At 56.4% G+C, this 55271-nt stretch carries 61 protein-coding genes (2 of these 61 cut by a window edge); 35 read left to right on the top strand and 26 right to left on the bottom strand.

Going from position 1 to position 55271, the window contains the following annotated elements:
* The 5 genes in view from DC3_RS15375 to DC3_RS15355 are tightly spaced (at most 3 nt apart) and all read left to right on the top strand, a layout consistent with a single transcriptional unit that may run on beyond the window.
* Nucleotides 1–881: the 3' portion of an STM4014 family protein gene (locus DC3_RS15375; RefSeq protein WP_146885788.1), read on the top strand. Its footprint begins 253 nt before the window's first position; the window shows 881 of its 1134 coding nt (coding positions 254–1134); its start codon lies off the left edge, out of view; its stop codon occupies nt 879–881.
* A complete protein-coding gene (locus DC3_RS15370) occupies nt 875–1663 on the top strand; it encodes an STM4013/SEN3800 family hydrolase (protein ID WP_146885786.1) in 789 nt (262 codons plus the stop codon). The genes DC3_RS15375 and DC3_RS15370 overlap by 7 nt, the downstream gene beginning before the upstream one ends.
* Nucleotides 1660–2970: an STM4012 family radical SAM protein gene (locus DC3_RS15365; RefSeq protein ID WP_146885784.1), complete on the top strand. Its 1311-nt coding sequence runs from the start codon at nt 1660–1662 to the stop codon at nt 2968–2970. The genes DC3_RS15370 and DC3_RS15365 overlap by 4 nt, the downstream gene beginning before the upstream one ends.
* A 3-nt stretch (nt 2971–2973) precedes the next feature.
* Complete coding sequence (locus tag DC3_RS15360; protein ID WP_146885782.1) at nt 2974–3498, top strand: SMI1/KNR4 family protein; 525 nt, start codon at nt 2974–2976, stop codon at nt 3496–3498.
* The gene (locus DC3_RS15355) at nt 3495–4364 is read left to right on the top strand and encodes an STM4011 family radical SAM protein (RefSeq protein ID WP_146885781.1); all 870 of its coding nucleotides are present in this window, start codon (nt 3495–3497) and stop codon (nt 4362–4364) included. Before DC3_RS15360 ends, DC3_RS15355 begins: the two co-directional genes overlap by 4 nt.
* On the opposite strand, the gene DC3_RS15350 is transcribed toward DC3_RS15355, so the two are convergent.
* Together DC3_RS15350 and DC3_RS15345 are read right to left on the bottom strand one after the other, a co-directional pair.
* Entirely contained in the window at nt 4351–5349 is a 999-nt protein-coding gene (locus DC3_RS15350; RefSeq protein ID WP_146885779.1) for a DUF6745 domain-containing protein, read from the bottom strand. The genes DC3_RS15355 and DC3_RS15350 overlap by 14 nt on opposite strands.
* Nucleotides 5349–5648: a DUF8820 family protein gene (locus DC3_RS15345; protein ID WP_146885777.1), complete on the bottom strand. Its 300-nt coding sequence runs from the start codon at nt 5646–5648 to the stop codon at nt 5349–5351. Before DC3_RS15345 ends, DC3_RS15350 begins: the two co-directional genes overlap by 1 nt.
* Before the next feature lie 103 nt (nt 5649–5751).
* On the opposite strand from DC3_RS15345, the gene DC3_RS15340 reads away from it, so the two are divergent.
* From DC3_RS15340 to pgm, 9 genes are all read left to right on the top strand, one after another.
* Nucleotides 5752–6510, top strand: coding sequence for a DUF4344 domain-containing metallopeptidase (locus tag DC3_RS15340; protein ID WP_186816061.1), 759 nt, complete (start codon nt 5752–5754; stop codon nt 6508–6510).
* Nucleotides 6511–6882: 372 nt separating this feature from the next.
* Nucleotides 6883–7443, top strand: a complete 561-nt coding sequence (locus DC3_RS15335) for a hypothetical protein (protein WP_146885773.1) — start codon at nt 6883–6885, stop codon at nt 7441–7443.
* A 401-nt stretch (nt 7444–7844) separates the two neighbouring features.
* Nucleotides 7845–8351 carry a hypothetical protein gene (locus DC3_RS15330; protein ID WP_146885771.1) on the top strand — a complete coding sequence of 169 codons (507 nt, stop codon included), beginning with the start codon at nt 7845–7847 and terminating at the stop codon, nt 8349–8351.
* A gap of 120 nt (nt 8352–8471) precedes the next feature.
* Entirely contained in the window at nt 8472–8795 is a 324-nt protein-coding gene (locus DC3_RS15325; protein WP_146885769.1) for a hypothetical protein, read from the top strand.
* A gap of 112 nt (nt 8796–8907) precedes the next feature.
* The gene (locus DC3_RS15320; protein ID WP_146885768.1) at nt 8908–9834 is read left to right on the top strand and encodes an alpha/beta hydrolase family protein; all 927 of its coding nucleotides are present in this window, start codon (nt 8908–8910) and stop codon (nt 9832–9834) included.
* Nucleotides 9835–9856: 22 nt separating this feature from the next.
* Nucleotides 9857–10129, top strand: coding sequence for an autorepressor SdpR family transcription factor (locus DC3_RS15315; protein WP_146885766.1), 273 nt, complete (start codon nt 9857–9859; stop codon nt 10127–10129).
* Nucleotides 10122–10814 carry a DUF1648 domain-containing protein gene (locus DC3_RS15310; RefSeq protein WP_146885765.1) on the top strand — a complete coding sequence of 231 codons (693 nt, stop codon included), beginning with the start codon at nt 10122–10124 and terminating at the stop codon, nt 10812–10814. The genes DC3_RS15315 and DC3_RS15310 overlap by 8 nt, the downstream gene beginning before the upstream one ends.
* Nucleotides 10815–10843: 29 nt before the next feature.
* Nucleotides 10844–11602, top strand: a complete 759-nt coding sequence (locus DC3_RS15305) for a CPBP family intramembrane glutamic endopeptidase (protein ID WP_186816060.1) — start codon at nt 10844–10846, stop codon at nt 11600–11602.
* Between the two features lie 162 nt (nt 11603–11764).
* Complete coding sequence (pgm, locus tag DC3_RS15300; RefSeq protein ID WP_146885761.1) at nt 11765–13405, top strand: phosphoglucomutase (alpha-D-glucose-1,6-bisphosphate-dependent); 1641 nt, start codon at nt 11765–11767, stop codon at nt 13403–13405.
* A gap of 60 nt (nt 13406–13465) precedes the next feature.
* On the opposite strand, the gene DC3_RS15295 is transcribed toward pgm, so the two are convergent.
* Both DC3_RS15295 and DC3_RS15290 read right to left on the bottom strand, forming a co-directional pair.
* Nucleotides 13466–13726 carry a hypothetical protein gene (locus DC3_RS15295; RefSeq protein ID WP_146885759.1) on the bottom strand — a complete coding sequence of 87 codons (261 nt, stop codon included), beginning with the start codon at nt 13724–13726 and terminating at the stop codon, nt 13466–13468.
* Between the two features lie 84 nt (nt 13727–13810).
* Entirely contained in the window at nt 13811–14332 is a 522-nt protein-coding gene (locus tag DC3_RS15290; RefSeq protein ID WP_146885757.1) for an O-acetyl-ADP-ribose deacetylase, read from the bottom strand.
* Nucleotides 14333–14447: 115 nt separating this feature from the next.
* Here DC3_RS15290 and DC3_RS15285 point away from each other — a divergent pair, with 115 nt between their 5' ends.
* From DC3_RS15285 to DC3_RS15265, 5 genes are read left to right on the top strand one after another with little or no spacing between them, the layout of a single operon-like run.
* A complete protein-coding gene (locus tag DC3_RS15285; RefSeq protein ID WP_146885755.1) occupies nt 14448–14948 on the top strand; it encodes a DinB family protein in 501 nt (166 codons plus the stop codon).
* Nucleotides 14945–15541, top strand: a complete 597-nt coding sequence (locus DC3_RS15280; RefSeq protein WP_186816059.1) for a TetR family transcriptional regulator C-terminal domain-containing protein — start codon at nt 14945–14947, stop codon at nt 15539–15541. The genes DC3_RS15285 and DC3_RS15280 overlap by 4 nt, the downstream gene beginning before the upstream one ends.
* The gene (locus tag DC3_RS15275; RefSeq protein WP_146885751.1) at nt 15541–16062 is read left to right on the top strand and encodes a DinB family protein; all 522 of its coding nucleotides are present in this window, start codon (nt 15541–15543) and stop codon (nt 16060–16062) included. Before DC3_RS15280 ends, DC3_RS15275 begins: the two co-directional genes overlap by 1 nt.
* Before the next feature lie 52 nt (nt 16063–16114).
* The gene (locus tag DC3_RS15270) at nt 16115–16504 is read left to right on the top strand and encodes a hypothetical protein (RefSeq protein ID WP_146885750.1); all 390 of its coding nucleotides are present in this window, start codon (nt 16115–16117) and stop codon (nt 16502–16504) included.
* A gap of 1 nt (nt 16505) precedes the next feature.
* The gene (locus tag DC3_RS15265; RefSeq protein WP_146885748.1) at nt 16506–16784 is read left to right on the top strand and encodes a hypothetical protein; all 279 of its coding nucleotides are present in this window, start codon (nt 16506–16508) and stop codon (nt 16782–16784) included.
* A 231-nt stretch (nt 16785–17015) separates the two neighbouring features.
* Here the strand turns inward: DC3_RS15265 and DC3_RS15260 are convergent, their stop codons facing one another.
* The 4 genes from DC3_RS15260 to DC3_RS15245 form a co-directional block, all read right to left on the bottom strand.
* Entirely contained in the window at nt 17016–17711 is a 696-nt protein-coding gene (locus DC3_RS15260) for a GntR family transcriptional regulator (RefSeq protein WP_034341852.1), read from the bottom strand.
* A gap of 457 nt (nt 17712–18168) precedes the next feature.
* Entirely contained in the window at nt 18169–18402 is a 234-nt protein-coding gene (locus tag DC3_RS15255) for a DdrH (protein WP_146885746.1), read from the bottom strand.
* Nucleotides 18403–18469: 67 nt separating this feature from the next.
* The gene (locus tag DC3_RS15250) at nt 18470–19537 is read right to left on the bottom strand and encodes a glucose-1-phosphate thymidylyltransferase (RefSeq protein WP_146885744.1); all 1068 of its coding nucleotides are present in this window, start codon (nt 19535–19537) and stop codon (nt 18470–18472) included.
* Complete coding sequence (locus DC3_RS15245) at nt 19534–20454, bottom strand: nitroreductase family protein (RefSeq protein ID WP_146885742.1); 921 nt, start codon at nt 20452–20454, stop codon at nt 19534–19536. The genes DC3_RS15250 and DC3_RS15245 overlap by 4 nt, the downstream gene beginning before the upstream one ends.
* A gap of 163 nt (nt 20455–20617) precedes the next feature.
* On the opposite strand from DC3_RS15245, the gene pyrE reads away from it, so the two are divergent.
* The 3 genes from pyrE (at nt 20618) to mqnB (ending at nt 22923) form a co-directional block, all read left to right on the top strand.
* On the top strand, nt 20618–21184 hold the full coding sequence (gene pyrE / locus DC3_RS15240) for an orotate phosphoribosyltransferase (RefSeq protein ID WP_146885741.1): 567 nt from the start codon (nt 20618–20620) through the stop codon (nt 21182–21184).
* Nucleotides 21185–21254: 70 nt separating this feature from the next.
* Nucleotides 21255–22295 (top strand): hypothetical protein, encoded by a 1041-nt coding sequence (locus DC3_RS15235; RefSeq protein WP_146885739.1) that lies wholly within the window; start codon nt 21255–21257, stop codon nt 22293–22295.
* A 1-nt stretch (nt 22296) separates the two neighbouring features.
* Entirely contained in the window at nt 22297–22923 is a 627-nt protein-coding gene (gene mqnB, locus DC3_RS15230; protein ID WP_146885738.1) for a futalosine hydrolase, read from the top strand.
* Here the strand turns inward: mqnB and DC3_RS15225 are convergent, their stop codons facing one another.
* The 3 genes from DC3_RS15225 to DC3_RS15215 all read right to left on the bottom strand — a co-directional run bounded on the left by DC3_RS15225 (nt 22924) and on the right by DC3_RS15215 (nt 26840).
* Nucleotides 22924–23739 carry a 1,4-dihydroxy-6-naphtoate synthase gene (locus DC3_RS15225; RefSeq protein WP_146885736.1) on the bottom strand — a complete coding sequence of 272 codons (816 nt, stop codon included), beginning with the start codon at nt 23737–23739 and terminating at the stop codon, nt 22924–22926.
* A 204-nt stretch (nt 23740–23943) separates the two neighbouring features.
* Nucleotides 23944–26013, bottom strand: a complete 2070-nt coding sequence (locus DC3_RS15220; protein ID WP_146885734.1) for a PAS domain-containing sensor histidine kinase — start codon at nt 26011–26013, stop codon at nt 23944–23946.
* Between the two features lie 152 nt (nt 26014–26165).
* Nucleotides 26166–26840, bottom strand: coding sequence for a response regulator transcription factor (locus DC3_RS15215; RefSeq protein ID WP_146885733.1), 675 nt, complete (start codon nt 26838–26840; stop codon nt 26166–26168).
* A gap of 315 nt (nt 26841–27155) precedes the next feature.
* Here DC3_RS15215 and DC3_RS15210 point away from each other — a divergent pair, with 315 nt between their 5' ends.
* The 3 genes from DC3_RS15210 (at nt 27156) to DC3_RS15200 (ending at nt 30643) form a co-directional block, all read left to right on the top strand.
* Entirely contained in the window at nt 27156–27422 is a 267-nt protein-coding gene (locus DC3_RS15210) for a GlsB/YeaQ/YmgE family stress response membrane protein (RefSeq protein WP_146885731.1), read from the top strand.
* Nucleotides 27423–27683: 261 nt separating this feature from the next.
* Nucleotides 27684–30371: a DUF2339 domain-containing protein gene (locus DC3_RS15205; protein WP_146885729.1), complete on the top strand. Its 2688-nt coding sequence runs from the start codon at nt 27684–27686 to the stop codon at nt 30369–30371.
* Nucleotides 30368–30643, top strand: a complete 276-nt coding sequence (locus DC3_RS15200; protein WP_146885727.1) for a 4a-hydroxytetrahydrobiopterin dehydratase — start codon at nt 30368–30370, stop codon at nt 30641–30643. The genes DC3_RS15205 and DC3_RS15200 overlap by 4 nt, the downstream gene beginning before the upstream one ends.
* A 531-nt stretch (nt 30644–31174) precedes the next feature.
* On the opposite strand, the gene DC3_RS15195 is transcribed toward DC3_RS15200, so the two are convergent.
* Both DC3_RS15195 and DC3_RS15190 read right to left on the bottom strand, forming a co-directional pair.
* Entirely contained in the window at nt 31175–31810 is a 636-nt protein-coding gene (locus DC3_RS15195) for a pentapeptide repeat-containing protein (protein ID WP_146885726.1), read from the bottom strand.
* A 55-nt stretch (nt 31811–31865) separates the two neighbouring features.
* Nucleotides 31866–32522 carry a winged helix-turn-helix domain-containing protein gene (locus DC3_RS15190; protein ID WP_146885724.1) on the bottom strand — a complete coding sequence of 219 codons (657 nt, stop codon included), beginning with the start codon at nt 32520–32522 and terminating at the stop codon, nt 31866–31868.
* Nucleotides 32523–32562: 40 nt separating this feature from the next.
* Between DC3_RS15190 and DC3_RS15185 the strand changes: the two genes are divergently transcribed.
* A complete protein-coding gene (locus DC3_RS15185) occupies nt 32563–32781 on the top strand; it encodes a hypothetical protein (RefSeq protein ID WP_146885722.1) in 219 nt (72 codons plus the stop codon).
* 202 nt (nt 32782–32983) lie between these two features.
* Nucleotides 32984–34228 (top strand): cytochrome P450, encoded by a 1245-nt coding sequence (locus tag DC3_RS15180; RefSeq protein ID WP_146885720.1) that lies wholly within the window; start codon nt 32984–32986, stop codon nt 34226–34228.
* A gap of 171 nt (nt 34229–34399) precedes the next feature.
* On the opposite strand, the gene gltX is transcribed toward DC3_RS15180, so the two are convergent.
* A complete protein-coding gene (gene gltX, locus DC3_RS15175) occupies nt 34400–35824 on the bottom strand; it encodes a glutamate--tRNA ligase (RefSeq protein WP_146885718.1) in 1425 nt (474 codons plus the stop codon).
* 158 nt (nt 35825–35982) lie between these two features.
* Between gltX and DC3_RS15170 the strand changes: the two genes are divergently transcribed.
* Both DC3_RS15170 and DC3_RS15165 read left to right on the top strand, forming a co-directional pair.
* Nucleotides 35983–36507 carry a phosphoribosyltransferase family protein gene (locus DC3_RS15170; protein ID WP_146885716.1) on the top strand — a complete coding sequence of 175 codons (525 nt, stop codon included), beginning with the start codon at nt 35983–35985 and terminating at the stop codon, nt 36505–36507.
* Between the two features lie 105 nt (nt 36508–36612).
* Nucleotides 36613–37077: a DUF3291 domain-containing protein gene (locus tag DC3_RS15165; RefSeq protein ID WP_146885714.1), complete on the top strand. Its 465-nt coding sequence runs from the start codon at nt 36613–36615 to the stop codon at nt 37075–37077.
* Nucleotides 37078–37099: 22 nt separating this feature from the next.
* Here DC3_RS15165 and proB read toward each other — a convergent pair whose 3' ends face one another.
* Together proB and DC3_RS15155 are read right to left on the bottom strand one after the other, a co-directional pair.
* A complete protein-coding gene (gene proB, locus DC3_RS15160; protein WP_146885712.1) occupies nt 37100–38161 on the bottom strand; it encodes a glutamate 5-kinase in 1062 nt (353 codons plus the stop codon).
* Nucleotides 38158–39387: a glutamate-5-semialdehyde dehydrogenase gene (locus DC3_RS15155; RefSeq protein ID WP_146885710.1), complete on the bottom strand. Its 1230-nt coding sequence runs from the start codon at nt 39385–39387 to the stop codon at nt 38158–38160. The genes proB and DC3_RS15155 overlap by 4 nt, the downstream gene beginning before the upstream one ends.
* An 82-nt stretch (nt 39388–39469) precedes the next feature.
* Between DC3_RS15155 and DC3_RS15150 the strand changes: the two genes are divergently transcribed.
* The gene (locus DC3_RS15150) at nt 39470–39868 is read left to right on the top strand and encodes an NUDIX hydrolase (protein ID WP_146885708.1); all 399 of its coding nucleotides are present in this window, start codon (nt 39470–39472) and stop codon (nt 39866–39868) included.
* A gap of 50 nt (nt 39869–39918) precedes the next feature.
* Here the strand turns inward: DC3_RS15150 and DC3_RS15145 are convergent, their stop codons facing one another.
* The 3 genes from DC3_RS15145 to DC3_RS15135 all read right to left on the bottom strand — a co-directional run bounded on the left by DC3_RS15145 (nt 39919) and on the right by DC3_RS15135 (nt 41921).
* Nucleotides 39919–40413: a CarD family transcriptional regulator gene (locus tag DC3_RS15145; RefSeq protein ID WP_146885706.1), complete on the bottom strand. Its 495-nt coding sequence runs from the start codon at nt 40411–40413 to the stop codon at nt 39919–39921.
* 411 nt (nt 40414–40824) lie between these two features.
* Nucleotides 40825–41028: a type II toxin-antitoxin system antitoxin gene (locus tag DC3_RS15140; protein ID WP_146885705.1), complete on the bottom strand. Its 204-nt coding sequence runs from the start codon at nt 41026–41028 to the stop codon at nt 40825–40827.
* 38 nt (nt 41029–41066) lie between these two features.
* Entirely contained in the window at nt 41067–41921 is an 855-nt protein-coding gene (locus DC3_RS15135) for an SPFH domain-containing protein (protein ID WP_146885703.1), read from the bottom strand.
* A 138-nt stretch (nt 41922–42059) separates the two neighbouring features.
* On the opposite strand from DC3_RS15135, the gene DC3_RS15130 reads away from it, so the two are divergent.
* A complete protein-coding gene (locus DC3_RS15130) occupies nt 42060–43514 on the top strand; it encodes a M48 family metallopeptidase (protein ID WP_146885701.1) in 1455 nt (484 codons plus the stop codon).
* 5 nt (nt 43515–43519) lie between these two features.
* Here DC3_RS15130 and DC3_RS15125 read toward each other — a convergent pair whose 3' ends face one another.
* Nucleotides 43520–44272 (bottom strand): SDR family NAD(P)-dependent oxidoreductase, encoded by a 753-nt coding sequence (locus tag DC3_RS15125; protein ID WP_146885699.1) that lies wholly within the window; start codon nt 44270–44272, stop codon nt 43520–43522.
* 255 nt (nt 44273–44527) lie between these two features.
* On the opposite strand from DC3_RS15125, the gene DC3_RS15120 reads away from it, so the two are divergent.
* Nucleotides 44528–45979 carry a M48 family metalloprotease gene (locus DC3_RS15120; protein ID WP_146885697.1) on the top strand — a complete coding sequence of 484 codons (1452 nt, stop codon included), beginning with the start codon at nt 44528–44530 and terminating at the stop codon, nt 45977–45979.
* Nucleotides 45980–46057: 78 nt separating this feature from the next.
* Here DC3_RS15120 and aroA read toward each other — a convergent pair whose 3' ends face one another.
* The 3 genes from aroA to DC3_RS15105 all read right to left on the bottom strand — a co-directional run bounded on the left by aroA (nt 46058) and on the right by DC3_RS15105 (nt 49342).
* Nucleotides 46058–47359, bottom strand: a complete 1302-nt coding sequence (gene aroA / locus DC3_RS15115; RefSeq protein WP_246130688.1) for a 3-phosphoshikimate 1-carboxyvinyltransferase — start codon at nt 47357–47359, stop codon at nt 46058–46060.
* A gap of 127 nt (nt 47360–47486) precedes the next feature.
* A complete protein-coding gene (locus DC3_RS15110; protein ID WP_146885695.1) occupies nt 47487–48593 on the bottom strand; it encodes a type I restriction endonuclease in 1107 nt (368 codons plus the stop codon).
* Between the two features lie 71 nt (nt 48594–48664).
* Nucleotides 48665–49342, bottom strand: coding sequence for a uracil-DNA glycosylase (locus tag DC3_RS15105; RefSeq protein ID WP_246130686.1), 678 nt, complete (start codon nt 49340–49342; stop codon nt 48665–48667).
* A 208-nt stretch (nt 49343–49550) separates the two neighbouring features.
* Between DC3_RS15105 and msrA the strand changes: the two genes are divergently transcribed.
* Nucleotides 49551–50093: a peptide-methionine (S)-S-oxide reductase MsrA gene (gene msrA / locus DC3_RS15100; RefSeq protein ID WP_186816058.1), complete on the top strand. Its 543-nt coding sequence runs from the start codon at nt 49551–49553 to the stop codon at nt 50091–50093.
* A gap of 129 nt (nt 50094–50222) precedes the next feature.
* On the top strand, nt 50223–50675 hold the full coding sequence (locus DC3_RS15095; protein WP_186816057.1) for a carboxymuconolactone decarboxylase family protein: 453 nt from the start codon (nt 50223–50225) through the stop codon (nt 50673–50675).
* Between the two features lie 80 nt (nt 50676–50755).
* On the opposite strand, the gene DC3_RS15090 is transcribed toward DC3_RS15095, so the two are convergent.
* Complete coding sequence (locus DC3_RS15090) at nt 50756–51247, bottom strand: RrF2 family transcriptional regulator (protein ID WP_146885691.1); 492 nt, start codon at nt 51245–51247, stop codon at nt 50756–50758.
* 366 nt (nt 51248–51613) lie between these two features.
* On the opposite strand from DC3_RS15090, the gene DC3_RS15085 reads away from it, so the two are divergent.
* Nucleotides 51614–53128 (top strand): right-handed parallel beta-helix repeat-containing protein, encoded by a 1515-nt coding sequence (locus DC3_RS15085; RefSeq protein WP_146885690.1) that lies wholly within the window; start codon nt 51614–51616, stop codon nt 53126–53128.
* A gap of 13 nt (nt 53129–53141) precedes the next feature.
* On the opposite strand, the gene DC3_RS15080 is transcribed toward DC3_RS15085, so the two are convergent.
* Both DC3_RS15080 and DC3_RS15075 read right to left on the bottom strand, forming a co-directional pair.
* Nucleotides 53142–54863 carry an HD domain-containing phosphohydrolase gene (locus DC3_RS15080; protein WP_246130691.1) on the bottom strand — a complete coding sequence of 574 codons (1722 nt, stop codon included), beginning with the start codon at nt 54861–54863 and terminating at the stop codon, nt 53142–53144.
* Between the two features lie 129 nt (nt 54864–54992).
* Nucleotides 54993–55271 carry the 3' portion of a hypothetical protein gene (locus DC3_RS15075; RefSeq protein ID WP_146885686.1) on the bottom strand. The gene runs 882 nt beyond the window's last position, so the window shows 279 of its 1161 coding nt (coding positions 883–1161); its start codon lies off the right edge, out of view; its stop codon occupies nt 54993–54995.

Genomic DNA, 55271 nt, shown 5'->3' with positions numbered 1-55271 from the left:
CTTATGACGTGGTTGCGGATGTGGAAAGCCTGGATCTTGAAAAGGGCCGAATCCCACCCTCCAGACAGTGGTATCAGGGCCTGAAGGCTTTTTTTGACCTTCTGGACACCCAGCTCAGGGATGCACCAGCCCATCAGAAAACCCTTGATTTCCCAGAGGCCCTGGAACTCTTCGACAAGCGCATCACCTCACAGAAATGGGATGATGCAGGGCTTCCTGTTCCGCAGAGGCTCCCGGAACCCCGTTCTTTTGACGAACTGCTGGAGCACATGAGGGCGTCTGGACTCTTCAGGGTCTTCATCAAACTGGCCCACGGCAGCAGTGCCAGTGGAGCGCTGGCCCTGCAGGTGTCGGGCAGAAAAATCAGGGCGGTCAGCACCGTTGAAAGGGAACAGGGCAGGCTGTACAACTCCAGGAAACTTCTTCATTACGACCAGTGGTCAGACATCCGCAGCATCATGGATCTGCTGTGCAGGCATCCTTTGCAGGTGGAGGCGTGGGTGCCCAAGGCCAGTTTTCAGGGCAAACTGATCGACCTGAGGGTGGTGGTGATCGGCCAGACCCCCATGCAGAGGATGGTGCGGCTTGGGCAGGGACCCATGACCAACCTGCACCTCGGGAATGACCGGGGAGACCTTGAAGCCCTGAAAGCCTTGCTGGGAGACCACTGGGACAGCATCGAGCAGACCTGTCAAAGGGCCATGCAGGTGTTCCCAAAAACCCTGTATGCAGGCCTCGATGTGCTGGTGCGACCCAGTTTGCGGCAGCACGCCCTGCTTGAAGGAAACGCCTTTGGGGACTACCACCGCAACGTGTTCTGGCAGGGCATGGACACCTTCACTGCAGAGCTCTTCAAGTTGCAGGAGATGCAACCATGCTGAACGCCAGAACCCTGATCGGCACCCACGATGTCCTGTTCATCACGCTGGACAGCCTGCGGTTTGATGTGGCACAACAGGCCCACCTGCCAGGACTCGGAAAGTATTTTGCGGAGTGGGAGAAGCGGCATTCTCCGGCCAGTTTCACTTACGCAGCCCACCACGCGTTTTTCTCAGGGTTCCTGCCCACCCCTGCTGTGCCAGGGCGGCATCCCAGATTGTTTGCAGCCCGGTTTCAGGGATCAGAGACCACCCATCCGCAGACTTTTGTTTTTGACGAAGCCACCCTGCCACAAGCCCTGGCCCGCAGGGGGTACCACACCGTCTGCATTGGCGGGGTGGGGTTTTTCAATCAGGAAACGCCACTGGGTCAGGTGCTGCCCGGGCTTTTTCAGGAAAGCCACTGGTCCAGAGACATGGGGGTGACCAGCCGCCATTCTGCGCAAGCACAGGTGAAAGCTGCTTTGAGGGTGCTGGACGATGTTTCTACAGACCAGAGGGTGTTTCTGTTCCTCAACCTTTCTGCCACCCACAAACCCACCCACATTTTCCATGCAGACCTGCAGACCGACAGCCCTGAGACCCAGAAGGCTGCGCTGGAGCAGGCGGAGCCCCACCTGGTGAGGTTGCTGGAAGCCCAGCAGCAGAGGGGACCTGCCCTGGTGATCCTCACATCGGACCACGGCGAGGCTTTCGGGGAAGATGGGTTTCACGGCCACCGTCTGGGCCATGAAGTGGTGTGGACTGTGCCTTACGCTGAATTTGTGATCGGAGCTGGACCATGAACCTGAAAGACCTCCTTGATGCCAGAAACCCTTACCTGGGCTACACCTATGCCTATCCCCACAAGACGGCTTACCGTCCTCTGGAGCCAGTGAATCTGCAGCAGGTGTGGGCAGAACAGGACCGCAGCCAGCTCTTTTTGTACCTGCACATTCCTTTTTGCGAGATGCGCTGCGGGTTCTGCAACCTGTTCACCACCGTGAATGCCCCGAAACCCCTGGAGAAGGCCTATCTGGACACCCTGGAACTGCAGGCCAGGATCACCCGTGAAAGGCTCGGAGAGGCCCATTTCTCCAGATTCGCCATTGGTGGAGGGACACCCACCTATCTGGAGCCAGAGGATCTGGAGAGGCTTTTTGGGATTGCTGAACTGTTTGAGATGGACTTTGCAAAAGTTCCCACCAGTGTTGAGACCAGTCCAGCAACCGCCACCCCGGAACGCCTGAAGGTGCTCTCGGACCATCAGGTGAACCGGGTCAGCATCGGAGTGCAGAGCTTCATTGAGCAGGAGGTGAAATCGGTGGGGAGGGCACAGGACAACCGCACGGTGCATCAGGCCCTGCAAAACATCCGCGAGGCTCAGATTCCTGTGCTGAACATCGACCTGATCTATGGCCTGTCCCACCAGACCCCGGAAACCTGGCTGCACTCCCTGAAAACGGCTCTGGAGCATGACCCGGAAGAACTCTTTCTGTATCCCCTCTACGTGCGCCCCCTGACCGGAATCGGGCGTGCAGGCCGCACCTGGGAAGATGAACGCCTGGAACTGTACCGCCTGGGCAGAGATTTTCTGCTGTCCCGGGGCTACGAGCAGGTGAGCATGCGTTTCTTTCGCAAGCCCACTGCAGACACTGCAGCTCCCGTCTACTGCTGTCAGGAAGATGGCATGGTGGGTCTGGGCTGCGGTGCACGCTCCTACACCAGCACCCTCCATTACTCCAGTGAGTATGCCGTGGGCCACAGTGGGGTCAGGGAAATCCTCTGGGATTACGTGAAGAGGGATGCTGCATCTTTTGAACACGTGAATTATGGCATTGAGCTCGATCTGGACACCCGCAGACGCCGCTTCATTCTGCAATCCATTCTGCACGCCTCAGGACTCCGTGAGGGCCACTACAAATCGCTGTTTGGTACCCCTTTTCAGCAGGATTATCCTGAAATCAATGCCCTGATCGACCTTGGGCTGGCCCGCAACACAGATGGCCTCTGGACCCTCACAGAGAAAGGCTTTGAGGTCTCGGATGTGATTGGCCCCTGGTTCTATGCCCCCGGGATTCAGGAGCGCATGTCTGACTTCATCCTCAGGTGAAACATGACGACACTGATTGAACGCCTCAGAGAACGTGCCCTGGACCCCCTGAAAGCCACCGACCAGAACATGGATGAAGGATGGAACCCTCCCATCCGGCATGTGGCAAGCCCACCCCTTCTCCCTGAACGCCTGTTTGAGCTGGAGCAGGAACTGGGGGTGGACCTCCCCGAAGTCTTTCGGCAGGTGTACACGCAGGTCGGAGATGGGAATTTTGGTCCGGGTTACGGCCTGATGCCCCTCAAAGATCCTGCTTTTGTGTCCACTTCAGACCAGATCCTCCCCATGTACCTGAATTTCCTGCAGCGGGGGTGGCCGGAACACCTGCTCTTGTTCTGCTACTGGGGTTGCACGGTCTACTCGGTCCTGAACCTGCAGACCGAACAGGTGGGCATCATGGACCTGGATGCCTGGGACGACGAAACCCCGGCAGAGGATTGCGTGGTGTGGCAAACCGCCAACCTCACAGACTGGTTTGAGGCGTGGCTCTCGGACCAGGACCTGTTTTTCGAGATGGGGGAGGAATGAAGCTCTCCGTGCTGTACCGGGGGGCACTGGAAACCTGCAATTACGCCTGCACGTACTGCCCTTTTGCCAAACGCCCCGAGACTCCAGAAAAACGCATTCAGGACACCGAAAGCCTCCAGCAGTTTCTGGACTGGGTGAAGAGGGAACAGCAGGTGCAGTTCAGCGTCTTTTTCACGCCGTGGGGGGAAGCGTTGCCCATTCCACGATACCAGCAGGCCATCATGGAACTCTCGCACCTTCCCCATGTTCAGAAGGTGGTGATGCAGACCAACCTGAGCAGCAGACTGTCTTTCCTGCAGGACTGCCAGACCGAAAAGCTGGCTTTCTGGTGCACCTACCACCCGTCCCAGGTGTCCAGAGAAAAATTTTTGCAGCAATCCCGGACATTGCTGGAAACTGGGGTCAGGTTCAGTGTGGGTGTGGTGGGCAGGCCCGGCCATTTTGCAGAGATTGAGGCCCTCAGGGCGGCCCTGCCTGCGGAGGTATACCTGTGGGTGAATGCCTACCACAAAGGGCACCAGATGTACCCCTACACCCCCGAGCAGGTGGGTTTCCTGACAGGCATTGATCCCCTCTTTGAACAAAACACCCGGCAGTACCCCAGCAGAGGCAAAGCCTGTTTCGCTGGAGAAACCGTGATCACCGTGGACGAACAGGGAGACATCCGGCGGTGCCATTTTGTGGACCAGGTGCTGGGAAACATTCACGCCCCGGACTGGCAGGAGGTGCTCAGACCCAGGGCGTGCAGCAGGCGTTTTTGTGACTGTCACATCGGGTATGTGCACCTGAAAGAACTGGAGCTTTACCCGGTGTTTGAAGGAGGGGTGCTGGAGAGGATTCCTGCGGCCTTCTTCAGGTCTCCATGACCGGCTGATACAGCTTCGGATCATCAAAGCCAGCAATCCATGCCGCCGCCTGATGGGCGGTTTTCATTTTGGGCGGCACCCGGATCACGTAGTTGCGGTCTGTGGAAGGGCAGATGACCCACAGGGCCACCAGATCCTCATCGTCGGGCAGGGGAACTTTCAGGAGTTTGCGGGGCCCGCCTGCATCCTGATCCTGGTCCAGAATCTGGGCATCGACCTCTGCCAGGAAATTCTCGTAGCCCATGCGTTCCAGTTTGACGCGGCGCAGTTCGGCGTTGTCGGTCTCCAGGATCTCCTGTCCGGTGATCGATGCGGGATCAAACGCAATGCGGGGTTCAATCGGGACCCCTTTCCAGCGCAGTGGAACCTGCCCATGGTGGGGAAGGGAGGTGATGCCAGAATCCGCAAGGTCAATCCAGCCACTGACTTTCAGCGTCTCAGGGAGGGTGTGCAGATGCTCACACCCACGCAGGTCGAGTCGGGCCACCCGGTTCAGCCAGGAGGGGAGGCTTTTGAGTCGGGTGCAACCTCTGAGAACCACATGGCCCCCCTGCACCCTGGCCTGTTCTGGCAGGTGTTCCAGGGCGCTGCAGCCACTGACATCCAGGAAATACACGTCCAGTCCTTCTGGAAGCTGCCTGAGGCTCACGCAGTCCCGCAGGATCAGGGAGCCCACTTTGAGGCTTTCTGGCAGAGAGATCAGGCTGGTGCAGCCTTCCAGATCCAGTTTGAATTTCACTTTGATGGTGTCTGGCACGCTTTGCAGGTGGGTGTATCCTGCCAGCACGGTTCCAGCAGAAAGACCATCTGGCAGCCTATGCAGGTTCGGACATTCCCGCACATCCAGGGTGTCACAGGTCAGAAAAGCTGGCAGGGAACGGAGTTGTTTTTCCCCCTGAAATTCCAGAACACCCTGCACCACCAGATGCTCTGGAGCCTGCCCGGACAGGATCAGGCGCTTTGCTTCTGCAGCAGAGATCCCCATCAGTCGAGCACCCTGCGGATTTCCTGTGGGGTGTACTCCCGTTGCATCCAGCTTTTGTACAGGCCTCTGGGCAGGGGGATGGTCTTGTGCTCCTCGTGGATCAAGAGGGCCGTGTCTGCTTTCACTTCAATGAAAATTTCGCCATTCAGGTGCCAGAGTTGCACGGTGGCCGGGTCCTGGATGCGGTGGCTGTGTCCGGTCAGTTCTCCACGGGCCAGGATGGTTCCGGGGCGCTCCTGGGCACCCCTGGGCAATGTTTTGATGGCTTGAATCAGGACATCTCCGTGACGGTAAAGCATGAAAACCTCCTAAAAATCTCGGTGCATTTAGTATATAACATAATTCGTGGGATGGGGTCGGTGTCCATTCCCCTGTAAGACCCCATCCCTTATCATGGCTTCTATGGCCTTTTCACGCTGGTCTTCCCGAATTCTGCTCTTGCTGGCACTGGGCACGGGTTCTGCTTCGGCACAACTGGTCCTCACTTTTGACAAAGGGAAAACCAAAACCCACCAGTCCATTCAGCAGGTGCTTTCCAAAAGCCAGTACCTCACGGACGTGACCGCTTACTTCAATGACCAGATCAAATTTCCCCGCAAATTGAAAGTGCATTTTCTGTCCTGCAACGAAGACAACGCCTATTACAACCCGGATCGGCCTGCCATCGAAATGTGCTATGAACTGGTCCAGACCTACAGCAAGCTCGAAGAAAAAGGCACCAGCAAAGAAGACAAAATGCTGAATGCCACCGTGTTCACCCTCCTGCACGAACTGGGCCATGCCCTGATTGACCAGTTGCGTTTGCCCGCTACAGGCAGGGAAGAGGATGCTGTGGACCAGTTCGCCACCCTGGCCTTGCTGTCCCTGGAAGATGAGCCGGGAATCTACAGTGGCCTCCACCAGTTCCTCTCAGATGCAGAACTCGAAGAAGAGGGAGATCTGGATTTCTCTGATTCCCACTCCCTGAACATGCAGCGCATGTACGACATGGCCTGTCTGGTTTACGGCAGCAACCCGAAAAAATTCAAAACCATTCCAAAAGAGTATGACCTGCCGAAAGAGCGTTCCAGCAACTGCCAGGAAGAGCATGAGGATGCCAGATATGCCTGGAACACCATTCTCAGGCCCTTTCTGAAAAGCCCGAAGAAGGGGCTGTTGTAACAGGCCCCTGTGACAGGCCTGAAAAAGCTGCCAAACCTGATTTTTGATCCAAAAAACACTGTGTCAGACTGTCTCATGAAATAGGGAAAACATCGTCTGGAACGTAATTTTTATATGATCAAATCATCATCCAAAGGGTAAAATTCTCATTTCTTCTGGTGCTACAATAAACAGGTTGCGATGGTGTGCCAGGGTGCAGGCTGCACTCTGGAAGTCTCTTTGAGAGCCCATTGCCATCCCCTCCAACCTCAACACATCAGCCAGTTTTTGTCTCCTGCTCTGTTTTTTGCTGGCGGTGTTGTTCTGAACCTCTCCGGAAACGTGGAAGCAAGACCATTCACACAGGTGCATCCCACCTGAGAAGGAGAAACCATGACTTTTAATCCCCAATGGAACACCCAGGACCACCTGGATGCCGTCATGCAATTGCTGGAACGTCAGGAATCTGCCTCCAGTGAAGACATCCGCAAAGTGCTGAATTGCCCTCCTGTGGCTGCGCACAGTGTGCTGGAAGAACTGATTGCACAGGGCTTTGTGCAGACGGTGGGCAAGACCAGTGCCATCCGGTACATCAAACGGGCCTTTGACCACGACATGGACCTTGTGCATGAAGAGTGGTTTGACCGCCTCATTGAGTGGTTTGCGGGCGGCAGGGCAGAGAGCCATTTCAGTGTGGCCTCCCAGCTTGGCCTGAATGCCAGAGAAGGGAAAGCCACCCTGGAAGAAATGCGCAGAAGGGGCATGCTGTTTGGCAAGTTTGTGGGCAGCATGTGCATCTACTCCCTGCGTGAACGGGGCATGACCCGCCACGCTTCTGGTGCAGAACTGGAACAACTGGTGAGCACCCCCAGGAAGCAAAGGCAGGAGGCCCTGCAGGAGGCCCTGCAGAAACCCAAAGCTCGACCTGCACGTGCAAGAGGACTCAAGAATTGAAGTCCTCTTTTTTATGGTTTTCCGCTGGTGACGTGAATGTGTGGAACCAGCGGTTTTTCATTTATACTTGAAGCATGAAAATTCCTGTTTTTTTGCACTGATGCTGTCCTGTGTGGGTTTTGCAAATTGTCTGTATGATCCAGAAGAAGGTTATGACCCCGTGCCTCTGAAAGCAAAAAATGACATCGTTTCAATTGTAAACGAGCGCGCTTTCATGATTGATTCGAAGGGGAAATCCACCCGCTTGTTTGAGCCATTGAATCGAAACTTCAAGGACGGAAAACTGACTTCTGCATCTCGGAATTTCTGGACCGAGCGGGCAGTTAAGCAAGATGGAAAGTTTGAATTCAAGATGATTCGAATGAACCAGAGAGAAGTCTATATATAAAAATACTAGGATTGTGAGAAGAGATCATTATACAAATGGTAAATTTGATCAGTTTTGGTCATTTTATTATGAGACTACTCGGTTGAGCAGGATAGAATTGAGAAATATCAATTCTGGGGCTTCCTCCACAACCAATTGTATTTATGAAGACGATAAAATCATAGAGACGAATGAATTTTCTAAAATTATTTATCAAATGAATAAAGGACGTCTAATAAAGTATACAACTTATTCTCTCGAAGACAAGGAAACTGGAAAATATAAAGAAAACCAGACAGTATTTTACGAATATAAAAATAACATGAAAATTGTAAGTAAAGTCATTGACAGTTATGGGACCATTGTAAAGAGCGATGATGGAGGAAGCCACATGTTTTATGATCAAGAGGGTGCAAGTTTCCCCAAAAAGCCAGTCAGGGCCATTTACAACAAGGACAGCCGAGGAAACTGGACGTCCCGCACAATCTACTTTGAAGATGGTACCGTAAGAAAAGACAGCAGAACCATCCTTTACCGCTGAACAGGCATTTCAGATTTGCAGCATTTGCAACCAAAACCTCCACAGTGGCCTCTTATGCTGTGGAGAGGCTTGAAGCTTTTCTTTTTCTCTGGACGGCCCAATGTGGATGCAGGAGGGCACATGCAGTCTGAACATTCATGCCAGTCGGCTTCGGGTCAGATCAATGGAATTCCCGTGCAGGGCAACATTCGCATGCTGGGAACCCCCGGGAAGGCTTCTGTGGTCTATGGGGACATCTGCACTTCGAGTGCAGAAGACTCTGCGAAACTGAGGTCTCTGGAGCACCTGATCTACCAGGGCTTCTGCTGGGATGGAGAAGGCCAGCAGTCAAAGGTGGAGTTGCCCATTCAATGGGCGAGTGTGCAGGAGGAGATGCTGTCTTTCTGTGGTCTGGTGGAAGCAGAGGACAGCTGGATTTTGAACCATTTGAAATCCAGGCACTGAGGAGAGCACATGGCATGATAGGCCAACTTGCGTATTTCGTCAGAGACCGAAATACATGCTATATTGATTTCAGTAATTCGGTGTTTTGCGAAATACCGAATAAGGAGGCACCATGTATAGAACCATCCTCACCACCCTTGTCCTGACCAGCAGTGCGCTTGCTGCTTCGGAAAACCTCAGCCTGCCCAGCGGAGGCTTTGACCTCAAAGGCACCCTGCAACTTCCAGAAGGCACGGGCCCCTTCCCTGTGGCCCTGATCATCGCAGGCTCTGGTCCCACAGACCGGGACGGCAACAACCCACTGGCAGGCAAGAACAACAGCCTGAAACTGCTGGCAGAAGGGCTGGCTCAGAACGGCATTGCCTCCCTGCGCTACGACAAACGTGGCATTGGGGAAAGCGCAAAAGCAGACCTGAAAGAAGAAGACCAGCGTTTTGATGACTTCATTCAGGACGCCAGCAACTGGCTGGACCTGCTGAAAAAAGATGGACGTTTCAACCGGTACTTTGTGCTGGGCCACAGTGAAGGTGCACTGATTGGTCTGGCCGTCGCAAAGCAGAACCCTGTGGACCGATATGTGTCCATCTCTGGAACGGGCAGCAATGCCGCTGACATCCTGCTCACCCAGCTCAAACCCCAGCTTCCTGCCCCCCTGTTTGACGCCAGTGCGGACCTGATTGCAAAACTTCGCAAAGGGGAGACCGGAGAGATGCCCGACCCTGCCCTGGCCTCCCTGTTCCGCCCTTCGGTGCAGCCCTACCTGATTTCCTGGTTCAAACATGATCCCGCAGCGTTGATTGCTGGCCTGAACACCCCCACCCTGATTGTGCAGGGCGCACGGGACCTTCAGGTGACTGTGGCAGACGCCCAGAAACTCCATGCTGCGCAGCCGAAAGCCCAGCTCCTGATCCTCCCCACCATGAACCACGTGCTGAAGTCGGTCTCTGAAGATCCACAGGACAACCTCGCGGCCTACAGCAATCCAGACCTTCCCCTCTCTGACGGTCTGCTGCAAGGTATCGTAGAATTCTTGAAATAAGCAGGCCCACACCAGAGGAAACATGAACGAAGTCTTCAAAGCCCTGTCTGATCCCACCCGCAGAGAAATTCTGCGGGTGCTGAGAGAAGGTCCCAGAACAGCAGGAGAAATCGCAGAACTGTTTCCTCTGGCCAAAAGCACCCTCTCCGGGCACTTCAATGTGCTCAAAACCGCTGGACTGGTGCGCACCGAAAAAGAAGGCACCACCATCACCTATTTTCTTAATGCCACCGTGATGCAAGACGCCCTGACCCAGATCATGGGTTTCTTCAAAGTGGGAGACGGCCATGAATGAATTCAAAAATGACCTGTGGGCCTGGTTGGTATTTGTGCTGGTCTGGGGTTACATCGTCTACAGCTTTGACAGCCTTCCAGAGCGTGTTCCTGTGCACTACAACTTTCAGAATGTGCCTGACCGGTATGGCAGCCCTGCTGAAGTCTTTGTGATGCTGGTGGTGATGGTGCCCTACTTCCCTCTGCTCCTCATGAATGCCACTGCAATGGGGGTCAAAGGAGAGCAGAACCAGCAGACTTTTGGGCAACTACAGCAATACGCCCGTGTTCTGTTGCTGCTGTTGTGCTCTGGCATTGCGCTTGGACAGGTGCTCACCTGGCAGGGCATTCTCGACACCGATGCCATGACCAGAATGGTGTTCACCATGATTGGGATCTTCCTGATGCTGATGGGGAACATCTCACCAAGGGTCACCCGCAATTATTTCTCGGGTTTCCGCACGGCCTACACCCTCAGAAGCGACCTCGCCTGGTATGACGTGAACCGCAAAGGGGCCTACCTGATGACTTTCTGTGGCCTTCTGGTGCTGGTTCTCACCTGGGTCTTGCCCGGAAACTGGCCAATTTTTGGGCTGCTGGGCAGCGTTGGCCTGCTTTTTGTGGGTGGTGCCCGACTGAACAAACGGGCCAGAGAACTCTGGGAAAAAGACCCCAGGCGCATCCCGCTGGACCAGAAACCCTTCTGACCCCTTTCCTGCTGTAAAGGATGACCACCATGAGCCACCCCGTGGAGCTTTCCGGCTTCAAGCGTTTCCTTCGTCTCTTTGCCCTGGGCTTTGTGGGCATCCTCAGTTACCTCCCAGTGATGATGGGTTCCCTCCAGAAACTGATCCAGCAGTTTCCAGAGCAGACCCCACCTCCTCTGGCCGTGCTGGTTCTGGTCGGCCTCCTGCAATCTGCCCTGATTCTTGCTCTGATGGTTGTGCTGGGACTCTGGCAATCCAGAAACCTCGGCCTCAAATCCAGGGTGCTGGGCGAGGTCAAAACCCCCTTCCTGAAAGATCTTCCAGTGGCATTGGTCGGTGCACTGGGCAGCATTGTGCTGGTGGCTGCGGTGTACCTGACTTTCCGGGGTGCAGCCCAGTCTTTACAGCAGGAGGTCAACCGGGACCTGACCTACACCCTGATGGGCATGCTTTATGGGGGCCTCACCGAAGAACTGCTGATGCGGTTTGGCCTGATGACGGCACTTGCTGCCCTCTTCAGGTGGATGTTCAAAAACACCCCTCTGGCTTTCATTCTGGCCATTGTGGTCTCCAGTGTGCTGTTTGGGGTTCTGCACCTGCCCTATGCTTCAACGCTCACCGCACTCACCCCACAGGTGGTGGCTTTTGTGGTGCTGGGCAACAGCGTGGCTGGACTGGTCTTCGGGACCCTCTTCTGGAAAAGAAACCTGGAAACCGCCATGCTGGCCCACATGGGATTCCATGTGCTGCTCTCCCTGATCACCTGGTCGGGCCTGCTTGCAGGTTGAAGAACGCTGAGATGGGCCGTCTGGCTGCAAGCCCTTTTGTGTGCACGGCCCCATCCAGTTGCTTACGCGAGGATCACGAAACCCGGTTTTCTTCTGTTACACTCTCCTGAGAGACTGCCCGTGGTGGCAGCACAGAGCATCATTTGATTTTCAGGAGGCAATATGGCGCTGCACGAACTGGCTGGCAAACCCGCCCCACACAGCATTCTGGTCAATATTCCCCGTCTGGTGAGCAGTTATTACACGGTCAAACCCGATCCCCAGAACCCTGCCCAGCGGGTGGGTTTCGGCACCAGTGGTCACCGTGGAAGTTCTTTCAATGGCACTTTCAATGAAGACCATATTCTGGCCGTTTCGCAAGCTGTGGCCGAATACCGGGCCCAGAACGGCATCACCGGCCCGCTGTTCATCGGGATGGACAGCCATGCCCTCTCAGAAGCTGCATGGATCACCGCCATGGAAGTGCTGCTGGCCAATGGCGTGAAAGTGCGGGTGGACAAAGGGCGCGGTTACACCCCGACTCCTCTGGTCTCCCACGCCATCCTGAGCCACAACAGGGGCCGCACCGAAGACCTCGCAGATGGCATTGTCATCACCCCCAGCCACAACCCACCCCAGGATGGAGGGTTCAAGTACAACCCCCCATCGGGTGGTCCTGCCGACACCAACATCACAAAAGTGGTGCAGGAACGGGCCAACCAGATTCTGGAAGGTGGACTGAAGGACGTCAAGCGCATCTCTTTTGAAGAAGCGTTCCAGACCGCAGAGCCTTTTGACTTCGTGACCCCTTACGTTGAGCAGCTCAAAGAGGTCATCGACATGGATGCCATCAAGCGTGCTGCAGTGAAAATCGGGGTGGACCCTTTGGGTGGGGCCAGCCTGGAAACCTGGCAGGCCATCCGGGACCACTATGGCCTTGACCTCACAGTGGTCAATGAGCGCATCGATGCCAGCTTCAGCTTCATGACCGTGGACAGGGACGGCAAGATCCGCATGGACTGCTCCAGCCCTTATGCCATGGCCTCCCTGATTGACCTGAAAGACCAGTTCGACATTGCCATTGGCAATGACCCGGATGCAGACCGTCACGGCATCGTGACCCGCGACGGCATCATGAACCCCAACCATTACCTGGCGGTGTGCATCAACTACCTGTACCAGCACCGCAACTGGTCTGATGACATGGGGGTCGGCAAGACCCTGGTGTCGAGCAGCATCATTGATCGGGTGGTACAGTCCCTTGGGAAGAAGCTTGTTGAAGTGCCTGTGGGCTTCAAGTACTTTGTGGATGGCCTGTTGAACGGCACCATTGGCTTTGGGGGAGAAGAGAGCGCCGGAGCTTCCTTCCAGCGTTTCGACGGAACTGCATGGTCCACTGACAAGGACGGCATCATTCTGGGTCTGCTTGCTGCAGAGATTCTCGCCAGAACCGGCAAGAGCCCCTCACAGCACTACCAGGACCTCGAAGGGCGTTTTGGGGCCACGGCCTACTCCCGCATGGATGCAGAGGCCAATGTGGCCCAGAAGAAAGTGCTTTCCAACCTGTCCCCTGAACTGGTCACCGCGACCACCCTGGCAGGTGAACCCATCCTGTCGAAACTGACCCGTGCTCCTGGCAACGATGAACCCATTGGTGGCCTGAAGGTCGTTACCGAAAATGCCTGGTTTGCTGCCCGTCCAAGTGGCACCGAGGACGTGTACAAGATTTACGCCGAGTCCTTCAAGGGACAGGCCCACCTCGAGCAGGTGATGCAGGAGGCCCGTGAAGTGGTCAGCGCTGCCTTCAAAGCCGCTGGATTGTAAATCCACCTGAAGCAGAAAGCCTCCCGGTTCTGGGAGGCTTCTGTTTTTGTGCTGGAGGCCTTAAATTTCGATCACCACTTCAGGGTCGTTTCTGGCAATGCGTTCCAGATACTCCTGCAGGTGTTTGATGGCTTCCGCTTCATTGATGCCCTGCAAACCGCGCTGTTTTCTCAGGGAGTGCACTTTGTTGTCTTTGGTGATGGCAATCAGTTCGATGGCGTTTTCCTTGGGAAAAGCGGCGGCGCGGAAGCCCATCAGGGAATCCACACTGATGTAGTGCATTCCGGTGGTGCTGCTTTCGATCTTGATGAATTTGCCCATGGTCCTCAGTATGCACTTTTTTACAATCGTTTTACATTCCCGGGGATAAACATCTGGAAAATTGCTGTTGCTTTTGCTGCAATCTCAGGTGTCAGGATGCACTTCAGCGAGAATCTGGCGGTAAACCTCCAGGTCATGCTGGCTGAAGCACACGAAAATCACCTGTTCGGGCAGGGCATGGCTTTTAAGGAAATTCTGTGTGGTGGTGAGCGCAATGCGGGTGGCCCTTTCCAGGGGGAAACGGTAGATTCCTGTGCTGATCGCAGGAAAAGCGATGGCTTTCAGGCCATGTTTCTCGGCCAGTTCCAGGCTTTTCTGGTAACAGGAGGCCAGCAGTGCATCTTCGTTGCTGTCTCCGCCCTGCCAGACCGGACCCACCGTGTGGATCACATGCTTTGCAGGAAGCCGGTATCCTGCGGTGATTTTGGCGTCTCCGGTTTTGCAGCCATGCAGCATCCTGCACTCCTGAACAAGCTCAGGTCCTGCGGCCCGGTGAATGGCCCCATCGACCCCTCCACCTCCGAGCAGGCTGGAATTGGCTGCATTGACAATGGCGTCTACAGCAAGTTGTGTGATGTCTCCCTGATGCAAGACGATTCGGTTCATGGGGTCATTTTAAAAGAGCCATTCTGCTGAAACAGGGCATATTTTTGCATTGCTGCAGGACTGGGGTTCCACCTGACCTATTTACAGACCGACTGGTCGGTCTGTAAAGTGAGGTATGGTTGAAGAGAAAAGTTTTCTGTCCCGGCTGGGCACCTCTGCCCCTGAAGTGATGGAGCGCCTGCATCAGGAGATTCGCCGTTTTCAGGACGCCATTGCTGGTGCACAGGACCACTGGCTCACCCCCAGGGAAGAAGGGGCCTGGAGTCCGGCCCAGATTTCCGAGCATGTGATGCTGATTTCCAGAACCATGGCCCACGTGCTGCGTGCCTATCAGGCCCCGGAGTTGCCCCCCTTCCCTAAAACCACAGGAACGTATGTCAATGGCAAGAAGCAAAGTCCTCCTTATGGTCTTCCTGGTGAGGGGAAACCCTGGGCCGATCTCGAACCAGACTGGATCAAGGCGCACATCCGACTGGTGCAGGCCGCAGAAGGCATCCTTGACTGGCAGGACCAGCGCACCGTGCACCACCCGTATTTTGGCGAACTGAACGTGCTGGAATGGCTGCAGGTCGCCACCTTCCACCTGATCCACCACCGCAGGCAGATGACCCGATGAAAAAAGGCGAACAGACCCGCCAGCACATCGTGCAGCATGCTGCGCCCATCTTCAACACCAGAGGGTACTCGGGCACCAGCATTCAGGACGTGCTGCGGGAAACCGGACTGGAGAAAGGGGGCCTGTACAACCACTTCAAAAGCAAAGACGAACTGGCCCTGGAGTCTTTCGATTACGCCGTGCAACTGCTCAGGGAAGCCCACAAAGCCGCCCAGCAGGGAAGGCAGGGCACACTGGACCGCTTGCAAGGCATCTTTGAAGTGACCCTCAGGTCTGCTCAGGGAGAGATTCTGGCGGGAGGCTGTCCCATCCTGAATGTCTCCGTGGAGTCCGATGACACCCATCCCCTCCTCAAGGAAAAAGCCCAGCAGGCCGCCATGAGCCTGCAGAACTTCATTGCCCAGGTGCTTGCTGTGGGGATCAAAAAAGGGGAGATGAAACCCGAACTCGACCCCGAAGCCACCGCCCGGGTGCTGTTCGCCCTGTTCGAGGGAGGCATCCTGCTCACCAAACTCCATGACAATCCGGCCTACCTGCACGATGCCCGCACCCACATGCTGGCCCTCCTCAAGCTGTACCAGCAGGAGGCCTGATGTACCAGAGAGAAGCATTGAGGGATTACGGGCAGACCCCTGCCCAGATCAAAGACAGCTTCTTGCGGGCTGTCGAAGGTTTTGATCAGGTCTTTTCAGAGGTTCCCAGAAACAAACCCTGGCGGGAAGACGGCTGGACCGCCCTGCAGATCCAGGGGCACCTCATCAAGACCCATGAACTCGGAGCCCTGATCCTCAGGGTGCTGGAATCCAACCAGCCCCACCACCGCCTGCTGCATGTGGTGGCCGCTGTCCAGCAACGCATGTCTGCACCCAGGACGATCACCCGACTGCGTGCTCCGAAACTGGTGCAGCTTCAGGCATCGGAAAGCGAACTGGCTGCCCGCTGGACCTCCACCAACCAGATGTTCCTGAAGCAACTTGAAACCTCCTCCCTGAATGGGCCACGCACCTTTCCTCACCTCTACATCGGGGAACTTACAGCGCTTGAATGGGCACAGTTCATGCCCTACCACCTGCACCACCACCTGCCCCAGCTGCTCGCCCTGCAGGAGCCGTGAAATCCAGAGAAGCGTTACAGGCAGGTTTCTCTGGGCAGCGTATACTCCAGATGTGGAAGTCACACCGAACGACCTCAAGAAGGAATTCAGCCAGCGTGGCTTCGAACTGGATGCCCACCTGAAATTCGCCAGTGAACTCACCCAGGCCCACGCAGAAGAGGCCATCAAGGGCTGGACGGGCCTCACCTCCACCTTCTACGGGGAAGCTGACCGCATCCGTGCCGTGCGCCTCACCGGAGACATTGACCGGGACCTCGCCCGTCAGGAACTTCGCAAAGGGCTGGAAAGTGGCCTGCTGCGGGGTGCAGAACTGGGCTTCCGGGCCTTCCTGCGCAGCGAGAGGTCCTTCGAGTTCATGCCCTGGCTGAAAAACCGCGTCCTGAAAACCACCGACCTGGATCTGGTGGACTTTTGGGACGGCATCAAATACATTCTGGAGTGATATGGTTCCCCCGACAGTCACCGTCACGGTCCTGCAGGCTGTGCAGGAAGCTTTCAAACGCGCCGAGAAAACCGGACGCACCCAGCAGATCGAACTGGGCACCGACCTCTACATCCGCATCAACACCGCAGGAGGCCGCAAATTCCTGCTGTTCCAGCTTGAAGGCACCCCCGAGGAAGCCTTCGGTCATGCCCTCGCCCAGGCCCTGGAGTTCAAAAATTATCAGGTGGGCTGGCACCAGGGTGCAACCCTCAAGAGCCTGACGGTGGAGGAGGGGTAAGATCCCCCTGCTTCTCGCATTCGCTCGAAGCTGTCCCCCTTGACAAAGGGGGATTGATGGGCGTCTAGAATGGTTTCCAGTTGAGTTGCCCACCAACCTCCCTTAATAAGGGAGGACCGTTCCGAATGAAATGAGGAACAGGGGGGATCTGACCCCCAGCAACCCCAGCCGACAACACCTCCAGAAAAAATCCCCTCTGGAATGGCCAGAGGGGAGATGCTTTGCTCTTACTCAGGGTTCGAAGCTGTCCTGGAAGGCGTAGCGGTCTCCGCGCACCCAGTAGTTCACGTAGGCAACGCGGGTGGGTCCGCTGTAGGTGGTGCGGCGCAGCAGGAAGGCGGCGGTGCCCACAGGGACACGGAGCAGTTCGGCTTCCTCCTGGCGCAGGTTGACGGCCTCCAGGCTTTGCTCCACGCGGGTGAGGGGGATGCCCAGTTTCTCGACCAGCACCTCGTGGATCGATTCGACGGCGAGGTTGTGCTTTAACAGGTCTCCAGCCATGCGGAAGTTGATGTACCTTTTTTCGATCACCAGCGGTTCATCGCCTGCAGTTCTGAGGCGGTGAATGAAGATGATGGGTTCGCCTGCGGGGATCTGCAGCACCACACCCATTTCGGGGGTGGCATCCAGCACCCGGGCCTGCAGGATGCGGGTGTGGGTTTCTGCACCTCTGGCCCACTCTCTGAAGGGACGAATGCGAAACACGCCCTGACGGAAACGCTTGCCGGTGGGGAAGGTTCCTGCGCCCTGGATGCGGTACACGTAGCCTTCGCGTTCGAGTTCGTCGATGGCACGGCGTGCCGTCATGCGGGAAACGTCAAACTCTTTGGCGAGCAGGGGTTCGCTGGGCAGGGGGATGCCTTCGGGGTAGTAGCTGCTGAGCAGTCGCTCTTTGAGCGTTGCCTTGATCAGGGGGTATTTGGCCACAGGGAACAACCTCCAGGTCGGGGGTGGGGCTAGGGGTTTGCTGCTGATGGACCTTGGGAAACTGCTCGGAAAGCACTTCGATTTCGAGATTCTCGAACACCGGGCCAGGCTTGGTGGACAGTTCCTGAGAAAGTGGGCGAAGGGTTGGGATGCTGTACTGTGATGCCGACACCGTGATGCCTGTACAACGTATACAACTTGTATGGTTATTTTACATACTTCACATGATTTGTGTCAAAGCTACGCAATTGAGACCCTTCTGAGAAAGTGGGGTTTTCGATGAAAAACACAGGGATTTCTCTGAAAATCACCTTTCGTGTAACGCATAAGGTTACGATTTTGCCTGATTTTGCAATGATTTTTGTCCTGTCCGCTTCTGGGAAAAAGACCTTTACCTGAGGCGGATCTGAACAAATGAAACCCCTCCGGCTTTCGGAGGGGTTGAAGTGGGTTTCGATTAGGCCTGAGCGGTAGGAACACGCATGGTCTGCACCTGGACCTGGGCGGCCTGCCCGGCCTGTGCACCAAAGACCCAGGAGAGTTTCAACATCAGGAGCAGGGTTTCGGTGTCTCCCTTTGCCATCAGTTCCTGAACGTACTCCGGCACCCCATCTGGCAGGGGCATGTCCCGCAGGGCTTCAGCGTACTGCGCTCTGAGTTTTTCCATGACTTCGCGGAACTCGGGTGTCATGTAGATATCTTAATACAACCACACTCAAGGAATGTGCTTTTGTAGGGAATGTGGTGAGGCGTTGGCTTTACTGCACGCTGAGGTCCAGCACACTGGCATCTGACAGGATGAAACGGTGCGCCCTGGGGACCCCGGTTTTCCCTTTGATCTGCGCCCGCAAACCCAGCAGGCATTCCTGCAGGCGCACATCCACATGGTCAATCACCACTTCGGCGTCCACCACGCTGTACTCCACCTCTGAGGAGCAGATCCTGCTCTTCTGCCCGATGCTGGTGAAAGGTCCCACGTAGGCATTCTCGATGACCACGTCTTTGCCAATCAGGGCGGGTCCCATGATGATGCTGTTTTTCACCACTGCACCCTGCTCAATGACCACCCGACCGGTGATGCGAGACTCGATCACTTCACCTTCAATTCGGGGTTCCAGGCTCTCAAGGAGCAGGCGGTTGGCATCAATCAGGTCGTAGGGTTTTCCGGTGTCCTTCCACCATCCCTGAACACGTTCCCCAATGACGGTCTGACCAGAGTGGATCAGTTCAGCAATGGCGTCTGTGATCTCGTATTCACCCCGGGCAGAGGGTTTCAGTTGCTCCAGGATGTCCATGATGCCTGGTTTGAAGCAGTAGACCCCTGCCACCGCCAGATTGCTGGGTGGAACTTTGGGTTTTTCGATGAGCTGGGTGATCTGGCCTGCCTCATTGAGCACCGCAACACCGAAGGAACTGGGGTTCTCAACCTCCACCAGGGCAATCACGGCATCTGCCTGGGTCTCCTTGAAGCGTTCCACATAGGTGGAGATGCCATTCCCAAACAGGTTGTCGCCGAGGTACACACAGAAGTCCTCATCTCCCACGAACTCACGGGCCATTTTCACAGCGTGGCCCAGTCCCAGGGTTTCTCCCTGGTGAATGTAAGTGATGTTGACTCCAGGGGTGCCGTTGATGGCCTCTTCAATGTCTTTGCGGGTCAGGCCAGACACAATGATTCCAATGTCTGTGATGCCTGCAGCCATCAGGTTCTCAATGGCAAGCAGGATGATGGGCTTGTTGGCAACTTTAAGCACGGGTTTGGGACGGGTGTACGTCAGGGGACGCAAACGGGTGCCCAGACCGGCAGCAGGAATAATGGCTTTCATTCAGTTCGCTCCTTCAATGCTTCCATTAAAGCATTCTCCAGGGCCTCCGTCAGGTGACCACCATCTCCCCGGTAGGCCAGATGCCCCTGGTCCAGCCAGGCTTCCAGGTCAGCTGCACCTTTCTGGCGCACCACCAGTTCAGGAAAACCTGCTTTTACGGCCTGCTGAAACAGCTGATCCGCCGTGGAAACATGAGCAAACCCCTGCTGATGCAACACCTGACGCAGATGGCCTTCCCGCACCTCCATGGACCCTCCCTGGGCAAAATAACGGCTGAGGCTCAGTGCCCAGTCGCCCCGCGATGTGATGGCTGCCATTTCCTCAAAAGCCTGACTGAGGGCCTCGGGGGTGGGGTCCTGGTAGCTGTTCTCATGGACCACCAGGGCACGGTCCAGACGGGGACGCAGTTTGTGCTCCTCATCTGGAACCCCGATGGTGAGGGCTGCAAAAGGAAAGACCCCTTCAGGGAGCTTCAGCAGTCGGGTGATTTCGGGAAGATTGTTCATGACCCCCCCAATCCAGCAGCCCATGTAACCCAGCATCTCGGCGGCAATCAGCATGTTCTGGGCAGCCATCACAGCATCGCCCACAGCAAAATGCACGGCCACAGCAGGATAATTTCCAGGGGTGTACCCTCGGTGTTTCAGCAGACTTTCCAGACGGTGGATGTCTGCGCAGATCACAAAGCTTTCACTGGCTGTGTTGATGTGGGCATTCCGGGTGAGGTCGGCCATCTGCTGGCGCACATCAGAATCGGTCAGGCGAATGAAGGTGTACATCTGTGCGGTGGCATCGGTGGGCGCACGCTGGGCAGCATAGAGAATGGCATCCAGATGGTCCTCGGGCATGGGCACCGATTTGTATTTGCGGACCGTCCAGTGGTTTCTGAAGAAAGTTTTCACATCAGCAGGGTTCATGACAGCATTTATATCAGGTGTTTTTCCGAGAAAGATAGGACCCTGATTCAAACGGTGTCAAACGGACACCAATTTTCCCTGGAAAACACCATGCTGTACGAGAAGCCACCGACTTGCCTGCACGAGTCCACTCCTGCAAGACCTTCGTGGTTAGAATGTACGCATGGACGTCTTGCAAACCTACAAGTACTACGGCGCCTTCCATGAGGGGCACTTCCTCCTTGCTTCAGGACGGCACTCTCCTTATTTCCTGCAATCCACCACCGTGCTGCAGCACCCTGTGGCTGCAGACCAGCTGGGTGAAAACCTGGGAAACAAGGTGCGCGATGCAGGCTGGCGTCCCGATTTCATCATTGGACCTGCGATGGGCGGAGTGGTCCTGGCTTACGTGACAGCCCGTCCTCTGGGAACCCGCGCCATCTTCGCAGAAAAAGATGGACAGGGAGGCATGAAAATCCGTGAAGCCTTCGGCGAGAACCTCAACAACCAGACCTTTGTGGCGGTGGAAGATGTGATCACCACCGGAGGCAGCGTTCTGAAGGCCGTGCGAGCAGCAGAACAGCTCGGGGCAAAGTGCCTGGGCATCGCCTGCATCATTGACCGCCGCAAGGACACCCAGGAACTGCTGGAAGGTCACAAAGTGGTCTCCCTGACCCAGCTTTACTTCGACACCTACCTCCCTGACAGCCTGCCTGAATGGCTCTCAGCAAGACCCCTGCAGGAAATCTGATTTTCTGTTGACGCACAGAATGGAGCATGGCTTTCATGCTCCATTTTTGTGTTGTGCCACAATACCTCTCATGAGACGCTTCATTGCCCTGTTGATGGCCCTGCTTTTCTCACTGGCCCTCGCCCAGACCCCCGAGGCGCGTCAGGCGGCAGATGCCGGTGTCCGGGACTGGGTGGCCGGAAAGTACCGCATTTCTCCTGCCCAGACCCCAGACACCCGTGACCTGGTGATTCGCATGCTGCGCTTCCAGCAATCCATTCCTGTGGACACCGTTGATCCGAACAAAGGCGAATTTCTGGTGGCACAGAACAACCAGGAAGTGTACGTGTACCCCCTTGAAGGCCGGGTGACCGGGAACGTGCAGGTGCAAGTGGGACAGAACGCAGGCACCTGGACGGTACAGAGTGTCCGCACCACCCTGCGGAATGTGGGCATCCCTTCCTGGTTGAAAGCCCCTGTGTTTTCCTGGATTTTCACAGCCCTGACGGTGGTCATCCTGATTGGGCTTCTGGTGCCCTCACCCATCAGACGGGGATTTGTGCACGCCTGGAAAGTGGCCCTCAGCCGCCCCTACCGGGGATGGTTCTGGGGAACGCAGATCCTGCTGTACGGAAGTTTCATCCTGGGTATTTCCATTGCCTACCAGGACCGCGAATTTGCCCGCGAATTGCAGCTGTACCTGAACTCCACCCTGAGTTCCACCGGAATCCAGCAGTTCATGACAGGCGGGGTGCTGGGCCTGGCCACCGCCATCACCCTGTGGAATTTTGTGAGTGGGACGTTCCTGACCACCTTCCTGCCCGGATTGTTTCTGGGGTTCCCAGCGGTGATCTTCAACCTGTTCCGTTTCACCATCCTGGGCATTGGGCTGTCCCCAGCCCTGATCCCCACCTCCCACTTCATTCCACACATTCCGGTGATCGTGCTGGAGTTGCAGGCCTACATCTTCGTGGCCTCCTTTGCCGTGGTGACCACCGTGCGCATCTTCAGGGAAGGCTTCGGCAAGGCTGTGAAAGACTACCCCCTGGCCCTGCTGGTGGCCTTTGTGTTCCTGCTCCTCGGGAACTGGTACGAGGCCATCGAACTGCTGTATCTGGTGCCCAGAGGCTGACATGCAGATCCTGCTTGTTGTTGCCACAGAAGGAGAAGCCCTGTTTTTTGGTGCCCTGGGCCTCGAAGTTGCCATCAGCGGAATCGGTGCAGTGAATGCCGCCCTCACCACCCTGCAGGTGGCCGGAAGCTCCAGACCGGACCTCATCATCAACGCTGGAATTGCCGGAGCTTTCCCTGGTCAAGGGCTCCAGATCGGAGATGTTGCCCTCTCGAACACCATCACCAGTGCTTCTCTTGGTGCCGAAGACAGGGATGGTGGTTTCTTGAACCTGCAGAAACTGGGATTTCCCCTGCACGGAGACCTCCACAACAGGCTCCCGGCCTGGGAAGGTGCAACAGATCTTGCCCGGCGTCTTGGTCTAAAAGCAGGGGAGATGCTGACCCTGGAAACCGTCACTGGAACCCAGCAGACCCTGGACAAACTGCAGCACCTCTACCCCGCAGCCCTCACCGAAGGCATGGAGGGCGCAGGAGTGGCCCTCGCTGGCCTCAGGTTGGAGGTTCCTGTGCTGGAAGTCCGGGGCATCAGCAACATGGTTGGCCCCAGAGACCGTGAAAGCTGGAACATTCCCCTGGCCCTGAAAGCCTGCAGGTCTGCGCTGGAACGGATGATGGCTGAGGTTTGATCACCCCACAAACAACGGCAACCCAGACCCCCGGATCACCCCGGCCTTTTCCAGTCTGCTGAAGAGCTCACGCACAGCTTTCTCCCCTTCATCCCCAACATCCAGGGAGAATTCATTGACGTACAGGTCGATGTGGGCCTGCATCACGGGGTCACTCATCTCCAGGGCGTGTTGCCTGATGTAGCTTCTGGGCTCTTCAGGGTGGGCATAGGCGTACTCAAGACTGCTGCGCACAGCCTGATTCAGTTCCCTTTGCACTTCGGTGGGCAGGTCACGGCGCACCAGAATGGCCCCCAGAGGCAACGGAAGCCCGGTGTTTTCTTCCCACCATGCCCCGAGGTCCAGGTGTTTTTGCAATCCATGATCTGGATAGGTGAAGCGGCTCTCGTGGATGATCAGACCTGCATCCACCTCTCCAGACTGCACTGCAGGCATGATCTGGTCATAACGCTTGCGGACGACGTTTGCCTCAGGAGCATACAGCTTCAGCAGGCTTTCTGCCGTGGTGAGGGCTCCGGGGGAGGCAATGGTTTTTCCATTCAAGTTGGAAAGGCTTCCTTTTGTGACGATCAGAGGACCCACCCCTCTGCCCAGTGCCCCTCCCGAACGCAGGGCCACATACTGGTCCCGCACTTCGGCATATGCGCGATAACTGATCTTGGTGATCTGGAGTTTGCGACCCAGAGCCCACTGGTTGAGGGTCTCCACGTCTTCCAGCACCTCCTGAACAGGCTCGGTGGTGGAAATGCGCCCGTGGGTCAGGGCATAGAAGATGAAAGTGTCGTTGGGGCAGAAGCTGTATCCAAGCTCAAGCATGGGGCTTATTTTACCCTTCCAGGGGGTCTGCAAACGGGGTTGAAGTTGGGATTGGAGAAGAGGTGCAGGTCAGGAAGGGTGCCGAGGGCCGAGGGCAAGTGGAAAGCTTTTGCATCGGCTCTGGTTGTCGACAGCAAGCTTTAGCCACAGCACTGTAAGCTCTCGGCTCTCGGCTCTCGGCACTGTGCCCTCGGCCCTCGGCTGTCAGAACACCCCTGGTACCTTCACCGGTTCCTGCTGCACAGACAGAGGCAACTCGACCACCACTGTGGTGCCCACCCCCAGCTTGCTTTCCAGGCGGATGTGGCCCTTGTGCTGTTCCACAATCCAGTGGGCGATGGAGAGGCCCAGGCCGCTTCCGCCGGGGTCTTCCTGATCGCGGGTTCTGGAGGGGTCGGCGCGGTAGAAACGGTCGAAGACGCGGGGGAGGTCCTCCTCGGCAATGCCGATTCCGGTGTCCCTGACTTTCAGGATGGCGCGGGAATTGACCTCCACCAGACTGAGGTCCACCTTGCCCCCAGGGAGGGTGTACTTGATGGCGTTGTCGAGCAGGATCACCATCAACTGTTTCAGGCGGTCTGCGTTGCCATCCAGCTCCAGGTCTTCCACCTCGCTGAGGATCAGGTTCTGGCCTTTCAGCAGGTGGTGGGCTTCGCTCCAGGCCTGCATCACCAGGGGTTTGAGGCGCACGGTGTTCAGTCTGAGCTGTGCCCCGGCGTCGCTTCTGGCCAGGGCGAGGAGGTCACTGACCAGACGGCCCAGACGCTGGGCTTCGCGTTGTGCCTCGTCCAGGGCTTCCTGTTTGTCCTCATCGGGCATGCGGGGGTATTTTTTCAGCAGTTCGATGTTGCCCTGAATGGCGGTCAGGGGGGCACGCAGTTCGTGGCTGGCATCGGACACGAAGCGCTTTTGCACTTCGATCATGCCTCTCAGGCGGGCTTCGCTGTCTCGCAGGGCCTGTTCGGTGCGTTTGATTTCGGTGAGGTCCAGCACGAAAGCCGCGTAGTGTTCTTCGCCCTGCACCATGAAACGGGTCGGGCTGACCATCACAGGCACCCGATGCCCATTCTGATGGAAGAATTCCTTCTGGTAGGGCTGCATGCTGCCGTACAGGCTCAGGTGCTCCATCGCTTCTGCTTCGACCCCGTCCCATTCGGGTGGGGTCAGGTCGTTCCAGTTCATGAAGAAGAGTTCTTCGCGGCTGTATCCCGTGATGCGGCAGAAGGCGTCGTTGATGTAGATCAGTTTGCCGTTGGGGCGGCTGAACACCACCCCGGTCAGATTGGATTCGGACAGGCTTCTGAACCGTTCCTCGCTCTGTCTGAGACGGGCATCGGCAATGTGCCTTTCGGTGACATCCTGGAAGAAGACGATCAGGCCTTCCCTGGAAGGGTGTGCCCGCACCTCCATCCACACCTCCTGCTGCGGGAAGTGCATTTCGAAGGCCATCTTCTCATGGGGGTCCAGGGTGCGCTGGTACTGGCTGAATCTGGGGTGTTCCGTGAGCCCTGGAAATTCAGCCCAGAGGTTTTTGCCCATCATTTCAGAACCTGAGCGACCCAGCAGACGTTCAGCAGGCGGGTTCAGGTACACGAATTTGAATTCCCGGTCCACAGCGAAAACCGCATCGGTGATGTTTTCAAGCAGACGCCTGAAACTCTGCCGGGATTCCTGCAGGGCAGAGGCCGTACGAAGCTGATCGGTGACATCCTGAATGCTCACCCCGACATGCAGTTCAGGCAGCGGAACCGGGAAGGTTTTGAGGGTGAGGGTGAGATCTTTCAGGTGCAAAATGGCCTGCTGTTCCTGTCTGGTGTTCAGGGTGCGTTCGCAGGAGGACCTGAAGGTGTACTGTGCCCCGGCATCTCCCCTCAGGGTCACCAACACCTGCTCCAGACGCGGGTTGGTCTCGATGGGGGTGAGGGTCTTGTCCAGCACCCCAAGGCCCACAGGGGCGTGGTAGAGCACGCTGTAGGCGGTGTCCATCACGCCTGGAGGGGTGAGTTTGCTCAGGACCTCCCAGTCGGTGTCACTCAGGCGTCTGGCCCGACACTGCACCCATCTGCCCCCTCCGGGAAGCTGGAGCATCATCGGAAAGCTGACCGGACGGTCCTGTTCCACGGCAAGTTGCCCGGCGGCCAGCAGGGCATGCCAGGACATCAGGTCGGTGTGGGAGAGGATGGTCGGGTTGTCGGCCCACCAGCGCAGCCAGCTGGGGCTGTGCTGCAGGACCTCCTGCCCCCGAAACATCCACAGTTGCCCTTCCGTGTCCATGGGTTCAGCTTACCTTTTGAACGTTCTTAAAGAAAGACGGGACAGGAGGACAGGGAACAATCAGGCACATGTCTTTAGAGTAATCCGAAAACAGAAAAGAGGGAAGAAACTTCCCTCCTGATTCCGGGCTTGAATGTGTTTGCAGCTCTGCCTCAGACGGTGCGCATCACATAGCCAACATGGCGGATGGTGTGGATCAGGCGCTGTTCGCCGTTGGCTTCAAGCTTCTGGCGCAGTTGCTTGATGTACACCTCAACGAGGTTCAGGTCTGCGGTGCTGTGGTTTCCCCACACGCGGGAGAGCAGGTAGCTCTTGCTCATCACGCGTTCGGGTTGCTCCATGAACTCCTGCAGCAACTTGAACTCCAGGTTGGTGAGGGGCACGGTGCGGTCGCCGCGTTTGACACTGAAGGATTGCAGGTCCATGGTGAGGTCCTGGAACTTCAGCACCTGGGACACCTGCAGGCCCTGTCTGCGCAGCACTGCACGGATGCGGGCGAGCAGCACATCAAGACTGATGGGTTTGACCACATAGTCGTCTGCGCCCTCGTTGAGGCCCTGCACCTGTGAACCTTCTTCATCTTTGGCGGTCAGCATGATCACAGGGAGCTTGGGGTGGGACGCCCTGAGTTCACGCAGCACCTGAAAGCCGTCCATGCCGGGCATCATCACGTCCAGGATCACCAGGTTGGGGGCCTGCTGCCGGATCAGTTTCAGTCCTTCGTCGCCAGAGGCGGCCACCTGAACCTGAAAACCTTCGTATGTTAGACCGCGACGCAGGAAGCTTCTCAAACTCGGGTCATCGTCAATGGTGAGTATTCGTTGCATGCTGTCTCCTCTCCTGAGCTTAAAGCATGGGAGGTCGATTTGTCTCATCTGGTTTCAGTTTGGCTTCAGTTGTCTGCTGATTTATGCAAGTGAGTGGGATGTGTGCATTGCTAAAGGCTTTTCTGAGAGAATTTAGGGGATCTTTAGTAAAATGAGCATTGTTTTTCAGAACCAGTTGCTACTCTAAACTCAGAACTGCGAGAGATCTACTCAAAGACGAAGCAGGGTTTTGGTAAGGTGCACTTGTTGCAAGCAACAAGATAGCAAATCTTACAATTAAAGATCTTAAGCAGTTACTTAGAGGAGGTAATCACTATGGATTGGGTCATTGCTATTTTGGTCGGTGCGTTGATTGGTTGGCTGGCAAGCCTCGTGATGAGAACAGATGCCCAGCAGGGCGCCATCGCCAACATTCTCGTCGGTATCATCGGTGCCGCTCTTGGACGCTGGATTTTCGCTGACGTCCTGAACATCGGTGGTGCTGCTTCTGCCGGGGGGTTCTCCCTCGCCGGGATTTTCTGGGGCATTCTGGGTGCCATCATCCTGATCTGGATTCTGCGTGCCTTGCGTGTCTTCAGATAACATAACTTTAGACATCATCTTCAGGTCTGAATTGACCTCATGCGGGTCTGACCCTCATCAGAACACTCAACCTCACAATTCGTCGCCTGCTTCAGGGGAGCCATAGAGCTCCCCAATTTTGGGTTGAAGGCTTTGAGGCGAGGACCTGAGGCCAGGGCGCGCCCCTGCACTTCCCTGACCCTTTTGGTTTTTTGAATTGATGCGGCTCTCGGCGTCCTGGCAACCTCAGCCCTGCTTCTTCCCGATGTGCCACACTGGGGCATGGAGTGGCTTTTTTACATCCTGATGGTGCTGTTCTTTTTTGCACTGCCTGCGATGATTGTCCATGCAATTCAGAGTTCGAGGGCCAGGGCGCAGCAGGAACAGCTTGACACCCTCAAAAAAGAACTGTCCTTTTTGCGGCGTCAGGTGGCAGAGTTGCGGCAGCAGGTTCAGGCCAGTGCAGGACCCTCTGCTCAGGTGCCTTCTGAGAAAGAGTTGCTGGAACAGCCTCCACTGCCTGCTGATCCTCCAGGGGCATCAACGGAACCTGTCCCTGCATCCCCACTGGTGGAGGAGACCTCTCCACCCTCTGCAGGCGAAACACCACCACCGCCTCCACCTTTTCCTGGCCGTCCGGCTGTTCCTGCTTCCCAGCGGGTCAGGCCAAAATCTGCCCTGGACCAGCATGTGGACCCGATGGGCTGGTTGCTCAGGTTTTTCACAGGAGAACGTGCTCTGGTGCGTCTGGGTGTGCTTCTGGTGCTGCTGGGGATGGGCTTTCTGCTCAAACTCACGGTCAGTCAGGACCTGGCGGTGCCGTTTAAACTGCTGATTGCAGCAAGCTGTGCTGGCATTCTCTTTGGCTGGGGCTGGTACGTGCGGAGGACCCGCAAGGTGTTCAGTGTGGCATTGCAGGGCGGTGCACTGGGCATCCTGTACTTCATGGTGTATGCGTCCAGTGTGCTGTACGGAATTCTGTCCTTTACGGTCGGACTGCTGCTCTGGCTCCTGGTGGGCCTGATCGGTGGAATTCTGGCCCTCAGACAGAATGCGCAGGTGCTGGCAGTGGTCAGCGTGGTTGGGGGTTTTCTGGCCGCCATTGTGATGCGGACGGGCAACCTGTCTCTGACCCCTGACCTGATGGGCCTGGTTTTCATGTACTACACGCTGCTCAATGCGGGTATTGTCTGGCTGTCTTTCCTCAAGTTGTGGCGTTACCTCAATGTGATGGGGTACCTGTTCACCTTCCTGATCGCAAGCCTGTGGGGGGTGCTGGAATACACTCCGCAATATGATTCGGTTGCACAGCCTTTCCTGATTGTCTTTTTCCTGATGTACACCCTGACACCGCTTGTGCATGCCCTCAGGCGCAATTCGGGCAGGGCAGATTACAGCCTCCTCCTGTCGGTGCCCGTGCTGACCCTGGTGCAGCAAGCTGCCCTGCTGGGAGGAAGCCGCACTGGTGTGGCCGTCAGCAGCCTGACCATTGCTCTTGTGCAGTACGGGCTTTACCTGTACACCCGCTCTCGCAGTCTGACCCCTCTGGTGGTGGAGACCTACCAGACCCTCACCATTGGTTTTGCGGTGCTGGCGGTGCCCCTCCTGACCAGTGCCCGGACCACCAGTGCCATCTGGACCCTCGCAGGGGTTCTGCTGGTGGTGTTCGGGGTGCGGGGTCGAAATCGGGTGCGTCGGGTGTGGGGAACGGTGTTGCTCTACCTGTCTCTCGGTGCCCTCCTGATGGGCTGGATCTCTGGCTGGATCTCTGGGGTGCCGGGTCAGCAGCCGTACATGGTGCTGTCCAGCCTGATCTGGACCAGCATTGCCCTGCTTTTTGCAGGGGTGTTCCTGCAGCAAAACAACTTCGCCGGGCTGGCCAGAGGCCTGCTGATCACGGGAGGAATCAGCTGGATTGTGGCTGCCATTGATGTGGCTTTCCTGCTCTATCCCGGGCAGATGGTGTTTTCCACCATCCTGCTTCCCCTCAGCCTGTTCCTGCTGGTGCTGCATGTGGTTGCACGGCAATACCAGGTCCAGACCCTCTCCAGATTTGACCCGGTGTTGCCTGTGTGGGCAGCCCTCAGTGCTCTGATGGGGTTTCTGGGAGATGAAAGGCCCCTGGATCGGGAAACCCTGCCTGCCTGGGCGATCTATTTTGTGGTGCAGTATTATTTTCTCTTGACCTCCAGATGGTCTGTACAAACCGAGAAGTTGCTTCATCTGGTCACCACCTACCTGCTGTTTGGCCGCCTGATGGTGCTGGTTGGTGCTCTGCTGGATGCAAGAGATCTGGGCATCTATACCTGGGTGCTGGTTCCTCTGGGGTTCTACTGGGGGCATGTGCTTTTCTGGAACAGGTTGCCTTACACCCGCAAGTACCCTGACCTGTACCGGGATGGGGTCATGCTGCCCTTGCAACTCCTGCAGGCCGGAGTGTTCCTGTTCCTGATGATCCAGCCTCCAGGGTTGCCCTACCTGCCCTTCCTGAACCTGCTGGAAGGAGCACAGGTGGCCCTTTATGTCACACTCTTTTACCACCAGTTGCCCTGGAACACCACCCCTGCAAGCCGCAGGTTTCGCAGAAATGCCCTGATCCTGGGTGGCGTGCTTGGGGTCAGCGGCATGATTGTGCGTTTCATGCACGCCCAGTTTGGGGTGCCCTGGGACTTTGGCAACATTGTGGACCACAACAACACCCAGACGGTGCTCTCCATCTTCTGGAGCATCACTGCCCTGATCTTCACGGTGTACGCCAACCGCTCCCGTGATCGGGACCTGTGGACCATCGGGGCGGGCATTCTGGTGTTTGTGGTGGTCAAACTCTTCATTCTGGACCTCTCAGGCAGCGACACCTGGGCCAGGGTGATCAGTTTCCTGGGTGTGGGACTGCTGCTGCTCTTCATGGGCTTTGTGGCCCCCGTGCCCCCCAGAAAAGAAGAACCCCATTCAAAGGAGGAACAGACATGAAGCTTTCAGGGAATCAATTGCAGGCGGCCCTCCAAGCCCTTTCAGGGTGGCAGGGAGAGGACACAGGAATCGCAAAAGAATTCACCTTTCAGAGTTATGCAGATGGGGTGGCTTTCGCCATGAAAGTGGCCCTGCTGGCCGAAAAAATGAACCACCACCCGGATGGGCTCACCATTGGCTGGAAGAAGGTCCGGGTGGTTTATGTGACCCACGATGCAGGAGGGGTCACCGAACTTGACGTGGAAGCAGCCAGGAAAGTGAATGCCCTCTAGAGGAACTTCTTCCAGTTTCCGCTGTCCAGTCAAGAGATGCTGCGCAACTTGTCCACCCAGCGGCTCAGGGGTCTCTCTGCCCAGCTCACATCTTCTTGATTCTTGCCTAAAGGACTGTACAGTCCTTTAGGCTGAGGGAAGCGAATGAGAAGGTCAGAAAAGTTGAGGTGCGTACAGCTCATTTTGTAAAGATCAATAGAGGGCAGGTCTGCGGATCAGAAAGAAAAGGTGTTGCAGGTTCATCAGCAGGAGGAGACTGAATTTCACGGCAGGCTTCCAGCATGGGTGTAGAGGCCTGCAACGGGATGCCCTCCAGATCATGGGATGGATCTTCCCATCCACAGGCACCCCAGTCGATCCGTCCTGCAAAGCTCCCGCCTTTGTGGACCATCACCTTGGTGCCCTGCATGTCTTCATGTCGGAATGTGTGCTGTTCTCCGGGCAGAGCGTGGGCCATCCGTCGGGGCACCCCTCTTGATGCTGCAGGGCATGCCCCGATCTTTTCATCCATCGGCGAGACCGCCCATTTTTTTATTGCTGATCTTCGTCTTTGACCACCACACCCAGCAGGTGGGCAAGCTCTGGAAGCTGTGCAGTCTCGATGATGGCCCCCTGCAGGTTTTGCACCTGCACCCGAAAGCCCTGCAGCATGCTTCCCCGAAAGTCGGTTTCTTCCAGTTTGCATTCCCTCAGGTTGGCGCGGGTCAGGTTGCAGTCCCTGAAGACGGCTTTGCGCAGGTCTGCAGCATCAAAGCTGGCATCGGAGAGGTTGGTGTTCCTGAAATGCACCTGCTTGAAGTTCCCCTGCCAGAAGCTGAGCCTTGCATCGCAGCCCTCCAGAATCAGGTGGCTGGATTCAAGGTCCACAAACTGGGCTCCAAGCAGGCGGCACTGGTGGAAGCGCACACGGGTCAGACCAGCCTCATTCCACTTCAGTCCAGAGAGGTTGCAGTGTTCCATCAGCACGTCCTGAAAGCGGGCCCACTCCCACCGGGTTTCACTGAGGTTGCTGTCTGTGAAGTGGACCCCCTGGAAGCTGACTGCATCCACCTGGGTGCCAGACCAGTCGGTTTCCAGCATCAGAGAGTGGTAACTGCTCTCAGAAAGCAGGTCAGGGGTTTCCGGGTTGAGTTTTCTGGGCAATCTGGGCAGGGTTGGCTTGGTCATGGCAGGTTTTCACATGAAACAGAATCAAATCTCTGTTTTTCACTATAGCTGAATTCTATCCAGGTGTGGCCGGGGCCAGCAAAATCCCCAGCAGATGATTGAACTGCTGGGGATCACCTTTGCTCTGGTACCTCATCAGCAGGGCCATGAGTTCACGCTGCAATGCTTTGGCTTCCTCTGCAGAGAGGTGCATGGGAAGCCAGTTCAGCATCACTGCCGGGTAATTGGCCCCTGTCATTTCACTGAACTGCCAGTCCTGCTCGGTGGGAGCCAGATCCATCAGCACCCGACCCTCTGCAACATAGAATCGCATGAACCACTGTCCCATGTGCGTGCCCGAGGTGGAACGGGCCAGACCCTGCAGTGCCAGAGACCGCAGGGGATCATCCAGGGTGCGAAACACCTCCACCTGATCGGCAAAAGGCAATACAGAAAGCCGGATGCGGTAGGCCCCGGAGGTGGCACGGTAATGCTTGATCGCCCTGCCTTTGCGTTTCTCCTCCTGCACCACCTCGATCAGGCCTGCGAGAAGCAGTTTCTTGATGCGGTACACCGTGGCATCCAGAGCCCACCCGAGCGTTGTTGCCACTTCGGTTGCCGTGGCCGATTTCAGCATCAGGATTTCCAGGGCCTTGCGCTGCTCCCGGGTGCTGAGGGCCTGCGCCATTTCAGGTGAAGTGAGCTCAAACCAACTGGAATCTGGCCGTGTCATTTCCAGTAGTGTAGCCCGATACTGCAGTCAGGAGGTCAAAATGAACGCTCGAAGCAAATCGGTGGTGATTCTGGTGGCTTTTGTGCTTGCCAGCATGTTGATGGTGGGGCTTGCCCAGTCCCAGCAGGGATTCAACCAGCTGGTGCTGGTGGTGTTTGGGGCTGCCCTCTTCACCAGTGGGGTCAGCAGTTTTGTGGTGCTGGAGCTGTCTCGAGAAGAAAGAACCCTGCAACTGAAAACCAGAAACGCACACCCGTAGGGTCCTGGAACATCCCCGCAAAACAACAGCATCGCTGAATGGGCAGCGTTGGCTGGGAAAGCTGTCAGCCCTCAGTGATCAGCACCAAACTTGTGCTTTCTCCACTGACAGCAACAAGGGAGGTCATGTCCTCCAATCCAGCTCAAGCCTTTGCATGTCTGCTGGCTGACTGCTGCCCGTTCCATCTTGTTATGATGCCCATATGTCCGTCCCCGAGTTTCACCTGAACATCAACGACCCTGATTTTGTGCGTGATCCTTACCCCACCCTGCAGCGCCTCAGAGATGAAATGCCTGTGTTTTTCGATCCGGTGTGGGGCAAGCATTTCTTTGCCCGTTACGATGACATCTCCAGCATCCTGAGGGACAGACGGTTCGGGCGCAGCATCCTGCACATCCTGTCCCGTGATGAACTGGGTTGGCCTCCAGTGGACCCTCGCCAGAAGGAATTTGAGGCCTTCAACAGCACCCACCTGCTGGACCGTGAGCCTCCAGACCACACCAGGCTCAGGGCACTGGTGTCAAAAGCCTTCACCCCCAGACGGGTGGAAGCCCTGACTGAACGCATTCAGGCCATTGTGGACCGCACCATCGATGGTCTCAAGCAGAAAGACAGCTTCGATTATGTGGAGGAATTCTCGGAGCCTTTGCCTGTAACGGTGATTGCTGAATTGCTGGGTGTGCCCGGGGAGCACCGCCACAAGCTCCGTCCCTGGTCTTCGGCCATTGTGAAACTCTACGAGCTGGGATACACCGAACAGCAGCAGATCGAGGCGAATCAGGCCACCATCGAATTCTCGGCTTTCCTCAAAGAACTTGCAGAGGACCGCAGGATCAATCCCGGAGACGACCTGATCACCGCTCTGGTGCAGGTGGAGGAAGAAGGGGACAGGCTCACCGAGGATGAACTGATTGCCACCTGCATCCTGCTCCTCAACGCGGGCCACGAGGCCACCGTCAATGGCAGCACTGCAGGCATTCTGGCCCTGATGCGCCACCCGGAGCAGTTTGACCTGCTCAGAGAAGAAGCCCAGAAAGAGGGGCACACCACCCCCCTCTTCAAGACCGCCATTGAAGAGATGCTCCGGTATGACACCCCTCTGCCGATGTTTGAGCGTTATGTGCTGCAGGACATGGATTTTAATGGGGTGCAACTCAAGCAAGGGCAGGAGGTCTGTTTGCTGTACGCTTCGGGGAACCGGGACCCCAGAAAATTTGACAGGGCAGATGAACTGGTCCTCACCCGTGAACAGAACCCCCACCTGACCTTTGGACTGGGCATCCACTACTGCCTGGGCGCACCTCTGGCCCGGCTGGAACTGCAGGTGTCCATCAAGACCCTCCTCAGGCGCATGCCTGACCTGCAACTGGTCCAGCCAGGTGCCCCCACCGAGTATGTGGGAGGGTTTGTGATCCGGGGGATCAAGAACCTCGAAGTCCGGGGTTAAGATCCAGAAATAAAAAAGAGGGAAGCTGCTGGGCTTCCCTCTGAACTTTGTCTGGCTTTCTCGATGTGAGGTCAAGTGCTGGCAGTTGCTTCTTGCTGTGAACGGGCAACTGTGAACTGTGGACTTGCTCAGATGGGCTCTGCCGTGTTCATCTGAGCAGGACTCGCAAACTTACAGAAGGGCTTTCCGAATGCGAGCCACCACCCGCTCCTTCCCGAGCAGGCGCAACATTTCTCCCATGTCCGGGCTTTCCATGGTGCCCGCGATGGCAGCACGCACAGGAGGCATCACCTTGCCGAGTTTCAGGCCTGCTTCTTCTGCGTAGGCCTTGAAGAGGTCATGGGTGGACCCATGGGAGAAGTCTTCCAGGGCCTGAAGCCTGGGCAGCAGGGCTTTCAATACGTCCTGGCCACTGTTGATGTTGTTCTGGGCTTTCTCGTTGACTGCGTAATCTTCAGTCCAGAAGAAAAGGGTCTTCTCCCAGAACTCACTGAACACTTCAATTCGGGGCAGCATGAGTTTGACCACACCCTTGAAGAAATCATCGTTGGGTACAGCATGACCGTGTTCCTGCAGGTGCTGTTGAAGACGCTCTGCCACAGTTTCAAAAGGCAGCACTTCACGGATGTACTGGGCATTGAGCCACTTCAGTTTGTCCCAGCCAAACACCGAGCCCCCCAGGCTGATGCGGTCAAAGGTGAAGGCTTCCGTGAGGTCCTGAAGGCTGAAGATTTCCCGTCCGTCAGGCATGGAGAAACCCATCATCCCGAGGTAGTTCAGCAGGGCTTCGGGCTGTACCCCTTCTTTTCTGTACCACTCCACAGAGGTGTTGCCTTTGCGTTTGGACAGTTTGGTCTTGTCCGGGTTTTGCAAGAGGGGCATGTGAATCCAGCGGGGCTCCTGCCAGCCAAAAGCCTGATAGAGCACCACATGGATGGGAGCGGAGGGAATCCACTCTTCACCACGGATCACATCGGTGACGCCCATCAGGTGGTCGTCCACCACCACAGCAAGGTGATAGGTGGGGAAACCATCGCCCTTGATCAGCACGGCATCTTCCACCCCTGCATTGTCAAAGCTGATGGCTCCACGCAGTTCATCGCGCAGGATGGTGCTGCCCTCTCGGGGGGCTTTCAGGCGGATCACATGACGCTCTCCGGCAGCCACACGCTTGCGGGCCTCTTCAAGTGGAATGCTTCTGGCCCGACCATCGTAACCGAGATTGATGTTGCGGGCACGCAGGCCTTCACGGATGGCCTGGAGTTCTTCAGGGGTCTCAAAGGCGTAATATGCCTGACCTGCTTCCAGAAGCTGCTCTGCGTACTTGTGGTAGTTTTCCAGACGCTCACTCTGGCGGTAGGGGGCGTTGGGTCCACCCACATCGGGCGCTTCATCGTAAGGAATGCCCAGCCAGCGGAACATCTCCAGAATGCGTTTTTCAGACTCGGCGTTGTACCGGCTGCGGTCGGTGTCTTCGATGCGGACAATGAACTTTCCGCCATTCTTCTTCGCCCAGATGTAATCAAAGAGGGCCTGGTAGGCCGTACCGACGTGTGGATCGCCGGTGGGGCTTGGGGCAATGCGAGTCACAACCATAAAGAAGAGAATACCGCAGGGAGTGGTCGGCTGTCAGGGGTCGGCACTCTTCAGTTCTGGCACCTGACTTTCCCTGATCGTCTTACTTTCCCGGTGACAAGTCCTGTATCCAATTGAACTCCTCTTGCAGTTGTCTAACCAGCGGGTATAGTAAAGGCATGCCCAACTACGCCCTGACCATCGGGAATGTCACCCGAGAATTTCCCTATGTCCGTGTGAATGCCAACTCCACCCTTCCCATCGTGGAACTGGTGGGAGACTGGGAACTGACCAACGCTGTGGCCGATGAGATGGTCAAACTGCTTCCCAAAAAATTCGATGTTCTGCTGACCAGCACCGTCAGTGGCGTGCCCCTGACACACGCCATTGCAGAACGGGTGAAAAAACCTTACGCTGCAGCGCGCAAGCGCCGCCGCACCTACATGCAAGACCCCCTGATCCAGGCGGTGGACAGCATGACCCTGGGGGTCAATGAGACCCTCTGGCTGGATGCCCGCCAGGCCGAGAAACTCAAAGGCAAAAAGGTGGTCATCATCGGGGATGTGGTGGTGACCGGAAGCACCCAGGTGGCCCTCGCCAGACTCACCGAACGTGCAGGAGGCGAAGTGGTGGCTTACGTTGCAGCGTTCAAACAGGGAAAATCCCAGATTGATGTCAAAGCTGCTGTGGAATTGCCCTCCTGAGGATCGAACTGTCCATTGCCCGCCACAACTGGCGGGTTTTTTGTTGCGGGTTCAGATCCTGTAAGTCATCACACCATCTCATCAAAGACGCTGTTATGTTGAGTCATGCAACTCGCACAGGTCAACATTGCCCGTCTGCTGGCCCCCATTGACAGTCCGCAACTCGCCGATTTCGTGTCCAGACTGGATGAGATCAACGCCCTCGCTGAAAACACTCCAGGCTTTGTCTGGCGTCTGACCGGAGAGGGCAACGATGCCACCAGCCTGCGTCCTTATGAAGACGAGATGATCATTGTGAACATGAGCGTCTGGCAGGACATCGAGTCCCTGAAAAATTACGTGTACAAAAGCGACCACACCCAGGTGATGAAAGAGCGCCGCAAGTGGTTCGAGAACATGAAGGAAGCCTTCATGGTGCTGTGGTGGATTGAAGACGGCCACATCCCCACCGTGCTGGAAGCCAGAGACCGCCTGGAACACCTCAGGCAGCATGGCCCCACCCCCCATGCGTTCACTTTCCGGCAGACCTTTGCCCCCGAGACAGCAGAAACCCCCCTTGCTGGGGGGTGATGGGGCTCCAGTTCAGGGCAGTTCAGTACAGGGCCAGATGGTTCCGGTGCACCACCTCATCGAAGTCCTTGTACCCCAGGATTTCTTCGATTTCTTCGGTGTGCCTGCGGAAGATGCGCTGCACCTCATGGGCGGCATAATTGACGATGCCCTGCCCGATGGGGCCATGTTCGCCTTCCAGACGCACGATTTCGCCGTACTGGAAGTCTCCTGCAATGCCTGTGATGCCTTTTGGCAGCAGGCTCTTTCCGCTTCGGAGGGCTTTTTCTGCCCCGGAGTCAATGAACAGGCTGCCTTTGCTGGGCTGATGCAGAATCCAGCCTCTGCGTGCCGTGTGTTTCTGGGCACGGATGCGGGTTCCGGTGTCGGCCCCCTCAAAGAAGGCTTTCAGGCCCATCCCCCCTCCGCCGATGATCAGGGTGTCAATTCCGGCTTCTGAGGCGATCTGTGCGGCTTTCAGTTTGGTGTGCATGCCTCCGGTGCCTCTGGATGAGCCTGCGCCTCCTGCGAGGTGCAGCACTTCTGCGACGTTTTCGACCAGAGACAGCCGTTTTGCAGTGGGGTCCACTCTTGGGTTTGCCGTGTACAGTCCGTCCACATCGGTGAGGAGGATCAATTCGTGGGCCTCGCACAGGTAGGCCACCCAGGCACTGAGGGTGTCGTTGTCGCCCAGACGCAACTCCTGTGTGGCAACCGTGTCGTTCTCGTTGATGATGGGAACCACGCCCAGCTTGAATGCAGCTTCCAGGGCGTGTTTGGCATTGACGAAGCGCTTGCGGTCCTGGATGTCTCCGGCGCTCAGCAGGATCTGGGCCACGGCATGGGGAGCAAAGACTTTCGCCCACTCCTGCATCAGTGCAGCCTGACCCACAGCAGCCAGAGCCTGCTTTTCAGGGAGGGTGCGCGGACGGGGGACGTTCAGGAGCCCACATCCTGCAGCCACCGCTCCAGAGGACACCACCGCAACTTCTGCGTCCAGGGTTCCCAGGGCAGAAGCGATGGCCTGCAGCCTCTCAGGTTCGATGCGTCCGTTTTCGTCCGTCAGGCTGCTGGAGCCAATTTTCAGGACGATCCTGCGTTTCATCGGACCTGCCCTTCTCCCCGGATGCGGTACTGGATGGTCACCATTTCCCTGAGGCCCATCGGTCCTCTGGCGTGCATTTTCTGGGTGGAAATGCCAATCTCGGCCCCGAAACCAAATTCAAAGCCATCGGTGAAACGTGTGGAGACATTCACATAAACTGCGGCAGCGTCCACTTCGTTCTGGAACTGCTCGGCGGCTTTCAGGCTCTCGGTGACGATGGCCTCACTGTGCTGGGAACCGTAGGTGTTGATGTGGTTGATGGCCTCATCGAGACCCTTCACCACTTTCACAGCGATGATGAGGTCCAGAAACTCGGTGCTCCAGTCCTCTTCGGTGGCGGCCACCACACCAGGGGCATACATCTGGGTGTCCTCATCCCCACGGACTTCCACACCTGCATCCCTGAGGGCTTTGACGGCCCTGGGCAGGAAGGCAGAAGCGATCTCCTGATCGACCAGCAGGGTTTCCAGGGCGTTGCACACGCCTGGACGCTGGGTCTTGCCGTTCATCAGGATTTTCAGTGCGCTGTTCAGGTCAGCATCCCGGTGCACGTACAGGTGGCAGTTGCCCACCCCGGTTTCAATCACGGGCACTTTTGCGTTCTGCACCACATGGTTGATCAGGCCTGCACCTCCCCGGGGAATCACCAGATCCACAAAGCCCCTGGCGGTCAGCAGTTCGGTGACGCTGGACCGGTCGGTGGAGTCGATCAGGGAAATGGCGTTCTCATTGAGGCCAGCTTCTTTCAGGCCCTCGCGCATGGCTTTCACCAGTGCACGGTTGGAGTTCAGGGCGTTGCTGCTGCCACGCAGGATCACAGCACTCCCTGCTTTGAGGCACAGGATGGCGGCGTCCACGGTCACGTTGGGCCGGGACTCATAGATCATCCCGATCACCCCGAAAGGCACAGTCACTTTCTCAATCTGCATGCCCTGGGGGTGACGCCACCCTTCAAGAACGCGGCCCACCGGATCAGGCAGGGCAATCACCTGATCAATGGCCTCTAAAATCCCTTCCATGCGTTTTTCGGTGAGGGTCAGACGGTCCACCAGGGCAGCACTCGTGCCTTTCTGGCGTTCGTTTTCCACATCGATGCTGTTCTCTTTCAGAATTTCAGGGATGTGGGCAGCAAGGTGTTTTTTGATGGCATTTAAAGCATGATTGCGGTTCGCCCGCGCAAGGGTGCGACTGGCGACTCTGGCTTGTGTGAAAAGCTCTTTGAGCATGAGAACAGTATAAAAGTGCCCTGCAAAAACCACGCCGATCAGCCTATATCTACCAGAGGGTGCAAAGGCTAAACTGTGTGGCATGCAAAGAGTCCGTGCCATCCTGATTGAAAAGGACCATGTTGCCCTGATTCACAGAGAAAAAATGCTGGAGGGTGCTCCGGTGCAGTATTACGTGTTTCCTGGAGGAGGAATTGAGGCAGGGGAGACCCCTGAGGAGGGTGTGCGCAGGGAAATTCTGGAGGAACTGGGGCTGGAAATTGAAGTTTCCTCCCTGTTCGCAGAATTGCATGGACAGTCTCACGAAGGCTTTTTTGTATGCAAGGTCAGAGGAGGCACTTTTGGGACAGGTCAGGGACCGGAGTTCTCAGGCCTGGGAAATGGCACTTATACCCCAGTGTGGGTGCCCCTGAGTCGGCTTGCGGATTTGCCTGTGCTGCCTGAAGCTGTGAAAACCAGGCTGCTGGAGACCCACTTCTGACCCCATGAAAACACCCCCGACCTCTGGCCGGGGGCGGAAATTTTCAAGTCTCAGTTGGCGTCGTTCTGGAGTTCTTCCTGAATGATGTCGCGGATGGTTTCCACGCCGTCGGTGCTCAGTTCGGAGATTTCCTGGCCAATCAGCTTCAGGGCTTTGCGGAAGGCCTGGCGGTCCAGGTCAGGCAGGCCACGCTCGATGTTCCAGCGGCGCAGTTCTGCAGCCAGGGTGGCAATCTCGAAAGGGTTGCCGGTGGCGAGGATGTCGGTGACCTTGCGGTGACGGGCGGACCACTGGCGGGGCAGGGGGTAACGGCCCTGGGTCAGGCGGTTGAGGATTTCGGGCACGTCCTTCTCGTTGAGGGCTGGACGCAGGTTGGCTGCAGACTCCACAGGCACGTAGGCCTTGGAGGTTCCATTGGGGAATTCCACCTGGTAGTAGGAGCAGGTGGTGTTGGCAACGCACTTGGTGGAGATGCCGCTGACCACTCCAACGCCATAGGGGGGAAGCACGACACGGTCACCTGTATTGTAAAGGTACTTTTTCACACTAACACCCTTTCCTGATGCCCCTATAAAAGGAGGAGGGGCATTGTTCCAACACAAAAACAGCCCAGACGTGAGTTCGGGCTGTTGTTCGCTAGACTGCTGTGGGGTTCTTGGTGATCATTTGCACATTTTCGAGGTTAGCGATTGTATACAAATGACCCATAAAGGAATTCTAACAGAAAACTGTCAGCATGGCAACCCTGTAATTATTGTGTAAGTTACAAAAAAAGCCGTTCTGATGCGAAAATAAACCGTCTGAGAGCGAATATTTAACGTTCTTCAAGTAATAAGAAAAAATTTTCACAATGTCTTTTCATTAAAAGAAAAATTAGAAAAATTTGCTGAGTCTAATGAAAAAGCACCCCCTTGCAGACACCCAAACTTTGCAGAACAGAAGAGGAGGCACCGGATTCACGGTGCCTCCTCTTCACGATCTAAAGATTCTTTGGTTTCTTTAGAGTTCTTAGTTTTAAGCCGTCCTGCTTTGCGTGCAGCCTCCATCAGGAGGTATTCGATCTGGCCATTGACACTGCGGAACTCATCAGAGGCCCAGCGTTCCAGAACATCAAACAACTCGGGCTGGATTCTCAGCGGGAAACTCTTGCGCCCACTCAACAGCTCTCACCTCCTCAGAAACGGGGGGCAGGGCCATCTCAGTAAAGGCTGCCGGCATTGATCACTGGCTGGGTGCTGCGTTCTGAGGTGAGGACGACCAGCAGGTTGGAGACCATCTGGGCTTTGCGCTCCTCATCAAGCTCCACAATGTGCTCATCGGAAAGTTTGGTGAGGGCCATCTGCACCATGCCCACTGCACCTTCCACAATGATCTGACGGGCCGCCAGAATGGCACTGGCCTGCTGTCTTTGAAGCATGGCATGGGCGATTTCAGGGGCGTAAGCCAGGTGGGAGAGGCGGGCTTCCAGGATCTCCACGCCAGCGGCAGTCAGGCGGGCCTGCAACTCATCGCGCAGCGTCTGCACCACCTCGTCGGCATTGCCCCGCAGGGACAGGCCACTGGTGTCATGGTCATCGTAGGGGTAACGGGCGGCCAGGTGGCGCAGCGCTGTTTCGCTCTGGATGGCCACAAAGTCCTTGTAGCTTTCCACATCGAAGCTGGCCTTGGCAGAATCCACCACCCTCCAGACGATCACAGCAGCAATCTCAATGGGGTTGCCGTGCAGGTCGTTGACCTTCAGTTTCTCGCTGTTGAAGTTGCGGATCCGCAGGGAGATGCTCTTTCTGGAGGTGAAGGGGTTGGTCCAGTACCACCCGTTCACCCGATTGGTGCCCACATAGCGACCAAAGAGGGTGGCAACCACGGCCTGGTTGGGCTGCACCAGATAATTCCCGAACAGCAGGAAGAACCCCACCACCACCACCAAGGTGCCCCACAGGGGACCATTGCCTTCCTGACTGAACAGGTAAAGGCCTGCTGCAAAAACCGCCAGATTGACAAAAAACATCACGGCTCCGGGCAAACTGATCAAACGAATTTCTTTGCTTTCCATGACTCCTCCTATATCGAAATGATATCACTTTATACTAAGTAAAAGTTCATCATTTGCACACAAGTTGAGGTCTGGTGTCTGACAGCCAGAGACCTGAAAAGAGACAAAAAACCTTTTTTGGACGCCTATCATGAAAACATGTCTCCACAGCGGCACCGCCCATACCTGCATCAGGTCCTGGTGTTCGTCGCCGGGGTGTACCTCCTGGCGTGGTGTGGAGCCCTGCTGCTGGTGGTGGTGCCTGTGGTGGAATGGATCTCCACCTCCACGCTCACTCCTGTTCAGGTGTTGCAGATGGGGTCTGGAATGCTGCTCCTGTGGATCACCTTTCCCAGACACCGGCCCTTTCAGCCTCCAGGGCCACAGTTGCACCTGAGAGATCACCCGAGGCTCCAGGCCTTGCTGTCAGAGATCGCTGAACAGACCCATCAACCCCTGCCAGACGAGGTGTACCTGATGCTGGACAACAATGCCTGGGTGCAGGAAAGCACCTTCCTGGGATTTCAGGGAAAACGCAGGATGGGTCTGGGCCTGTCCCTGATGCAACAGCTGACTGTGGAGGAATTCCGGGCTGTGCTGGCCCACGAATTTGGTCATTACCACGCCGGAGACACCCGCATGGTCCACCTGGTTCATGGGGCACGGCATGCCATTTTGCGCATCCTGCATGCCCAGAATGAAGGCCACACTCCCATGTTGCACAGGCCTTTTCTGTGGTACGGGAGGCTCTTTCTGCAGATGACCCAGCGCATGTCCAGAAGACAGGAGTACGCTGCAGACCGCATTGCTGCCCAGCTGACCAGCCCGGAAATCATGGTGCAGGCCCTGAAAAAAGTGCATGACCTCGGGGCCACCTTCGAGGCCTACTGGCAGATCGAGGTGATTCCTGTGCTGAATCTGGGTTACCAGCCGCCCATCTTGCAGGGCTATCAGCATTACCTGCAGGGTTCTGGCCTTCAACATCACCTGCAGGATCTCTCAGAAGAACCAGAAGACCCCTATGACACCCACCCCAGTTTTGTGTGCCGGGCAGAAGCCCTCAGGAATTTACCCCCAACCCACCTGAAGGACCTCACCCCGGCAGCCCTCACCCTGCTTGAACACCCGGAGGTTCTGGAAACCCTGGTGCTGCAGCATTTCGGTGGTGAAGATGCGTCCCGGTTCCAGGCCATCTTGTGGACCGAAGTGGGAGAAAAAGTCTGGGTGAAGATCTGGCAGGAGCAGCTTTCCCTGTACCAGGGTGCCTTCTGGGACCTCACCCTCCGAACGCTGGCTGGACGGCTGGACCAGTACGGGGTGAAACACCAGCTTCTGCACAAATTGCAACCCTGGAATGAACCCGAAGATGAACAGGCCTGGCACAACCTGAGGGTTCAGGTGCTGCTGGCCCTCCACCGCCAGGGCTGGACGGTTCAGACGCTTCCGGGAGACCCGGTGGTGTGCCAGAAGCAGGACTGTTCCCTGAGGGTCTTTGAAGACGTCTGGAACATGCGCTCAGGCCAGTTGCTGCCTGCCCACTGGCTCAAAGACCTGTGGAATGCAGGTGTGGATGTGGATGCACCACTGACCACCAGCAAAGCCTTTATGGCCTGACCCCCTTACCTGCGCACCTGTTCTCTCCACTGGATGAAACGGTGCAAAAAAGGCAGGACCGCTTTCAGCTTCAGACCCAGCCAGAAGACCTCAGAGGGAAAAATGGAGGTTTCGTTGCGTTCAATGCCCTTCAGGATGGCCCTTGCCACCTCTTCTGGGGTCTGGCTTGGGTAGGGAAGGGGTGTTCGAGCACTGGCTTTGCCAAAAAAGCCTGTCTGGGTCGCAATGGGGTAGACCAGCACCAGCGATCTGGGATCAGAGAGCTGCCAGCGGTAACTGTCTGCAAAAGCATGCAGGGCGGCTTTGGTGGCCGAATACAGGGCATACTTCGGAAGTGGAATGTACGCCATTGCTGATGAGGTGATCACCACCCGGTAAGGCTTCTGGCGGTTCAGGGCCTGCATGCCCAGCGCAGCATCAATGGCCGCGTACACATTCACCTGAAAAATCCGCTCCAAATGGTCCTGGTCTGGATTTTCCAGGGTCTCGTAGTAGGCAAAGCCTGCATTGGCAAAAAACACATCCACCCGACCCATCCGTTCTACAGCCTGCTGCAGGATGTGCTCTGTTGTGCCCTTCCCGGCAAGGTCTATGACCAGAGGAAGAATTTTGTGGGGAGCAGGGAAATCAGTGGGCTGTACAGCAGTCAGATCCACAGCGACCACCTGCACGTCTTGTTCGCACAGCAAGGTCAGCAGAGCACGTCCAATTCCGGACGCTGCCCCTGTCACAACGATTTTTTTGCCTGTGAGTTCCATGCCTTCAGCTTAGGGGAAATGGAGCATTCACAGACCATCAAGCCTCTCGCTGCAGTTTCACATCCATGATCCTGCATGGAGTTGATCTGTGAACCTTGCTGCGATTTTCAGGTTTCCTGTGGTTTTCTCACCCCTTCGTTTCTCTTCCCGGTGTTCTGGATGTTTAAACATACGCTGATGGATTTAGACCGTTTTGATTTCGATGTGACATCTGGCTCATGGGCAAAGCAGGCCAGAGAATTATAATCAGGGCATATGAATCGCCCCCTGATGTCCCGTGCCTTGCTGGCACTCATGCTGATGATTGGTTTTTATGCGCTTGCTCTGGGAATTGGACTCTTTTTGTTGCTCTTGCCGGTGTTTCTCACCCTGTGGAGCCACAGTTTCAACATTGGACTCATCAAAATTTACATTCTGTCTTTCATTGGTGGTGCGATCATCATCTGGAGCATCCTGCCCCGATTTGAACGGTTTCAGGCCCCCGGTCTTAAACTCAACCTGAATGAACATCTGCCCCTCAAACGGATGTTGCAGGACCTCAGCGCAAAAACCGGCCAGAAGATGCCCGATGAGGTGTACCTGATTTTTGAAAACAATGCCTGGGTGCAGGAGAACCTGGGATTTCTGGGCCTTTTCAGGAAACGGCGCATGGCGGTGGGACTTCCCCTGATGCACATGCTGACCGAGCAGGAATTCAAAGCGGTGCTTGCCCATGAGTACGGCCACTATCATGGAGGAGACACCCGACTCGGGGCCTTCATCTACCAGACCCGTTCAGCGCTCTTTCGCACCGTGCAGAACATGTCCGACAACTTCATTGGCAAGATCTTCATTGCCTACGGCAACATGTACCTGAAACTGACCCACGGCATCTCCAGGGCCCAGGAGTACCAGGCGGACCGTTTTGCTGCAAGCCACACCAGTGCTGCGGCCATGACGGCTGCCCTGCAGAAGGTCGGGCATCTTGGGGGAAGCTTTGACCACTACTGGAGCAGTGAAGTGGTCCCCATCCTGAATTCTGGTTACAAACCTCCCATCATGGGCGGTTATTACAGCTACCTTGAGGTCCCCAGAATCCAGGACTTCTGGAAAAACCACTACGAGCAGAGCAACGAAGAAGAACACGCCCTGCAGACCCACCCCAGCATGCACAAACGCATTGAGGCCCTGGGCAAACTGGACCCCACCCCTGAGCCTCCCTCTGAACAGTTTGCCCTGAACCTGCTCCGTGATCCCGCCCAGCAGGAACTCAACCTGCTGAAATTCCTGGGTGGACAGGAAGCCTTCAGCAAGTTGCAGAACATTGACTGGGACACCGTGGGTGAACAGGTCTGGATGCCTTTCTGGAGAGAAGCCAGCGCAAAGCACCGCCACCTGTTTGTCGGGCAGACCCTGGAGAACATCACCCTGCAACTGCTGGATGACACCCGGCGCTTCCGGCTCTTTGAAAGCATGCGTCACCCCAGTGACCCCCAGGGGGACGGTTACCCCTGGATGGTGGTGCGTTTCCTGTTCGCTGTAGGCCTGTATGACCTGGGATGGAAAGTGGAGGCCCGACCTGGAGCCAGCGTGCAGTTCTCAAAAGACGAACAGGTGCTGTGCCCCCTTGATGACCTCACCGAAATGCAAAACGGTGAAAACAGAGGCCTGTGGCTGGAAAACCTGCGCAAAGCAGGCATGGAGCATGCCATTTTGTTCAAATATTAGGAGGATGCAGAGAAAAAAGATCTCCCTCTGAAACAGCAAAAAGCCTGGAGGCCCACCTCCAGGCTTTTCTTGATGGGTTCACCTCTCGATGAAGTCGAATTTCGCCCCGAGTCTGGTCATGTGGTCAAAGAAGTCCGGGTAGCTTTTGCGGATGTGGTGCGCTCCGGTGATGGTGATGGGCTGTTTGGCCCGCAGACCCAGAATGGTGAGCATCATGATCATGCGGTGGTCCCCGTGACCGTCCACAGTGATGCCTCCTTCCAGGGTTTCTTTGCCGGTGATGCTCAGGCTGTCTTCGGTCTCGCTGGCAGAGAGACCGAGTTTCTGCAGTTCTGCGCGGGTGTCGCTGATGCGGTCACATTCCTTGAGGCGCAGGGTGTACACATTCTCCCAGGTGGTCTGGCCTTCCGCACTGGCGGCAGCAGCACTCAGGGCCTGCACGGCGTCCGTGAAGAAGTCCCCATCGGTCACCACGGCTTTCAGGGGCTTGCCTCCGCGCACGGTCACGGTGCTGCCTTCACGGGTGATGTCTGCGCCCATGCTTTTCAGCACATCGATGCTCAGGCGTTCCCCTTGCAGGTCATGCTCATGCAGGTTGTGGATGACCACCTCTCCGGGCATCACTGCCGCAGCACTCAGCAGGGCACTGCTTCCAGGGTAATCTCCGGGCACGGTCACTTCTGGTGCATGGTAACGCTGCCCACCCGCAATGGTGATGGTGCGGAGGTCCTCGCTGTGGGACACCTCCACCCCGAAAACCCTCAGCGTCTCAATGGTCTGCTTGAGGGGACCGGGGCTCTTGATGTCCCCGAGCAGGGTGATCTCCAGCCCATCAGGCAGCAGGGGAGCCAGGAACATCAGGCCCGAAGTGTACTGGCTGGACAGACTGGCATTCACGGACACCTTGCCCCCTTGCAGGTTGCCCCAGATCTCGATGGGCATCTTGCCGTCCAGGGACGTGGTGCGGGCTCCCAGAGACTCCAGGGCTTTCAGCAGGTCCCCGTGGGGCCTTTTCCCCAGGCTTTCAGGGTAATCCGTGATGAACTTCGTGTAGCTGGTCAGTCCAGCGAGGGCCATCAAAAACCGGGCCACTGCCCCCGCGTTGTGTGGGTTGAGGGTCTGCTGGTCCAGAGGACGGTTCCCAAAACCCCTGACCCGCATGTCTCTTCCTTCGGGAATGAGCTCGGCCCCCCAGGTTTGCAGGCATTCCTGCAGGGCATGGCTGTCCTCACTGGTGGCCACCCCCCGAACCAGGGTTTCTGTGCCAGAGAGGGCCGCCGCAATCAGGTAACGGGTGGTGTAATTCTTGCTGGGTTGCGCGGTCAACTCACCCCGCAGTTCGGACACGGGGTGAACCACCACATCAAATTTTTCGTACACAACTCACCTCTAAAAAAAGAGCAAAGGGCGAAAAAGGAATCCCACAAGGTGGGCACCTGGGTTAACAAGCACTTTACTTCAGATGGGGTTTTGAGGTGGGTTGATGTTTATTCAGTTGCAGACACCGTCAGGTTCCTCTGTAGGCATGTGCAATGATTTCGCGCATCCCATAGAGGTCCCCCAGAGATGCAAAATTCGCCTTGGTTCCCAGCGGATGACTGAAGAAGAACACATGTCCTGCAACAACCCTTGCCACTTCTGGGTCCAGATTGAAAATCAGGTGGGGTTTGGCATGGACGGTGTTGAAACGCAAAGCCCAGCCCTGGCCACTGGCTGCTGGAATGATTACCGTGTCTTCCTCTTTGTGGCAGGTGATGTTGCAGTCCAGAATCTCTTTGAGGCTTTCCAGAACAGCCTTTTCATCTTCCAACAGGTCGGGCAGTGGAGCTGGGGCAGGTTCTGTGCGGGATTTGCGTGTCAGTGCAGGAGGAGTAGGTTTCGTCGCTGGAGGAGGGACAGGTCCAGTTCCCGCTGTGTTTCCCTGAATTTCGCCCAGTGCGTTATGGATGGCGGTTCTGAGGATGGGCAGGTAACGCTCCACCACCCGGGAGGTGATGCGCTGGCGCAGGTTGAGTTCCTCCACCACAAAGCGCACAAAATTCTCCGAGGGGTTCTGCAACTGGTTGTAGATGTAGGTGGTGATGTTTTGCAGGCACATCACCTCTTCGGCCAGACTGCTGATCGAGGAAGGCTGGTACTGGGATCGGGTGAACCGCTGCAGGAGTTCAAGGTCGCTGCTGTCATGGTCCAGCACATTGAAGACCATGAAGGCCTCACTGTCCATGATGTTGCGGTCTTTGAGGTCGGTGAAAAACCGGTACTCGATCCCATTGGTGACAATCGCCACCCTGGCGGTGGGTGTCGAATTGAAATAGCGGGCCAGTTGACCACTGTAGATCTCGGTTTTCTGGTTGTGGGCTTTGGCCTCAATCAGCATGGAGACTTCGCCATCCACAATGATGGCGTAATCCACCTTCTCGAACTGTCCACGTTTCCGGGCAGAAAAATCTGCTGCGTACTCAGGTCTGACTTCCGTAGGGTTGTAGACGTCGTACCCCAGAATGCCCAGAAAAGGCAGGATCAGGGCATGTTTGGTGGCCTCTTCCCCCTGAATGTGGCTGATCCGGGAGGGAATCTGTTTGGCGAAATGGTCCAGGCTGGCAGCAAGATCCATGTTGACTCCTTATTCAAGAGTCTAGTCCTTCTTTGTTTCTGGAAGCTGACAAATGGGATCAGGGATTTTCCTTAGTTGATGTCAGCTTGACTTTGGATTCCCGCCATTTCCTTTGCCCTTTCGAGCACCTGATCAAACATTACTGCTGTCAGCCTGCCTGTTGCTGTGTTTTGCTGGCTCACATGATAGGAGTCAATGAGCCATGTTCCATCGGGCAGCAGGTGTTCTGCTCCGTGTTTGAAGGTGTACTGCGAGGGTTTCCATCCCATCGCCCGGAGGAAATATTCATGCCCGATGGCTCCGATGGCGAAAGTCACCTTGCGCTGCTTCAGGCGTTCAAGGTCGAGTTTCAGCCACTTCTGGCAGTTGCGGAGTTCTTCAGGGGTGGGTTTGTTGTCCGGTGGGGCGCAGCGAGCAGAGGCAGAGATGAAAACACCACGGAGTTCGAGTCCATCGTTTTTGTGCTTTGCAATGGGCTGGTTGCTCAGTCTGGCACGAAACAGGGCAGGGTAGAGGAAGTTTCCGCTGGCATCTCCGGTGAACATCCGCCCGGTGCGGTTGGCCCCGTGGGCACTCGGGGCGAGGCCCACCATCACAATCCGGGCCTGATCGTCACCGAAGCCCGGGACGGGCCTTCCCCAGTAATCCTCATCCCGGTAGGCTTTGCGCTTTTCCTGTGCCACCTGTTCTCTCCAGGCTTTCAGTCTGGGGCAGAGGGCGCAGGAGAAGTATTCTTCGGGGTAATCCATGTTGCCCATGATACGCATGCAGCCTGATTGAAAGCTGCAATTTTGCTGACCACTGAGAACTTTTTGTTGCAAACTCCGCCTTTCAGCCCCGTTTCCCCGTTTTGACAGAGGACCACAAATCCCACATTTCCGGCGTGCAAAGAGCGTACAATGGCCTTTGAACCTGCCTGCGGGGAGGTCTCGCATGTGCGCCAAAGGGAGGGCTCAGATGTTGCAACCCATGCATTACGCCACACTGGGTGGTGGTTGTTTCTGGTGTCTGGAGGCAGTCTTTCAGCAGATCAGAGGAGTGCTGCACGTGGAATCCGGCTACAGCGCAGGATTCACCGAGGACCCCACTTACCAGCAGGTGTGTGCCGGTGTGACCGGGCACGCAGAGGTCGTCAACATCACCTATGATCCTTCTGAAGTGACCTATAGAGAGCTGCTGGAGGTGTTTTTCAGCATCCATGATCCCACCACCCTGAACCGTCAGGGGGCCGATGTGGGAACCCAGTACCGCTCCATCATCCTGTTCCACAATGAGGACCAGAAAGAGGTGGCTGCAGAGGTCATCCGTCACATCGATGCGCTGGGCATCTATGATCGGCCCATCGTGACCGAGGTGAAGCCTCTGGAGGTCTTCTACAGGGCGGAGGATTACCACCAGAATTTTTACCTGAACAATCCCGGTCAGGGTTACTGCCGTGCGGTGATTGCGCCCAAGGTGGCCCATTTTCGCCGCACCCATCTGGAAAAACTGGCCCGCTAAGACCTGAAGATGCTGCCGCCTGGAAAGACCAGGCGGTTTTTCAATAGGCCAAATCAAGGACTAAAAATATCCTGGATATCTGTTATCCTTGATTTAGGCATGAGGAGATCATGCAGATCAGGAGGACGTATGAACACCCGCATCAGCCCCCACCAGACCCACCCCGAAGCCTACGCCACCATGCTGCAGATGGAAAACTTCATCCGGAGCACCTCCATCAGCGCCCGACTGCGGGAACTCATCAAAATCCGCGTGTCCATGATCAATGGCTGCTCCTACTGCATTGACATGCACACCCGTGACGCCGTGAAGTATGGCGAGACGCCCGAGCGCATTTACCTGCTCTCTGTCTTCGAGGAAGTGCCCCACTTCAGCCCAGAAGAAAAAGCGGCCCTCAAAATGGCAGTGGAACTCACCCTGGTGCACCAGCATGGCCTGAGTGAAGAGACCTACCAGGAAGTGGCCCGCCACTACACCCCACAGCAGATCATGGAACTGACCATGATCACCGTGACCATCAATGGCTGGAACCGCATTGCCAAAGCCACCAACATGCTTCCGGCCCTGCCCCAGGAAGCCTGAAACCCGATCCATCAAGAACATCCATCAAGAAAGGCACTTGCGGGTGCCTCTTTTTTGTTTCTGGATGCATTGTTCTGGCTTCAGCGGACCGGCAAACGCACGTGTTTCTGCAACCAGGCTTCACGCAACTGACGTTGCTCCTCGGAGACACGGACCTGCTGCTGAATGTCCCGGATGGTGACCCCCTGCAGGGATTTGCGCCACTCCATTTCGGCTTTCAGCATGGCGGCATGAATCTCGCATGGACGGGCAAAATTCTGCTGTGGGCATCCCGGAAAGCGCCCACGGATCTCCTCGCACTGGAACATGGGCTCTTTGCCCTCGATGGCTTCCACAATGTCATACAGGGTGATCCGGTCTGCACTGCGCTCCAGGCGAAACCCTCCACGCGGACCCGGCACCGAGTCCAGGATTCCCACCCGGGCCAGCACCTTCAGGTGCTTGACCAGATAACTCTCGGAGATGCCGTGGTACTCGGCCAGGGCAGCATTGCTCAAGGTCGCCCCCTCAGGCAGACCGGCAAGCACCGCCACACAATGAATGGCCCATTCAATCCCTTCGCTGAACTTCACGGACCCAGTGTACATGGCTTTGAAGGGCCACATTGTGCAAGGGCTGTCTGTGATCAGGGGAAGTGCAAAGTCATGGCATGCAGCTGGTGTGGAGCGATCAGCTTTCAGCCGTCAGCCGTCAGAAAAAAGCCTCGATGCTTCAGCAGCAGGCCAGGGATTGGCTGGGTTTTTCTGTGCTGTAGGATCAAACATCTGTTTGTCTGGCTGAAGTGAAAGCGAAGATGTGTCGTATGCTGACCGCTGAGAGCTGATGGCTTTCTCAAACGACATTTACCTCCAGCGACTTCGCGCCCACCTGCTTTTGTGATCCCTGCAAGGCTTTTGTGATGCAATAACAGTCACACTGGATAAGAACTGGGGGTCAGAATGGGAAACAGGCTCTGGACCATCACGGCAGGCGCAATGCTGCTGGCCACATCTGCACTGGCACAGCAACCCGGAACACCCTACGAAATGGGAAAAACCCGGGTGAAAGACGTCTGGATTGACTTCAAGGCAGGGAACGATGCGAATTCTGGAGCCCAGAATGCTCCCCTGAAAACCCTGGCAGAAGCCTGGCGGCGGATTCCCAGAAACACCCCACTGGACACCGGATATCACCTGCACTTGCAGGCCGGGATTTATCCAGAAATTGCCTTGCCTGAATACCTGGAGAGCGTCTGGGGAACCCGTGAAGCCCCAATCATCATTTCTGGAGCAGGCAGGGACAAAACCATCCTGGCTGGAGACCTGAACGTCTTTGACACCCGGTACTTCTACCTCCTGAACCTCACCATGCGACCCAGTCCAGCAGGAGACGTGTTCCACTGCGAGAAGTGCTCACATGTGCTGGTCCGCAATGTGGAAATGGACGGTGGACGCTGGAAGAAACGCAGTTCAGACCAGGAGGCGCAGGCCTTTGAGACCTTCAAAGCCAACCAGAGCGAACACATCTACCTGGAAAACAGCGACTTTCATGGAGCGCAGGACAACGCCATCGATTTTGTGGCCGTGCAGCATGCCCACCTGATCGGAAACCGCATCCACGACACCCAGAGCTGGTGCAGTTATGCCAAGGGAGGCAGTGCCTACATTGTGGTCCGGGACAATGAAATTTTTGACTGCGAAGAAGGGGGATACACTGCAGGGCAGGGTGCAGGCTACCAGTACATGGTCAGTCCCTGGTTGCATTACGAGGCCTACGACATCAAGGTGGTGAACAATTTCATCCATGACGTGTGGGGAGCAGGTCTGGGGGTCAATGGGGGGTACAACATCCTGCTGGCCAACAACACCCTGTACCGGGTGGGGGGGCGCTCGCACACCATTGAGGTTCTGTTCGGCGGCAGAAGTTGTGATCCTGGCGATGACCGCAGCAAGTGCACCACCTACTCCCAGCAGGGCGGATGGGGCAACACCCTGAACACCGATGATTACGTTCGGATTCCCAGCAAGAACGTGCTGATCTACAACAACCTGATCGTGAACCCCCCAGACTTCAAAACGGGAGAGTATTTCCAGTTTCTGACCATTCCTGGGCCTTTTTCCTCTCCCACCCAGAACCGGGCACCCAATCCAGCCCATGTGGATGCAGGCCTGCAGATCCGGGGCAATGTGTTCTGGTTTGAGCGCCCGGACATCCCGGTGGGCATTGAAGGCGAGGACCAGGGCTGTCAGCAGGGCAATCCCACCTGCAACCTGCAGCAACTCCTCAAAGACAACCACTTCAACACCCTGAAGCCCGAATTCTTCAATGCTGCCGCTGGAGATTTTCGTCTGAAACAGCCCGTTTCAGGCATCCCTGTACCGAATTTCAGCACCTGGGATGTGTTTGCTCCTGTGGTGCCCACAGGAGACCTGAACAACACCCGCTGGACGGCCCCAACTGTGGGAAGGCCCTGAGTGCACTGCCTGTTCAGCCTTCAGCGTCCTGTTCACGACGGTAAATCTTGAGCAAGGCCTGAACCACCTGTGGATCGAAATGCTGCCCTGCCTGAATTTCAATTTCGTGCAGGGCTTCTTGCAAGGTCCAGGCCCTCTTGTAGGGTCTGGTGCTGGTGAGGGCGTCCAGAACGTCCACCACTGCAACAATGCGGCCCTCCAGAGGAATGGCTTCTCCCTGCAGGCCGTGCGGGTAGCCTGTCCCATCCCATTTTTCGTGGTGGGTCAGGGCAATCTGTTCTGCCATGCGGATGAGTTCCGAACGTGCTTCCGAGAGCATGCGTGCCCCGGCAAGGGTGTGGGCTTTCATGGTCAGGTACTCGTCCTCGGTGAGCTTGCCCGGTTTGTGGAGGATCGTGTCGGAGATGGCGATTTTGCCCACATCGTGCAGTCGGGCGGCCAGACGGAGAATGCGGACTTTCTCTTCGGGCATGCCCAGTTCGCGGGCCACTTCTGCTGCCCTTTCGCCCACCCGGACCGTGTGCTCCCCGGTGTCTGAATCCCGGAACTCTGCTGCAACCGCCAGACGTTCCAGCATCTCCAGATAGGCCGATTCCAGTTCTGCTGTGCGTTCCTGCACCAGCATCTCCAGTTCCTCATTGCGGATGCGCTCCAGCTCCGCCTCATGCTGGGACTGTTCCAGTTTGCGCTGGAAGGCCATCAGTTCAAGCTGTTTGCTGGCGGCCTCACTGCGGATCTCCAGGTCCAGGTGGTAGAGCTCTTCATGGTACTGCAAGGCTTCTTCAAACCGCCCGAGTTGCTTGAGGATCTTCACCAGCAATTTCAGGGGAGGCACCCTGCTGTCCTGATAATCCAGTGCCCGGAAAAATTCCATGGAGGAAAGCAGATGTTCTACAGCTTCTTCAGGTGCTCCAGCCTCACTGAGGATTTCGCCAAGGATCACATGGGTGTGTGCCCTCAAATCATCGATCTGGTGGGTTTCTGACAGCTCCAGGGCTCTCTGGGCAGCACTGCGCGCTTCAGGAAGGTCATGGCGTCGACAGTGCAGCGTTGCCTGACACTGCAGCAACATGATGCGCAGAAATGCATTGTCCTGATGGCCCAGCAACCCTTCAGCTTCTTGCAGGTCCTGTTCAATTTCCAGATACAACCCTGCGGATGCAGGCAACTTCAGTTTCAATTCTGTTTTGTTGAGGATCGTCTTGCAGAGCTCATTGCTGTTGCCCAGCTTTCGGTAAAGGCTCTGAATCTGGGCCAGAATGTCGAGGGCATCTGACAGTTTTTCCTGCTGGCCCAGCAGCAGGGCCATGTTGTTGAGCACTTTGGCTTCCATCAGGGCATCGCCCGTGTTCCTGGACAGGCTCAAGGCATTTGTGAAATGCCGGTAAGCATTTTCAGGACTGCCCAGAATCATGTAAACCGCACCCTGCAGGTTGCTGTTTCTGGCTTTTTCTGACATCAAAGCGCTGGATTCCAGCAAGAGGGCAGCCTCACTTAGCACACTGAGGGCATCGTAGGGCTGGTCATGGTAGAAAAGCAGGTTTCCCAGGTTGTCGAGGGCCACCACCAGATGTTCATGGAGGTGGTGGTGTCGGGCGTGGTCTGCGGCCAATTGCGCGAAACGGATGCTGTCTTCAGTCACTCCACTGGCAATGGCCTGTCGACCCAGTTCCAGCGCTGCATCCAGCCACTCTGTGGGCGTGGTCTGGTCTTTTTGTTCTGCAAGTTGAATCATCTGATCCACGCCCTCCATCTCTCCATTTTGACACCAGAATGCAAAAAAAACCTCCTGTCATCACTTACAGGAGGTTGAGGTTGCGTTATAAAAGCCCAGTTGTAACAAAGGTGTTACTTGTGCAGCAAATCACCTGTTGATCGGGGGATATGTGGTGCAGAAGCGAGACTCATTCACCTGATTCGGGAAAGGTGTGGTCACTGGATCATTGCTGAAAGCAAACACACACACTGCATAGGTTTTCTGAGCATCAAAATTGTTCACCTGGACATTGACCGGGTGGTTCCCCACTGCTGATCCCAGGGTGCTGGTGGAGTTGTCACTCAAGAGGGAAACCGTGACTTGCTGCATGTTCAGGGCCGCTCCTGCAGGTGGAGTCCAGTCAACGGTCAGGGTTCCGGCCTGGTT

This window comes from Deinococcus cellulosilyticus NBRC 106333 = KACC 11606 (genome assembly GCF_007990775.1).
Classification (GTDB): Bacteria; Deinococcota; Deinococci; order Deinococcales; family Deinococcaceae; genus Deinococcus_C; species Deinococcus_C cellulosilyticus.
Note: the sequence above shows the minus strand (reverse complement) of the source record. Positions and strands in the feature narration are given on the sequence as shown.

Coding starts and splice junctions, on each gene's coding strand:
- DC3_RS15190 (WP_146885724.1), bottom strand. CDS start 32,522: ATGACACGGCCAGATTCCAGTTGGTTTGAGCTCACTTCACCTGAAATG.
- DC3_RS15235 (WP_146885739.1), top strand. CDS start 21,255: ATGAGACGCTTCATTGCCCTGTTGATGGCCCTGCTTTTCTCACTGGCC.
- DC3_RS15120 (WP_146885697.1), top strand. CDS start 44,528: ATGAATCGCCCCCTGATGTCCCGTGCCTTGCTGGCACTCATGCTGATG.
- DC3_RS15255 (WP_146885746.1), bottom strand. CDS start 18,402: ATGACACCCGAGTTCCGCGAAGTCATGGAAAAACTCAGAGCGCAGTAC.
- DC3_RS15125 (WP_146885699.1), bottom strand. CDS start 44,272: ATGGAACTCACAGGCAAAAAAATCGTTGTGACAGGGGCAGCGTCCGGA.
- DC3_RS15310 (WP_146885765.1), top strand. CDS start 10,122: ATGAATGAATTCAAAAATGACCTGTGGGCCTGGTTGGTATTTGTGCTG.
- DC3_RS15320 (WP_146885768.1), top strand. CDS start 8,908: ATGTATAGAACCATCCTCACCACCCTTGTCCTGACCAGCAGTGCGCTT.
- DC3_RS15345 (WP_146885777.1), bottom strand. CDS start 5,648: ATGCTTTACCGTCACGGAGATGTCCTGATTCAAGCCATCAAAACATTG.
- DC3_RS15350 (WP_146885779.1), bottom strand. CDS start 5,349: ATGGGGATCTCTGCTGCAGAAGCAAAGCGCCTGATCCTGTCCGGGCAG.
- pyrE (WP_146885741.1), top strand. CDS start 20,618: ATGGACGTCTTGCAAACCTACAAGTACTACGGCGCCTTCCATGAGGGG.
- DC3_RS15285 (WP_146885755.1), top strand. CDS start 14,448: ATGGTTGAAGAGAAAAGTTTTCTGTCCCGGCTGGGCACCTCTGCCCCT.
- DC3_RS15265 (WP_146885748.1), top strand. CDS start 16,506: ATGGTTCCCCCGACAGTCACCGTCACGGTCCTGCAGGCTGTGCAGGAA.
- DC3_RS15180 (WP_146885720.1), top strand. CDS start 32,984: ATGTCCGTCCCCGAGTTTCACCTGAACATCAACGACCCTGATTTTGTG.
- DC3_RS15280 (WP_186816059.1), top strand. CDS start 14,945: ATGAAAAAAGGCGAACAGACCCGCCAGCACATCGTGCAGCATGCTGCG.
- gltX (WP_146885718.1), bottom strand. CDS start 35,824: ATGGTTGTGACTCGCATTGCCCCAAGCCCCACCGGCGATCCACACGTC.
- DC3_RS15225 (WP_146885736.1), bottom strand. CDS start 23,739: ATGCTTGAGCTTGGATACAGCTTCTGCCCCAACGACACTTTCATCTTC.
- DC3_RS15185 (WP_146885722.1), top strand. CDS start 32,563: ATGAACGCTCGAAGCAAATCGGTGGTGATTCTGGTGGCTTTTGTGCTT.
- DC3_RS15080 (WP_246130691.1), bottom strand. CDS start 54,863: ATGATTCAACTTGCAGAACAAAAAGACCAGACCACGCCCACAGAGTGG.
- DC3_RS15250 (WP_146885744.1), bottom strand. CDS start 19,537: ATGAAAGCCATTATTCCTGCTGCCGGTCTGGGCACCCGTTTGCGTCCC.
- DC3_RS15370 (WP_146885786.1), top strand. CDS start 875: ATGCTGAACGCCAGAACCCTGATCGGCACCCACGATGTCCTGTTCATC.
- DC3_RS15205 (WP_146885729.1), top strand. CDS start 27,684: ATGGAGTGGCTTTTTTACATCCTGATGGTGCTGTTCTTTTTTGCACTG.
- DC3_RS15135 (WP_146885703.1), bottom strand. CDS start 41,921: ATGGAAAGCAAAGAAATTCGTTTGATCAGTTTGCCCGGAGCCGTGATG.
- DC3_RS15365 (WP_146885784.1), top strand. CDS start 1,660: ATGAACCTGAAAGACCTCCTTGATGCCAGAAACCCTTACCTGGGCTAC.
- DC3_RS15105 (WP_246130686.1), bottom strand. CDS start 49,342: ATGGATTACCCCGAAGAATACTTCTCCTGCGCCCTCTGCCCCAGACTG.
- DC3_RS15165 (WP_146885714.1), top strand. CDS start 36,613: ATGCAACTCGCACAGGTCAACATTGCCCGTCTGCTGGCCCCCATTGAC.
- mqnB (WP_146885738.1), top strand. CDS start 22,297: ATGCAGATCCTGCTTGTTGTTGCCACAGAAGGAGAAGCCCTGTTTTTT.
- DC3_RS15155 (WP_146885710.1), bottom strand. CDS start 39,387: ATGCTCAAAGAGCTTTTCACACAAGCCAGAGTCGCCAGTCGCACCCTT.
- DC3_RS15355 (WP_146885781.1), top strand. CDS start 3,495: ATGAAGCTCTCCGTGCTGTACCGGGGGGCACTGGAAACCTGCAATTAC.
- DC3_RS15325 (WP_146885769.1), top strand. CDS start 8,472: ATGCAGTCTGAACATTCATGCCAGTCGGCTTCGGGTCAGATCAATGGA.
- DC3_RS15085 (WP_146885690.1), top strand. CDS start 51,614: ATGGGAAACAGGCTCTGGACCATCACGGCAGGCGCAATGCTGCTGGCC.
- DC3_RS15275 (WP_146885751.1), top strand. CDS start 15,541: ATGTACCAGAGAGAAGCATTGAGGGATTACGGGCAGACCCCTGCCCAG.
- DC3_RS15095 (WP_186816057.1), top strand. CDS start 50,223: ATGAACACCCGCATCAGCCCCCACCAGACCCACCCCGAAGCCTACGCC.
- DC3_RS15295 (WP_146885759.1), bottom strand. CDS start 13,726: ATGGGCAAATTCATCAAGATCGAAAGCAGCACCACCGGAATGCACTAC.
- DC3_RS15130 (WP_146885701.1), top strand. CDS start 42,060: ATGTCTCCACAGCGGCACCGCCCATACCTGCATCAGGTCCTGGTGTTC.
- pgm (WP_146885761.1), top strand. CDS start 11,765: ATGGCGCTGCACGAACTGGCTGGCAAACCCGCCCCACACAGCATTCTG.
- DC3_RS15200 (WP_146885727.1), top strand. CDS start 30,368: ATGAAGCTTTCAGGGAATCAATTGCAGGCGGCCCTCCAAGCCCTTTCA.
- DC3_RS15195 (WP_146885726.1), bottom strand. CDS start 31,810: ATGACCAAGCCAACCCTGCCCAGATTGCCCAGAAAACTCAACCCGGAA.
- DC3_RS15150 (WP_146885708.1), top strand. CDS start 39,470: ATGCAAAGAGTCCGTGCCATCCTGATTGAAAAGGACCATGTTGCCCTG.
- DC3_RS15245 (WP_146885742.1), bottom strand. CDS start 20,454: ATGAACCCTGCTGATGTGAAAACTTTCTTCAGAAACCACTGGACGGTC.
- DC3_RS15220 (WP_146885734.1), bottom strand. CDS start 26,013: ATGGACACGGAAGGGCAACTGTGGATGTTTCGGGGGCAGGAGGTCCTG.
- DC3_RS15110 (WP_146885695.1), bottom strand. CDS start 48,593: ATGGATCTTGCTGCCAGCCTGGACCATTTCGCCAAACAGATTCCCTCC.
- DC3_RS15335 (WP_146885773.1), top strand. CDS start 6,883: ATGACTTTTAATCCCCAATGGAACACCCAGGACCACCTGGATGCCGTC.
- DC3_RS15315 (WP_146885766.1), top strand. CDS start 9,857: ATGAACGAAGTCTTCAAAGCCCTGTCTGATCCCACCCGCAGAGAAATT.
- DC3_RS15170 (WP_146885716.1), top strand. CDS start 35,983: ATGCCCAACTACGCCCTGACCATCGGGAATGTCACCCGAGAATTTCCC.
- proB (WP_146885712.1), bottom strand. CDS start 38,161: ATGAAACGCAGGATCGTCCTGAAAATTGGCTCCAGCAGCCTGACGGAC.
- DC3_RS15340 (WP_186816061.1), top strand. CDS start 5,752: ATGGCCTTTTCACGCTGGTCTTCCCGAATTCTGCTCTTGCTGGCACTG.
- DC3_RS15305 (WP_186816060.1), top strand. CDS start 10,844: ATGAGCCACCCCGTGGAGCTTTCCGGCTTCAAGCGTTTCCTTCGTCTC.
- msrA (WP_186816058.1), top strand. CDS start 49,551: ATGTTGCAACCCATGCATTACGCCACACTGGGTGGTGGTTGTTTCTGG.
- DC3_RS15360 (WP_146885782.1), top strand. CDS start 2,974: ATGACGACACTGATTGAACGCCTCAGAGAACGTGCCCTGGACCCCCTG.
- DC3_RS15290 (WP_146885757.1), bottom strand. CDS start 14,332: ATGAACCGAATCGTCTTGCATCAGGGAGACATCACACAACTTGCTGTA.
- DC3_RS15215 (WP_146885733.1), bottom strand. CDS start 26,840: ATGCAACGAATACTCACCATTGACGATGACCCGAGTTTGAGAAGCTTC.
- DC3_RS15210 (WP_146885731.1), top strand. CDS start 27,156: ATGGATTGGGTCATTGCTATTTTGGTCGGTGCGTTGATTGGTTGGCTG.